General features: G+C 42.3%; 35 protein-coding genes and 2 pseudogenes (1 of these 37 running past the window's edge). 16 read left to right on the top strand and 21 right to left on the bottom strand.

Features of this window, described 5'->3' with window-relative positions; translation table 11 throughout:
- Both V7K73_RS21115 and V7K73_RS21110 read left to right on the top strand, forming a co-directional pair.
- Positions 1–2,817: the 3' portion of a hypothetical protein gene (locus V7K73_RS21115; RefSeq protein ID WP_334882739.1), read on the top strand. 96 nt of this gene lie to the left of the window's left edge; 2,817 of the gene's 2,913 nt are visible here — the last part of the coding sequence; its start codon lies off the left edge, out of view; its stop codon occupies positions 2,815–2,817.
- A 104-nt stretch (positions 2,818–2,921) separates the two neighbouring features.
- The gene (locus V7K73_RS21110) at positions 2,922–5,702 is read left to right on the top strand and encodes a beta strand repeat-containing protein (RefSeq protein ID WP_334882737.1); all 2,781 of its coding nucleotides are present in this window, start codon (positions 2,922–2,924) and stop codon (positions 5,700–5,702) included.
- Between the two features lie 172 nt (positions 5,703–5,874).
- Here V7K73_RS21110 and V7K73_RS21105 read toward each other — a convergent pair whose 3' ends face one another.
- On the bottom strand, positions 5,875–6,444 hold the full coding sequence (locus V7K73_RS21105; RefSeq protein ID WP_334882736.1) for a Uma2 family endonuclease: 570 nt from the start codon (positions 6,442–6,444) through the stop codon (positions 5,875–5,877).
- 54 nt (positions 6,445–6,498) lie between these two features.
- Here V7K73_RS21105 and V7K73_RS21100 point away from each other — a divergent pair, with 54 nt between their 5' ends.
- A complete protein-coding gene (locus V7K73_RS21100) occupies positions 6,499–6,687 on the top strand; it encodes a hypothetical protein (protein ID WP_334882734.1) in 189 nt (62 codons plus the stop codon).
- Between the two features lie 18 nt (positions 6,688–6,705).
- Here the strand turns inward: V7K73_RS21100 and miaB are convergent, their stop codons facing one another.
- Together miaB and V7K73_RS21090 are read right to left on the bottom strand one after the other, a co-directional pair.
- Positions 6,706–8,070, bottom strand: a complete 1,365-nt coding sequence (gene miaB / locus V7K73_RS21095) for a tRNA (N6-isopentenyl adenosine(37)-C2)-methylthiotransferase MiaB (protein WP_334882732.1) — start codon at positions 8,068–8,070, stop codon at positions 6,706–6,708.
- A gap of 353 nt (positions 8,071–8,423) precedes the next feature.
- Positions 8,424–8,681 carry a hypothetical protein gene (locus V7K73_RS21090; RefSeq protein WP_334882730.1) on the bottom strand — a complete coding sequence of 86 codons (258 nt, stop codon included), beginning with the start codon at positions 8,679–8,681 and terminating at the stop codon, positions 8,424–8,426.
- 805 nt (positions 8,682–9,486) lie between these two features.
- Between V7K73_RS21090 and V7K73_RS21085 the strand changes: the two genes are divergently transcribed.
- Positions 9,487–10,551, top strand: coding sequence for an AI-2E family transporter (locus tag V7K73_RS21085; protein WP_334882728.1), 1,065 nt, complete (start codon positions 9,487–9,489; stop codon positions 10,549–10,551).
- Between the two features lie 238 nt (positions 10,552–10,789).
- Here V7K73_RS21085 and V7K73_RS21080 read toward each other — a convergent pair whose 3' ends face one another.
- The 5 genes from V7K73_RS21080 to V7K73_RS21060 all read right to left on the bottom strand — a co-directional run bounded on the left by V7K73_RS21080 (position 10,790) and on the right by V7K73_RS21060 (position 17,258).
- On the bottom strand, positions 10,790–11,131 hold the full coding sequence (locus tag V7K73_RS21080) for a hypothetical protein (RefSeq protein WP_334882726.1): 342 nt from the start codon (positions 11,129–11,131) through the stop codon (positions 10,790–10,792).
- A 228-nt stretch (positions 11,132–11,359) separates the two neighbouring features.
- Positions 11,360–11,632, bottom strand: coding sequence for a hypothetical protein (locus V7K73_RS21075; RefSeq protein WP_334882724.1), 273 nt, complete (start codon positions 11,630–11,632; stop codon positions 11,360–11,362).
- 230 nt (positions 11,633–11,862) lie between these two features.
- Entirely contained in the window at positions 11,863–12,336 is a 474-nt protein-coding gene (locus tag V7K73_RS21070) for a hypothetical protein (RefSeq protein WP_334882722.1), read from the bottom strand.
- Positions 12,337–12,867: 531 nt separating this feature from the next.
- Complete coding sequence (locus tag V7K73_RS21065; protein WP_334882720.1) at positions 12,868–14,631, bottom strand: PAS domain-containing sensor histidine kinase; 1,764 nt, start codon at positions 14,629–14,631, stop codon at positions 12,868–12,870.
- Positions 14,632–14,684: 53 nt separating this feature from the next.
- On the bottom strand, positions 14,685–17,258 hold the full coding sequence (locus tag V7K73_RS21060; RefSeq protein ID WP_334882718.1) for a sensor histidine kinase: 2,574 nt from the start codon (positions 17,256–17,258) through the stop codon (positions 14,685–14,687).
- A gap of 817 nt (positions 17,259–18,075) precedes the next feature.
- Here V7K73_RS21060 and V7K73_RS21055 point away from each other — a divergent pair.
- From V7K73_RS21055 to V7K73_RS21045, 3 genes are all read left to right on the top strand, one after another.
- Positions 18,076–18,663 (top strand): Uma2 family endonuclease, encoded by a 588-nt coding sequence (locus V7K73_RS21055; RefSeq protein ID WP_334882716.1) that lies wholly within the window; start codon positions 18,076–18,078, stop codon positions 18,661–18,663.
- Positions 18,664–18,920: 257 nt separating this feature from the next.
- Entirely contained in the window at positions 18,921–19,991 is a 1,071-nt protein-coding gene (gene ada / locus V7K73_RS21050; protein ID WP_334882714.1) for a bifunctional DNA-binding transcriptional regulator/O6-methylguanine-DNA methyltransferase Ada, read from the top strand.
- A gap of 123 nt (positions 19,992–20,114) precedes the next feature.
- Positions 20,115–20,753 (top strand): DNA-3-methyladenine glycosylase family protein, encoded by a 639-nt coding sequence (locus V7K73_RS21045; RefSeq protein ID WP_334882712.1) that lies wholly within the window; start codon positions 20,115–20,117, stop codon positions 20,751–20,753.
- Positions 20,754–20,918: 165 nt separating this feature from the next.
- Here the strand turns inward: V7K73_RS21045 and dapF are convergent, their stop codons facing one another.
- Positions 20,919–21,758 (bottom strand): diaminopimelate epimerase, encoded by an 840-nt coding sequence (gene dapF, locus V7K73_RS21040; protein ID WP_334882710.1) that lies wholly within the window; start codon positions 21,756–21,758, stop codon positions 20,919–20,921.
- Positions 21,759–21,827: 69 nt separating this feature from the next.
- Here dapF and V7K73_RS21035 point away from each other — a divergent pair, with 69 nt between their 5' ends.
- From V7K73_RS21035 to V7K73_RS21025, 3 genes are all read left to right on the top strand, one after another.
- The gene (locus tag V7K73_RS21035; protein WP_334882707.1) at positions 21,828–22,043 is read left to right on the top strand and encodes an Hfq-related RNA-binding protein; all 216 of its coding nucleotides are present in this window, start codon (positions 21,828–21,830) and stop codon (positions 22,041–22,043) included.
- Between the two features lie 680 nt (positions 22,044–22,723).
- Positions 22,724–23,704 (top strand): ABC transporter substrate-binding protein, encoded by a 981-nt coding sequence (locus V7K73_RS21030; RefSeq protein WP_334882706.1) that lies wholly within the window; start codon positions 22,724–22,726, stop codon positions 23,702–23,704.
- A gap of 9 nt (positions 23,705–23,713) precedes the next feature.
- Positions 23,714–25,495: a sensor domain-containing diguanylate cyclase gene (locus V7K73_RS21025; RefSeq protein WP_334882705.1), complete on the top strand. Its 1,782-nt coding sequence runs from the start codon at positions 23,714–23,716 to the stop codon at positions 25,493–25,495.
- A 43-nt stretch (positions 25,496–25,538) separates the two neighbouring features.
- On the opposite strand, the gene V7K73_RS21020 is transcribed toward V7K73_RS21025, so the two are convergent.
- From V7K73_RS21020 to V7K73_RS21005, 4 genes are all read right to left on the bottom strand, one after another.
- Positions 25,539–27,878: a cation:proton antiporter domain-containing protein gene (locus tag V7K73_RS21020; RefSeq protein ID WP_334882703.1), complete on the bottom strand. Its 2,340-nt coding sequence runs from the start codon at positions 27,876–27,878 to the stop codon at positions 25,539–25,541.
- A 467-nt stretch (positions 27,879–28,345) separates the two neighbouring features.
- Positions 28,346–30,205, bottom strand: coding sequence for a GAF domain-containing sensor histidine kinase (locus V7K73_RS21015; protein WP_334882701.1), 1,860 nt, complete (start codon positions 30,203–30,205; stop codon positions 28,346–28,348).
- 35 nt (positions 30,206–30,240) lie between these two features.
- The gene (locus V7K73_RS21010) at positions 30,241–31,218 is read right to left on the bottom strand and encodes an SDR family NAD(P)-dependent oxidoreductase (RefSeq protein ID WP_334882957.1); all 978 of its coding nucleotides are present in this window, start codon (positions 31,216–31,218) and stop codon (positions 30,241–30,243) included.
- A gap of 301 nt (positions 31,219–31,519) precedes the next feature.
- The gene (locus V7K73_RS21005; RefSeq protein WP_334882699.1) at positions 31,520–38,179 is read right to left on the bottom strand and encodes a hybrid sensor histidine kinase/response regulator; all 6,660 of its coding nucleotides are present in this window, start codon (positions 38,177–38,179) and stop codon (positions 31,520–31,522) included.
- A gap of 576 nt (positions 38,180–38,755) precedes the next feature.
- Between V7K73_RS21005 and V7K73_RS21000 the strand changes: the two genes are divergently transcribed.
- Positions 38,756–39,439: a Uma2 family endonuclease gene (locus tag V7K73_RS21000; RefSeq protein ID WP_334882697.1), complete on the top strand. Its 684-nt coding sequence runs from the start codon at positions 38,756–38,758 to the stop codon at positions 39,437–39,439.
- A gap of 403 nt (positions 39,440–39,842) precedes the next feature.
- Here V7K73_RS21000 and V7K73_RS20995 read toward each other — a convergent pair whose 3' ends face one another.
- Together V7K73_RS20995 and V7K73_RS20990 are read right to left on the bottom strand one after the other, a co-directional pair.
- Positions 39,843–40,208 carry a hypothetical protein gene (locus V7K73_RS20995; protein WP_334882695.1) on the bottom strand — a complete coding sequence of 122 codons (366 nt, stop codon included), beginning with the start codon at positions 40,206–40,208 and terminating at the stop codon, positions 39,843–39,845.
- Positions 40,209–40,251: 43 nt separating this feature from the next.
- Positions 40,252–40,380: pseudogene (locus V7K73_RS20990) on the bottom strand (RNA-guided endonuclease TnpB family protein); the annotation flags it as partial.
- A 93-nt stretch (positions 40,381–40,473) separates the two neighbouring features.
- On the opposite strand from V7K73_RS20990, the pseudogene V7K73_RS20985 reads away from it, so the two are divergent.
- Positions 40,474–40,564: pseudogene (locus V7K73_RS20985) on the top strand (IS200/IS605 family transposase); the annotation flags it as partial.
- 164 nt (positions 40,565–40,728) lie between these two features.
- On the opposite strand, the gene bchH reads toward V7K73_RS20985, so the two are convergent.
- Entirely contained in the window at positions 40,729–44,466 is a 3,738-nt protein-coding gene (gene bchH / locus V7K73_RS20980) for a magnesium chelatase subunit H (RefSeq protein WP_334882693.1), read from the bottom strand.
- Between the two features lie 826 nt (positions 44,467–45,292).
- On the opposite strand from bchH, the gene V7K73_RS20975 reads away from it, so the two are divergent.
- Positions 45,293–46,234 (top strand): N-acetylmuramoyl-L-alanine amidase, encoded by a 942-nt coding sequence (locus V7K73_RS20975; protein WP_334882691.1) that lies wholly within the window; start codon positions 45,293–45,295, stop codon positions 46,232–46,234.
- Between the two features lie 218 nt (positions 46,235–46,452).
- Here the strand turns inward: V7K73_RS20975 and V7K73_RS20970 are convergent, their stop codons facing one another.
- A complete protein-coding gene (locus V7K73_RS20970) occupies positions 46,453–47,205 on the bottom strand; it encodes an alpha/beta fold hydrolase (RefSeq protein ID WP_334882689.1) in 753 nt (250 codons plus the stop codon).
- A gap of 450 nt (positions 47,206–47,655) precedes the next feature.
- Here V7K73_RS20970 and V7K73_RS20960 point away from each other — a divergent pair, with 450 nt between their 5' ends.
- Positions 47,656–47,958 (top strand): hypothetical protein, encoded by a 303-nt coding sequence (locus V7K73_RS20960; protein WP_334882687.1) that lies wholly within the window; start codon positions 47,656–47,658, stop codon positions 47,956–47,958.
- 260 nt (positions 47,959–48,218) lie between these two features.
- Here the strand turns inward: V7K73_RS20960 and V7K73_RS20955 are convergent, their stop codons facing one another.
- A complete protein-coding gene (locus V7K73_RS20955) occupies positions 48,219–48,362 on the bottom strand; it encodes a hypothetical protein (RefSeq protein WP_334882685.1) in 144 nt (47 codons plus the stop codon).
- A gap of 62 nt (positions 48,363–48,424) precedes the next feature.
- Between V7K73_RS20955 and V7K73_RS20950 the strand changes: the two genes are divergently transcribed.
- A complete protein-coding gene (locus V7K73_RS20950) occupies positions 48,425–49,639 on the top strand; it encodes an RNA-guided endonuclease InsQ/TnpB family protein (RefSeq protein WP_334882683.1) in 1,215 nt (404 codons plus the stop codon).
- Positions 49,640–49,855: 216 nt separating this feature from the next.
- Here V7K73_RS20950 and V7K73_RS20945 read toward each other — a convergent pair whose 3' ends face one another.
- The 3 genes from V7K73_RS20945 to V7K73_RS20935 all read right to left on the bottom strand — a co-directional run bounded on the left by V7K73_RS20945 (position 49,856) and on the right by V7K73_RS20935 (position 55,755).
- Complete coding sequence (locus V7K73_RS20945; protein ID WP_334882681.1) at positions 49,856–52,384, bottom strand: mannose-1-phosphate guanyltransferase; 2,529 nt, start codon at positions 52,382–52,384, stop codon at positions 49,856–49,858.
- A gap of 191 nt (positions 52,385–52,575) precedes the next feature.
- On the bottom strand, positions 52,576–54,414 hold the full coding sequence (locus V7K73_RS20940) for a glycosyltransferase family 39 protein (RefSeq protein WP_334882679.1): 1,839 nt from the start codon (positions 54,412–54,414) through the stop codon (positions 52,576–52,578).
- 102 nt (positions 54,415–54,516) lie between these two features.
- Positions 54,517–55,755: a glycosyltransferase gene (locus V7K73_RS20935; protein WP_334882677.1), complete on the bottom strand. Its 1,239-nt coding sequence runs from the start codon at positions 55,753–55,755 to the stop codon at positions 54,517–54,519.
- A gap of 1,251 nt (positions 55,756–57,006) precedes the next feature.
- Here V7K73_RS20935 and V7K73_RS20930 point away from each other — a divergent pair.
- Entirely contained in the window at positions 57,007–57,483 is a 477-nt protein-coding gene (locus V7K73_RS20930) for a hypothetical protein (RefSeq protein WP_334882675.1), read from the top strand.
- Positions 57,484–57,671: the final 188 nt, after the last annotated feature.

The raw sequence follows: 57,671 nt of genomic DNA, 5'->3' as shown, positions 1-57,671 counted from the left end.
CTAATCCTGGGTGGATTACCAATTATTTTAATGTCCATACCCCGTCCGCTACTAGCAAACCCCGTGCCAACTCCTCAACAACCTAGCCCTCTCCTTGGTACGCGGATGGTAATTAATAGCGGATTTGAGCAGCCCAGTGTTCCAAATGGAGCAGGGGGGCACGGGGGAGAAGGATACGCTAATACTACTTCCCCTATTGTTTGGCAGACTACAGATACTTCTTCTTCCTACAACAATTCCCTAGAGATTTGGCGAGGGACAAACACTAGTCAAGGCGGGCCAATAGCTGGGCCGCACAGTGGAAACCAGCATGCTGAAATTAATGGTGGAGAAAATGCCTCAATATATCAAGATATTTGCATTTTTCCCAACGAGAATATACCTTGGTCGTTATGGCATGCTGCCCGAAGTGCTGGGCAGACTAACATCATGCAGGTGACAATTACAGATCCTAGCCTTTGGACTGGGAAAACGCCTCCTACTACCCAACTCTACAACAGTGGAAACTTAACTACGACCTATGCTCAAGGGTGGCAAAGCAAAACTGGAAGTTGGTCTAGCACAATTACAAGTATTAAAACTCTACGCTTTGCCCTTGCAGCTATCCAGGGTTCTAATGGAGATGTAACCTTGGGAAATTTTGTCGATGATATTAACCTGCAATTGTCCCCGATTATTGACTTTGCCCCTACGGATACTACTAATAATGTCAATTTAGCAACAACTACAGAAGGAAATGGCGGTAATAAATATTACCTTACTGTACGCATTAATGGTGTTATGCAGTCTGCTGGGACGGCGACTATTTCCCTTTCTGGACTGAATGCTACCCGCAACTTTACAGTTGGTACTCCGTTACAGGGCAGTTCAACTCTGACTGGATTGACTGCGAGTAAATCTGGAAATAATATCACGCTCAATATTCCTGCTGGCACGTATGACCCTAACCAACCATCTCAATATTTACACATCCCAATTGATTTTGGAGACACCGTTTTTGAACCTAGTGATAATCTTACTTTTACCATATCAAATCCTACTGGTGGGGGCAGTAGTAGTTTGTCAATTCCTCCTTTATCAATTGCTGCCACCAGTTGTATTGGTAGCGCCCGTACCACTGTTAATACACAGCTGATAGATGATGACACGCTCAACGTTTCCGGGACGGTATTTAGCGATGCTGATGCAGATGTTACCATCAACGGCAGCGATGCTGGAACCAATGCCGGGTCAGCAAACCTGACAATTTATGCTATTGATACTACTGGCAAAGTAGTAGATAAAGCCACTGTCGCAGCTGATGGTACTTACAGTTTCACCAAAGTCCCGGGAAATAGCAGTGTAACGCTGCGGCTTTCTAATGACTCCACTGTGGCAATTGGGGTAACCGCACCCACAGCCTCTAGCATTCCCAGTGGTTGGTATTATACGGGCGAAAACAAAAATGGCACAGTCGATGGGACGATCGCTACCCTTGGTAACATTGCTCTGACCACCACTACAACCAATCTTACCAATGAAAACTTTGGTATTCGTCAACCTTATACCATTGCAGCAGATACCGCCCCAACAACCTGTAACCCAGACTACAGAACTGCCTTGAACACAGGCATTACTGCTGCTGGTGGGCAGTTAGCAACTGGAGCAAATGACTTAAACTGGACTGCTGAATGGATTGCTGGCCCTGCTAGCGGCATTGGAACACCTTATGCCCCGCCGCGCCCAGTGGGGGTAATGCCTGCTGTGGTGGTTGGCAACCTCGCCCCTGGTGCTTGGGCGAATGAGCCAACCAATCCAGCCAATGCTCGCTGGATTAGCTATCCGTTCCGATTATCCGTTAATAGCAATGGAAATCATAATAATGCTGATTTAGATGGAAACAATGGGGAAGATGGTAGTGGTATTGCAATTGTTGGTACCTCTGACGCGGTGCGACTCAAATTCACCTCGCAGGTGACTTTACCGAGTAATGCCAATACGATCTCGATTTCGTTACCCGTTGGCGTGGCGATTGATAATCAATTTGGCAGCATTAAGGTAAATGGGGTGGAAAATCTCGTGCCGACTCCAGCGCCAAACTCCCAAGCTGGTGATTATGGGTCATTGAAAACCGTTAACATCACCCAAGGTTGGCAGGCTGGGGTAAACACCATTGAAATCATTATGGATTCTGGCCCACCCCAAGCTGGTTTCTTGCTAGCCGTTCAAGCCACTTCGACTCAGGTTTGTGGCAAGTCGAATGTTGTCTTGGTAAAACGCATTACCGCAATTAATGGGGTTAGCACAATTAATCCTAGCGATAACACTACCCATCTTGACCAAGTTCTCGATAATCCCGCTACTCCAAATGATGATGCGACTGTCAAATGGCCACCTGGTTATTTAGTTGGGGCTTTCAATGCTGGCAAAATCAAGCCAGGTGATGTGTTGGAGTACACAGTCTATTTCCTCAATGCCAAAGGTGCTAATGCCAATACGGTGAAAATATGCGATCGCATTATTGGCAGCCAAACTTATAAAGCTGGTTCCCTAGAAATCCGCCTGGGGAATGCGACTACTAGTATCTCACTCTCAGATGCCGCAGATCCTGCACTCGATCGAGGTCAATTTTACCCTAGTAGTGCTTCTGCTCCGGCTGCTTGTAATTTAATTACTCCTGGTACTGGAGTAGCAGATAACGGTACTTGGGCAGTAGATGTTACGGGTACTGGTAGCTCGGCACAGCCGGACTTTACGACGATGCCGAGTGCAACTGCACCCGGTACACCGACTGCTTCCTACGGGTTTATCCGCTTTAAAACCATTGTCAATCCCTAATCTTTGATTACCTAAAGATCAACCCTGATTTTGAGGATTTTATGGTTTTTAGGTATTTTCATTGATTAGTTTTGACACATTTATATTTAGTCCTATTTAAACCTATGTCTCGCCATAACTTTACCGGGAAACACACTTATCGATCGCTACTAATTGGTGCCCTTTTATTAGGTGGGAATTCTTTAGCTGGTTTATCTGTTTTTGCTGCTAGCCCCACGCCTGGCACTGTTATTGAAAACCAAGCCACCGGTTCGTATATCGATGAATCGGATAATTCTACCCAAACATTACTATCTGACAAAGTGACCGTAACTCTCGGCGAAGTCGCAGGGATTACAATTACAGCAGCGAATACACCCAGCGCAACAGCTGGTAGTACTGTCAACTTTGATTTTACGGTGACTAACGTTGGTAATGACCCGACGCAGTTCTTTATTCCCGATGCACCTTCGGCCATTAGCGGCGGTACAGCTGGCACTCTGCAAATTGTTGCCTATGACTCGGATGGTAGTGGGCCAGCAGCAGCAGTTGACCTGACTGGCAACAATGTTACTGTTCCTAGTGGGGGTCAAAATACAGGGACATTGTTAGGTGCGATCGCTTCTGCTAATAACGGTTCAATTCCAGCTGGTGCGTCGATAGTTGTACGGGTTCCAGTCACAGTGACAGCAGGTGGTGGACAAACTGTAAGTGTGACACTAGGTAATACTGGTGGACAACCCAGCAATAGCAACACTCCTTATGTCGTGGGTGCAAATGGAAGTGGAAGTAAAGATTTATATACTGTTGATAACCCTGATGGCGTTTCTGGTGAATCAGCAGGCGTACCGATTAATGGAGATGCGACAAATCACCGCCAGGAAGCCAGTGCTATACAGACCGCGACGGCTTTTAACACTGTCAGTGGGACGCTTTACCGGGATAACGATCACAACAGTACGGATAATGGTGAGCCTGGGATTGGGAATGTGCGTGTGATTCTCTACCAAGATACCGACAACAATCGTGAAGTTTCTTCTAGTGAAATCATCCAGCAAGTAACAACTCTTGCTGACGGGACTTATCAATTTACCAATGTCGCACCTGGAACTTACAAAATCAAAGTGGACATTGCTGATACACATGTGCCTATAGGGTACACGCTGGGTACTACTGATAATTTGCCAGTTACAGTTAACACTACCAATATCACAGGAGAAGATTTTGGCTTCTATCCTCCTTTAACCTGTGAATGGGAAGCTCAACTCTACAGTGGTCATTACCCTATTCCTGGTGCAAGTTATACAAAAGATCAGCAATCTGTTGGTCTATTTGGTACAGGTGGATTACCAACGCTCCGTGGCACTGCAAAATTTGGAGCGGGAAATTCTACATTTACTTTTAACGATCAATCCATTAGCCAGACTTCCCATCCACTGCGAACGATTATCAACGGTAGCTTTCCTTCTTCAGGCTACGTTCCGATTAACGGAGACTACATTTCAACACAGACTAATTTTGGCCAACCCAGCTGGGTAATCGTGTTTAAGCGGCAGGCACTCACCAAAGGTCGAGTTACCTTAGGGCAAGCAGGAGCTTACATTGATGATGCGATGGAAGTTTATATTAATGGAGTGCGCGTCGGAAATCCAGTTCTAACTTATACTACCAGCCTAGCAGCAAATAGGGTATCCACAGTTTCGGTGAATACTGGCGATATTGTTGAGATTCGCCTCTCGAACTATGACAATGTTGGTGGGTTTGTCGTCAGTACTGATTTCATTTCTGATTTCGGTGATGCACCAAGTAGTTATGGTGAAGTTGGACAGGCACCTAGTTGTGGTAATCCCCATCTTGGCGCAACTGTAACTGGAGAATATAATCAGTCTTACAGTGCAAATGCGAGTGGCGATGCTGGGGATGATGGTGTCACCTTGCCTTCAAGCCTAGTTCCCGGACAAACTGCAACAATTATTGTTAACGCTTCAACCGCCGGGTTTCTGAATAGTTGGATTGATTTTAATCAAAATGGGGTGTTTGATAGTGGCGAACAGCTAAATTTGACCAACGTCACCAATGGAACAGCTGCAACGATTAATAATGTTCCGCTTAATGCTGGAAATAATACTTTAACCTTTACTGTACCCAGCAATGCAACCATTGGTAATAGCTTTGCGCGTTTCCGGTATACCACTAGTACAGTTGCAACACCCAGCCCAACAGGTTCTGGGGGTGCTGGTGAAGTGGAAGATTATCCAATTGCGATCGCTACAACACCTAATATCTTACTTGTGAAACGAATCACAGCGATTAATGGCGGCACTACCACATTAGGGGGAGATTCTTTGTCCGGGTATATTGATGCCCCAACTAATCCTTATGATGATAATACCATCACCATTCCCACCCAACCCACACCAACAGACCCACCCCAAGACACGGACAAGTGGCCAGCCTTAAATAGCTTTATGCTGGGTGGCATCAATGGCGGTCAAGTCAAGCCAGGTGATGAAATAGAATATACTATCTATTTCCTCTCCGCAGGTAAGGCAACAGCAAATAATGTTTTGATTTGCGATCGCGTTCCTGATAATCTCACTTTCTTACCGACTGCTTTTAATAGTTTCGCCACCAAAAATCCAAGTGGTCTTCCAGGTGCTGATCGCGGTATCATTTGGCAAAATAATGGTGCAACTGAATCTCTAACTAATGTTAGCGATGGCGATAAAGCAGAATATTTATCCCCAGGTGTTGACCCCACTATTAAATACCCTACGATTCAATGTGATGGTAGTAATACTAACGGTATGGTGATTGTGAATTTTGGAAATGTACCAAATGCAACTGCACCAGGTACACCAATTAATTCTTACGGGTTTATCCGTTTCCGGGCTAAGGTGAAATAGATATTTTTGTCTGACTTTTGACGGTATCTGGAAAACCTCACTTCTATTTCTCTCATCCTTTAAGGAGATAGACTTTGAATTTCCCCCTTTCCGATGCGGGAAGGGGGTTAGAGGGTTAGGTTTTTGCTGGATTCCACATAACGTGAAAAGTCAGATATTTTTGTCCACCTATCTACCATACTTTAGCTAAATTCAATTCAAACCCAGGTAAAATATCTTCACCAAATACAGTTGTAGGAGATTCTAATATTTCTACGTCTTTCCCTAAACGAAAAATTTCTACTGTTTTATGTTTCGGATCAAGCAACCAACCTAAACGAACGCCATTGTTAATATACTCTTGCATTTTTTCTCTAAGTTTTTTCAGAGAATCACTACTAGAACGCAATTCGACTACAAAATCAGGTGCTAAAGGGGAAAATTCTTCTTCTTGTTGAGTCTGAGTTAAAGCCTCCCATTTTTCATTACTTACCCAAGAAGCATCGGGTGAGTAAACCGCACCATTGGGGAATGTAAAACCACTGGAGGAGTCGAAACCAATACCAAGTCCAGTTTTTTCAATCCAGGCGGCAAGTTGACCAATTAGGCTAAAATTTTTCTTACCCGTCCACGGATACGTCGGAGGCATAATTATAACTTCTCCAGTTGCAGCACGTTCTAACTGCAAATTTTGATTAGCTTGACAAAGTTCATAAAACCCCTTGATACCCAGATTGGGAATATTCAAAGTGATGGCGTTCATAAGCTTTAAAAGTAAGGTTTTGTCCTTATACCAATTCTAGATTCTTTGTCGGAGATGATAACGAAGCGGGGATTGTCAAATGTAAATAATCACTGCCGATTGGACAATCCGAACGGTATTGGAGGTGGACTAATCAAAATCAAGGGTTTTGTTTGTGTAGCCAAGCCAGTGCGTTGGGCGGGCAATGCCCGACTTGAAGCACCTGGCGTGCGATTTCCAATCGCCGAGGCAAGTAATAAATGAGACTTTTCAAATAACTTGTTAGACAGACAAGGCTTGTTTGACTTCAACAGGTTCACCAGTCAAGCTAAAGGGGCGAACTTCGGTAATTTTTACCTTTACTAACTGCCCTTGCAATTCTTTGATGTCGCCACTGAAGAATGTCAGACGATTACCGTCAGTACGTCCCATCACTTGGGTTTGATCTTTAGGATTTTGGTCTTCTACTAAAACGCATTCAATGCGCCCAAAGTAACGTTGCGATCGCTCTGCTACTTTCAAGTTTCCTAAATGATTCAGCCGTTGGAGGCGATCGCTTTTTATTTCTTCACTCAGCTGATTGTCCCACAACGCCGCAGGTGTCCCCGGACGCGGCGAATATGCTGCTGTGTTTAACATGTCAAAACCAATATCTTCTACCAGTTTCAGGGTATTTTCAAACTGTGCTTCTGTCTCCCCAGGAAAACCGACAATTGCATCGGCACTAATAGAAGCATCTGGCATATAGCGCCGAATAGTATCGATAATCCGGCGATATTTTTCATGGGTATAACCCCGCGCCATTGCCTTTAAAAGTTCATTATCCCCAGATTGGAAGGGAATGTGGAAGTGTTTGCAGACCTTGGGCAACTCGGCACAAGCTTTAATTAATCTCTCTGTAAAATAACGGGGATGGCTAGTAGCAAATCTTAGCCTTTCAATCCCCGGCAGATCGTGGACGTAATAAAGTAAATCTGTGAAGTTATGCAGATGCCGACCTTCTGCTGTTGTTCCTGGTAAATCTCTACCGTAAGCGTCAATATTTTGACCGAGTAGAGTAATTTCCTTGTAACCTTGCCGTCCTAATTCTTCCATTTGGTCCCGGATAGCTGACGGTGTGCGAGATTGTTCGACACCGCGCACATTGGGAACTACGCAGTAGGTGCAGCGTTCGTTACAGCCGTAAATTACATTTACCCAAGCTGTTACCTTACTATCGCGTCGCGGCTGGGTGATATCTTCAATAATATGAACCGATTCGGTTGCCACAACTTGATTACCTTCAAAAACTGACTCCAGCAAATCTTTAAGACGGTTGGCGTGTTGTGGCCCCATTACCAAATCTAATTCTGGGACTCGCCGCAACAGTGCTTCACCTTCTTGTTGGGCAACACAACCAGCAACAATCAGGGTTAAATCAGGCTGTTCATGTTTACGCTTTGCTTGTCTGCCAAGGTAGGAATATACCTTTTGCTCGGCATTATCCCGAATTGTGCAGGTATTGTAGAGAATTACATCTGCATTATTCGGATCTTCTGACCATTCAAAGCCCATGTCTTCCAAAACGCCAGCCATGCGCTCTGAGTCAGCTTTATTCATCTGACAACCGAAAGTAGTAATGTGATAGTGGCGTTTAGAAGTGGTCATGAGCAATTCTGCTTAATTAGCGTAATGTATATAAGGTTTATTTCCTATTCTATAATGCTCTTAAACCGGCTAACGCAGTCGTTTTGATTAGCGAATATCATTTTGAACTGCCAGATATCTCAGAAGGGCAAGCCTAGATGATAATTGAAAGTCTAACAATGAATTAGCGATCGCAAGGTTTTTGCTATATATACAATCATTGAACTCTAATATCATGTCCGGTTAAAGACTTATGATCAAGACCGCAGTTCTTGCTAGGGGAAAGACGGGTTTTTGATTGTTGCACCAGATGAGGTAACTGTAACTAATTAGCCGGACATGATATAAGCAATGATTCCTCCTTCAAAAGAGTATCACCCACAAAAATCATCAACTCGAATATCTCGCCAGATGTCAGAAATCTGCCAGCCAGAGTTGCCAACAGACTGGACTGGAGGATTGTCAAGGAAGGGAATATAGTCAGGAATAGCCTCTGGAATCGTTGCTGGTTGCTCATCAATCACAGGGGTTGAAGAATTGACAGTACAGAAGAGAAGATTTTGGTCTTCAGCCTGTTGGATTTCCATCATTTTCTTGAGAGTCAGCTTGTCAGATTTTTTGATGATCTTCATATCTATCTTGTTAATGGTTTCATTTACTGCTTCCCCAAGGGCATTGGCTGAAAATCTGGATGACAGCAAAGTTGGGAAAAGTTGGGTGTTAATAATTGCACGGAATAAACAAGATACAGCAAATCTATGAAAAATACGAGTCCCTTGCTGAGGAATTTATCAATTGAGTATAAATTTATTTTAAAATGCAAATGCTATAGCACAATCTGTTGCATAAATGGTAGCGATCGCAATAAGATTATTCTCTGGAAGTCAAGCTTTTTTGTGGCGCAGCAAGCGCATCACTTGTTTTACAGACATGGAATCGTGAAAAGCAGACCCAGATATTCTCGAAAACGCTTGGTTGAAATCGAATAAACTGTAACTCTACACGTTCTAGAGCAGTTAACATGAGCCAGATAAAATCATTATTGTTGATGGCTCACAGCAAGGGCTTGACTTGATTATACGTGTATTAATTGACCGTGGTGATTGAGTAGCGCCCGTTTGGGTTCGGCAAAGGAGAAAACTACAATTGGGTAAATTGGGAAATCATATTTTTCATGCAGACGCACAAAATAGTTAAACTTATTTCTCAAGAAAGAAGATTTAAATGTCTAGACCTTTCTGAGGGTAAATAGAATAAAGTTTTAGCTAGGTAGTAAAATATCTGAACAAATTAAAACTGACTTGAGTATATGGGTACAAACAGGAGAAAAAACTAGATTTGTGATAATCAGGCTTACAGCTACTCTTAAAAAGAAAAATTCTGCGCCATCCCAGGCACTAAATTTGTCAAATTAAAACAGAAGAATAAGTGATAGTAATGGCGAATCTCAGAGATACAGAGAATGGATGGTCGCAGTTAAGTCGTGGTGCGCCATTGGCAGTAATAGTAGCGGTGGTACTCTACATTTTATACCAACTTTTACCCGTATTAGAACTTTTAGTTATAGCAGCATTGATTGCTTTAATTTTGAGAACGCTATTACGGTTTTTGCAAAAGTTAGTAAAATCACAGGATGTTGCTGTTTTGCTACTAATTGGATTAATCGTCGGATTTGTTGTGGTATTAGCCACTGTAGTTCTACCTAGTGTGACATTTGAATCTCAAAAATTAATCAAAACATTACCAACTTATCTCAATAGATTGACAGGAGATGTGGAACAACTGCGTCAGAAATTCACTTTTATTCCTGACATTTCCCAAGCACTAATACAATTACGGAATTTGACCGACCAGTTACTAGGGGGAGTACCAGTTTTCTTAGGTGAAGCTTTAAGTTTAACCGTTGAGTTGGTAGCGACGTTAATCTTAGCGCTTTACATGGCTTACGATCCTAATTCTTTAGTGAAAGGGATTTTAAGATTAGTTCCAAGGCAACATCATCAACGCTCTAAACGAATCCTTAAAGCTTGCGAGACAAGATTGCGAGGCTGGATTTTTGGGACAGGAATAGCGATGATATTTCTGGGTGTTGGAGCAACGTTTGGACTTTTGATTTTGGGGGTTCCGTCAGCCCTACCATTTGGGATTATTGCAGGTTTATTTGAAATAATTCCTTACTTTGGTTCGATTATTGGTGCTTTTTTACCAGCATTAGTAGCATTGAGTATTTCACCGCTAAAACTAGTATTTGTGTTGATCCTTTTCTTTGTAATGAATCAAATAGATGCCCATGTTGTTCAGCCTTTGGTGATGGGTCAGCAAGTTAATATTCATCCAGTGATGGTGATTGTGACATTTTTAGTAATGGGTAAGCTATTTGGATTTATTGGTGTGCTGCTTGCAGTACCTGCGGCCGCAGTGATAATTACGCTTATTGATGAGTTTACCCCGCCAGAAAAGCTGATAGAGCCAGTAGGAATTGAAAGTAAAATAGATGTTTAATCAAAGGATTAAATAAGCAACTATCCAGCAATTCTTCGATGCCCTTTTCTATGATTTGACATTCCCTGGCGTGAAGGCACGGGGATTCTTCTATCTATGAAACGGCTTGCTCTTATTGATTGCTTCAATTAGACTAGAGGTCGATTCTCCAGAAGCGGGGGTGTCTAGCGCAAAGGTTTCAGTATTACTGTACCGGGAGCATCCCGTCAGGTGCAAAAACCTTGATAGCCCTCATCCCCTAACCCCTTCTCCCATCTTTGGGAGAAGGGGAACTAGAATTTATGTCTCCCCTCATTCTATTTAGAGGATATTGCCCTAGTTTTCCAAAACCTTCAATATTGTTTGAGTCAGCGATCGCTTCCTGGTTCAACTGTATGGTTGTTTGGTTGCCGTCATCAAAATAAATGGTGGCTCGTTTGTTGTGAAAGCGTACCTGAACTTTGTATACACCACCAGTTGCATAATAGTAAGCCCTAGCAGGCAGCTTTTTACCATCAATATTTTGCCCTTTGTACTCAACTGCGATCGCAGGTGTGCCTAGCAGCAATAGGACTGGCAGGACTAACCCTAAAAAATTCAATAGCTAGTAACAAACAGTTTCAATCAAGCTACTTTCTAGTTTAAAACATAAAACTAATTTGTGGGTTAACTAGCGATGGATTGCAACAAGCCGCTTTAAGGGTTTACGCACACTTCGCCACGCCTACCCTATGCTTTAATACAGGTCAGTTAATCTAATGTTGTTATGTAAACAAAAAAAGGAGAGTAGTAATACTCTCCTAACATGATATGAGGGAAAATTTTCAGTTTAGCGATTAAAATGAGTATGTCGTTCACGGGCTTGACGTTCACGCAATACACGAGCGCGTCGTTCACGGGCTTGACGTTGACGCAATTCACGAGCGCGTTGTTCACGGATTTGATGTTCGCGTTCGACTCTATTGTTATTAAAAGCTACACTATCACGATTAAAATGATCATGCTCAGATTTAAATTCAGCAGCATTAGCATTTTGAGAAAGAGCAGCAATTGAAACAGCTGCTAATAAGCCTCCAAGAAGAATAGATTTAAAGCGGTTCATATATCCTTTAATCTCCGTCGCATTGATTTGTATATTCTCAATATAATCGGAATAATCAGGCATACGCCTGTATCTAAAGTCACTTTTAAATAGTTACTTTTGTCACTAATACCTGTTTGAAAAGTCGGAGAGATGATGAGTAAAGCATACCCGTGTTTAATATGAATTTCTGAGTGACATGATTCTAGAACCAAAATCCGGTGGTCGCAAGCGTGAATAAGTAGCCCGAATTATTCAGGGTATAATATCTCTGAACAAGGTTGTTCTTCTGGAATAGACAAGGACAAGCTTTGGTTGGGACAGCAGGGATTCGTCTCACCGCTAGGCTGGATTCCAAACCAACCGCCAGTATCACCACCAGCCCAACCGCTTCTTCGTGCAGCCGGAAATGTCTGATTACAAAGAGTTTTGAACTCTTGAGCGTCACTAATATCTTTACCCTCATAACCCAAGGGTTGAAATATTCGCCCACTGTAGTGGCCTTGTAATCGGATTTGTCCCATTACATAAATTCCACCACCAACAGAATAAATACTTCCTTCTTGATTGCGAGAATAACAAGCAATATAACCACCATCTCGCAATAGGTACTTGTTAACAGTGGGCAAAATTTTCTCTATATATCCAGGGGCTGGCCAGTTGACAGCAGTTCCTTGTTCATTAACGTATACCCGAAAATCTTCTGGTAAAAGATAGTCTGTCACAATAGATCCTATAACAGCAGCAGTACTAAGTAAGTGGGCGCAAATAATCATCACTGGCTCGTAGTTGCGCTGTCTTGCGCTTTAGCCCAACTACGAGCCAACTACAGAGATTTTACTTTTCGTTACATAGTTTGGTTTTATCTTGCCTACCTACTTAGTTGTCTGAGCTTGAGCTACAGTAGACTGTACTAGTGGAAAACATAATACTGTTGTAGCAAATAAAGTTAAAGTTGATGTAATAAAGTGTTTTGTCTTCATTAGTTTTAGGGACTTCCAAATAAAAAAATGTTCCAAAACTGATGCAAAAACTCTGTATTTCTTCTCTGTGCGTTCTTCCGAAGTTTGCTCAACGCTCTTAACTCGCGCACTCAACTTCTCTCTGTGTCTCTTGTGGTTCGTTTATTGGAATAATTTATTTATTGGAAGTCCCTTAAGTCATTTCGTTGCACTAGACATTCTCTAAAATCCTCATATTCTGCGGTAAGATGACTTTTGACTTCCCCTTACGGGGCTGACCTCTGCCTATAAAGGTCAGCTAATAGGTAATCTAAACCAGAAAGTTGCCCCTGCATCCAATGCACTGTTGACACCAATTTCGCCGCCGTGAGCATTGATGATTTGTTTACACAAATACAACCCCAATCCCAAACTTACAGAATTGCGGATATTTGCACCCCGAAAGTAAAGGTCAAAAAGCCGATCGCTTTGTTGTTGACTAATGCCCACGCCGTTATCACTAACAGTACAATAAATCATTTTGCCTGCACGGGTAGCGTCAATTGTCAAGAGCAAACCAGGAGGATTATGTTTCAGAGCATTGACAATTAAGTTAGAAAAGACTCGCCATAGTTGCGTGGGATCTGCATTCACTAATGGCAAATCTGCGGATACCAGATTTGTCAGTTTGGCTTGATTTTGCTCTAGCAATGGCTCTGAATCTGCGATCGCACCTTCGACAACTGTCAGTAATTGTACGGCTTGACGCTGCAAAACAACACCTTGCACCTCGCTAAGATGAGCTTCCATCAAGGAATTAATTAAATTAAGTTGGCGATCGCTACTTTGAATCATCCGCTCTAAAATTGAGCGGGAAATCGAAATATTATCTTCGGGACGTGCAAGCAAATTTTTCAGCACCATTAAAGTACCCAGCACTGGATTACGTAAGTCGTGGGAAACTGCATGGAAAAATACTCGTAGTTCTTCTTCAGTTTGTTTACGCTGGGTAATATCTTCAATCAAACCTTCGTAGTAAAGCAGTTTAAGATTTTCGTCACGCACTGCGTAGGCTTTTTCCGAAATCCAAACAATACTTCCGTCTCGGCGATAAATTTGGGATTCAAACTCGGAAATGCTGCCGTACTTTTCCATCAGGCGGACAAATTCGGCGCGGCGGTTCGGATCAACGTACAATTGTTCAATAATAGTGGAATTTGCTGTCACTTCCTCCGCTAAGGAGTAGCCATAAATGCGTGCTAAAGCCGGATTTGCTGTAATATAACGTCCATCAGGAGTGCTTTGGAAAATCCCTTCAACGGCGTTTTCAAAAATGCTGCGATATTTAACTTCTGCAACCTTGAGTTTTTGGTAGGCAGATTCGAGTTCTTGACGGGCGTAAAATTCAGAACGTTGCAGGCGATCGTACAAATAAACACCAATGTCGCAGATAGTACAAAACCAAAAAATGTATAAAATGAACGTTACATTATATATTTCTGGGTGGCCGGGGATTGGTGTTTTTAGTCCAAGTGCTGTATTCACACCAAAATAGTAGATCAGCACACTTACTTGAGTCAGCAAGTGAAGAATCCAGCAGACGGGTACTAACACAGCTTGGCTTAAGAATAGCAGCGACCAACCGATGGTATCAGGTAGTGCAAAACCTGTGATGGTTGCAAACAACTGCGATGCTAGACTAATTGACCAAGAAGACCCCAAAAATAATAAATCTGGATGACGACGACCTAACTTAGTTTTATGTAAGGCAAAGCAGATTAATATACACAGCAACATTGCAATATTAATTACAAGGCGCTGAGTTCTAAGTACTTCTGGCAGATGCTGCAACTCTGCAACAGGAAAAAACAAGCCGTAAATGTCTCGCAAAGTAAAAGAGAACAGACACATCAGCGCCAGTAATAACCATAAACGCAGTCTCTGCCACAAAAAACGGTTACGCCAATCTCTGTAAAGAGTAGTGGTTTCATCTCTTATTGGTGCAGAAAAGCTTTGTCTGCACCATCTTTGCACTGTTATAAACGGAGTAGCCATTAGCATCCGAGCAACTTTGCCCATACTGTCGAGAGTGTTTGCCTTACTGGTTATTTACTCTCGCATTTTTTGGTGATTTATGGGGGATTTGTTGCGGATGTTGCTAAAGGTAGTGTAAACCAAAAAGTTAACCCGCGCTTGCGGTTACTTATAATACCAATTTCGCCGCCATGTGCTTTAATAACTTTCCGACAAAGATACGTTTTTAAGCCAATGCTTGTGGAACAACAGTCTTGGGGATTGCGGACATGCAGATCAAAAAGGCGATCGCACTCTACTTTACTCATTGTCACACCGTCATCTTGAATCTGAGTGCGAATCATTTTGCCCTCAATGCTGGCACTTAGAATAAAATTTAATCCTGGTGGATTGTTTTGCAAACTATGTGTTATCAAATGTGCCAAAACTTTCTGCAATCGAGTTGCATCTGCCATTACTAAGGGTAAATCGGCAGGAACCAAGTTCTTTAAAGTTGCTTGATTTTGTGCCAGTGTGGGTTCCAACTGGGCGAAAACCGCTCTCAGTAGGCTGTTAAAATCCACAGGTTCGGGTTTGATGTCCATACCCTGTTTTTCACTGGAATTAATTTCTAGCAATGAGTTAATCATCGTCAGTTGGCGATCGTTGCCTTGAATCATCCGCTCAATTATCGAGCGAGATACTGGGATTGGGGATTGGGAGGAGGCAGAGGGGCAGGGTGCGCTTTGCTGAGGGGAAAGAGGTAATTTTTTATTCTCCCCCTTGCTCCCAGCTAACAGCTCCCCTGCTTCTTCCCCACTCCCCACTTTTTGATTTAACAAATTTTTTAACACCATCAAGTTACCCATCACCGAAGTTCGTAAATCGTGGGCAACTGTGTGCAAAACAACATCTTTTACCCGATGCAATTCTTCAACTTCTTGCATTTTCTGCTGCAATTGTGCTGTTCGTTCTTGTACTTGGTGTTCTAAATTAGTGTTAAGTTCTGCAAGTTTTTGGTAAATCTGGCTTTGGTGAATGGCGATCGCTACCTGTTCTGACATCTGCTTTAACAAATCAATTTCTATTGGTTGCCAATGACGCGGCCCTGAGCATTGGTTGGCAATTAACGCCCCAAATAATTCATTACCTAGCATAATTGGTACAGCCAATGTCGCCTTCGTTTGGAATTTTTGAAAGTGCGCTTTGACTTTGGGAGATAATGCTACTTGTGTCATATCTTCAACGATACCCACAACATTATCTTTGAGTAAGTTTCTCAATTGTTGTAGATAAGCTTCATCATTAGTAGACCATCCTGTGACTGATGGATATTTAGAATCTACTGATTCTGCGAGAGTTCTGGCTCCTAATTTGCTATTATTTAAACCAATAAAAACCCGATCTGCTTGCAGAAATTGTCTTACTTCCGTCACGGTGGTTTGAAGAATTTCCTCTAAGTTAAGCGAAGACCGAATTCGTACTAAGGTTTTTGCCAACAAGCGATCGCGTTCTGCTGATAGACGTAATTGTGCTTCTACCTGCTTGCGTTCTGTAATATCATGATGGACTGCTAAAAGCGAAGGCAGACCATCTAAATCAATGATTTCGGACCAAAGCAGCGTTGTAATTATCTTCCCAGACTGTTGCCGAAATTCAACTTCTAAGTTGCGAACAACTCCTGTGGCTTGCAACTGCTGTAATAAATTCAGGCGATCGCGATCGTCTACCCAAAGATTTAACTCAAAAGAAGTTTTACCAATCGCCTCATCTCGCTGATAACCTGAGAGTTTCACAAAACTGTCGTTAACTTCGATGAAGCGTCCTTCTTGGAGTGTGCTGATGGTAATTGAATCCGGGCTGCAACTAAAAGCTTTAGCAAATTTTTGGGCAATATTTTCTAAAGCGACTTCTGCTTGTTTGCGTTCTGTGATATCTCGGACAATTGCTACTACCTCATCTTGACCACTCACTACCAACCGCGCCTCATAATCTTTGACTCCCAAAGGCGTTGGTAGTTGATATTCGCAAGTTTGTAATGTTCCAGAATCTAAAGTTTTAGCGATTGCTTCTAGGCTAATTGCAGCAACATCACTAGGCAATAATTCCTGCACATGTTTGCCAACTATTTCTTCTCTCGAAAGACTGACATTTGCTCCCTCACTTTTCAAATCTAGATACTCGCTATCACGGCTGATGCGAAACATTAAATCGGGGATAGCATCCAAAACTGCTTTATAGTGCGCCTCAGTCTCAAGCAATTTTTCTTGGGCTTGTTTTCGGTCTGTAATATCCATGACCAAGCCATTCCAAAGCAAATCACCTGATTCTTGTCGTTCCGGTTGCGAAGTAGCTTGAATCCATTTAATCCCACTAGGCGTAATGATGCGACCTTCCCAATGCCAAGGTGTAATATTTGTAGTACAAGAAGCTATAGATTCTGCAAAAGCTTTTATATCCTGTGGATGAATCATTTTGTATAGCACCCGAGAGTCTTTATGTATAGCTTCTGGTTCTAATTCATACAAATATTCACAACCAGAACTAACATAAAGGACTAACAAAGAACCATCCTGCTGTTGCAGAACTTGGAAAATCATTCCTGGTAAATTGACAGTAAGTTTTGAGAGCAAGTTAATAGCATCTTGCTGGCAATTTGGTGTATACAGCGATTTTACAACGGTTTCATCCACTCTTTAACCCTTTGATACACAAGCTATTGATGTACAATTAAAAGCCAGAATAACTAATTTAAGAGTTTTGATTCTGTAGGCATAATTGCTAACAGAATTCAAACTGCACCTTCTTTCAGAGTAGTTCCTGATGGGGCGATCGCATTCCCCCAATCGGGTGAGGGAGCATCCCAATTTTGCTTAAATCTTTTCCCTCACCCCCAGCCCCTCTCCCAAACATGGGAGAGGGGAGACATAATTTCAGTTCCCCGAATCGCATACGAAGGGATTCGGGGTTAGGGGCTATCAAGGTTTTTGCACCTGACGGGATGCTCCCATCGGGTGAACCATTTGCTAGGGGGAGAATAATTTCAGGAGTGCTGATACCAATTCTGTATGAAGATGCGCTAAACCATATTTAAGTACAAGAAAGAAAAACGAACCGCAAAGTCCGCAAAGAACACAAAGAAAGAAAGAAAGGAAGAAAGAAAGAAAGAAGAAGTTAAGAGGGTTTGGCACAGCCTCACAAAGAAATGGTATGAGTTATATCATGTGTGGGTATTAGTCCATCAAGCTAACGAAAGCCTGGTACTTAGTAAGCATACGTGCTTAATATAAGGACTAAAGTCTTTACTACAAACTTATTTATCTAGGATCGTTAACTTGACAAACTAAGTAAATCGGCGCAAATAATCATCACTGGTTTGTAGTTGCGCTTTAGCGCCAAAGCGCAACTACGAGCCAAATACAGAGATTTTACTTTTCGTTATATAGTTTGGTTTTTGCTCACCGACCTACTTACTAGAATAGAGATGTTGCTTCCACCCAAACTGATAACATGAATATTCCCACCGTCAGTTTACCTCCTACCCTCGAATTAAATATCGACTTGACTGACGAGCAATTTTTTCAGCTTTGCCAAAATAATCGAGACTTAAAGTTTGAGCGGACAGCTACAGGGGAATTAATTATTATGCCACCTACGGGGAGTAGTACTAGTGGACGTAATGCCGATTTAACTTATCAATTAAGAGCTTGGAGTCGTCAAAATAAGCTAGGGAAATCCTTTGACTCTTCTGGTGGTTTCAAACTTCCCAACGGTGCAGAGCGTTCTCCAGATGCTTCCTGGGTGAAAATGGAACGGTGGAACGCTTTAAGCGAAGTAGAAAAAGAAAGCTTTGCTCCTTTGTGTCCCGATTTTGTAGTTGAGTTAATGTCTCCAAGTGATTCCTTAGAAAAAACGCGAGCCAAAATGAGGGAATATATGGAGAATGGCGCAAGATTAGGCTGGTTAATTAATAGAGGACAGCAACAGGTAGAAATTTATCGTCCCAATCGAGAAGTTGAGATTTTACAAAGTCCTAAAACTCTATCGGGAGAAGATGTTTTGCCAGGATTTATTTTAGATTTGGTGGAAATTTGGTGAGTAATTGTCTACTTTTAATCATTTCATAAAAACTCTGTTGTGTTGACCTAATTTAAGTTTTTGGTTTCATAGAGCAGTGAATACCAGTTCAGCGAGTTGGTACATAAAAAACTGAGAAAATAAACTTTGATCGCAACAATCAGATAGAAAATAGTTTATCGATACATTTAATCTAGTTTTACCTAAAGGCAGAAACTAATAATCGACATTTAAAAGTAGGGATACTTTGTAATAGATCCAAGGAGATATAAACGCAATTGCAACAGGTATCAGTTTTAGAAGAAACTCTTTGGCAAGCAGTTCTCAGTCGAGATGCTACAATTGACGGCAAGTTTTTCTATGGTGTTCGCTCTACAAGGGTTTATTGCCGACCTATTTGCCCTAGTCGCAGACCAAATCGCAATCAAGTTTGTTTCTTCCAATCGCCACAAGAGGCTGAAATTGCAGGTTTTCGAGCTTGCAAGCGCTGTCAGCCAAAATTTGAAACAGTTCTAAATCCGGCTCAGGCGAAAGTTTTAGCAGTATGTCGATATATTGAAGCACAAGGCGATCGCATCCCAACCCTCTCAGAATTATGCTCTGAAGTTGAAATGAGTCCCAGTTATCTGCAAAAGGTATTCAAGCAAATAATTAGTGTATCCCCTTTTCAATATGCAGATGCACTACGTAGCCAACGATTAAAACAGCGTCTCCAGAAAGGCGAGGAAATTGCTCATGCAGTTTACGACACGGGGTATGGTTCAAGTAGCCAACTGTATGAGAAAGCACCTAAACAACTAGGAATGACACCAAAGACTTACCAACAAGCTGGAAAAACAATCAGCATTGTCTATGCGATCGCTCCATGTCTACTAGGATATTTGCTTGTGGCAACAACAGAGAAGGGTATCTGTGCCGTTAAACTAGGTGATGAAGCAGACAAGCTTGAACACATTTTGAACCAGGAATTTCACCAAGCGCATATCATACGTGATGACCACACACACAAGGAATGGATACAAGCAATTCTCGACTTTATTGGGGGAAGCGAGGCACATCTCGATTTACCACTTGATGTCCGTGGGACAGCATTTCAGAAACAAGTATGGGAAGCATTACAAAAAATTCCTTATGGCGAAACCCGCACTTACACTGATATTGCCCGTAATATTGCCAAACCCCAGGCAGTCCGCGCTGTAGGTAATGCTTGTGGAGCTAATCCAACAGCCCTAATTGTACCATGTCATCGGGTGCTGCAAAGTAATGGCAGTCTTGGTGGTTATCGCTGGGGAATTGAGCGCAAACAAAAACTGCTTACACAAGAATCAGAATGCACCGTGCAAGATTGATTAAATAATTCGTAATTCGTAATTCGTAATTCGTAATTGGTAAATTTTGTTTTGTGACGGAGATTTAGACCCCTAAACTTTGTTAAAAGAATTCTTCCACACTCCCCACTCACTTTTTCAAAGATGACTCAAACACCTGAACTAGAATCGCTGACTCCAGAAAGTCTTACCCGTGGTTTAATGGTGCTTGCCAATCTTGATAGTGATTTGGCTCGGATTTTAGAAACACTGGGGCCTCCACCGATGTGGAAAAGAGAACCGGGTTTTGCAACGCTGTTGTGCATCATTTTGGAACAGCAAGTTTCCGTAGCGGCTGCAAGGGCTGTATTTAACCGTCTATGTGGGGTTGTTGTAACTTTAACGCCAGAAAACTTTTTGATATTAGATGATGTTCAATTAAGAGCGATTGGATTCAGCCGGCAAAAGATTCTATACTGTCGTGGATTGGCGAATGCTATCGCAACTGGTCAGCTTGACCTAATCAAGTTGGAAACAATGGACGAAACTATTATCAGAACTGAGTTAAAGCGCCTTAAAGGGATCGGAGATTGGACAGTTGATATTTATTTGCTAATGGCGCTGCAACGTCCTGATGTGTTTCCTAAAGGCGATTTAGCGATCGCTATCGCTCTACAAAAACTCAAAAACTTGCCGACGCGTCCAACCCCAGTGCAAGTAGAAGCGATCGCCCAGATTTGGCAACCGTGGCGAGCAGTTGCAGCAAGACTTCTATGGCACTATTACCTAAGTAATCCCAAATAATTGCTCCTTCTCTCTTGGCGGTTCGATAATAAATATAAACTAAATGGCAGAAAATCAATTAAACATAAGAAAAAACCTCACCCTCAATCCCTCTCCGATATTTTGGAGAGGGAAGCCGGATTGGGGGTGAGGGAAAAGATTTAAGCCAATTTTGGGATGCTCCCGTTACAGTTTACCCGTGAATACTCGTTCAGCCGGGCCTGTCATGTAAACTCGTTGGTCAATTTCTGACCATTCAATTTGTAAGGGACCACCAGGTAATTCTATAGTGGCGGCGCGATCGCATTTCCCAGTTAACACTCCAGCGACCAAAGAAGCGCAAGCACCAGTCCCGCAAGCTAATGTAATTCCAGCCCCCCGTTCCCACACCCGCATTTTCAAATAGTCACGGCGTACCACTTGAATAAATTCGGTATTTATGCGTTGCGGGAAAGCTGGGTGATGCTCAAATTTTGGGCCGATGCTTTCTAGCTCAATTGCTGCGACATCTTCCACAAAGGTAATGCAGTGGGGATTTCCCATATTTACACAGGTGAGTAACCAAGTTTGCCCCGCCACCTCTAACGGCTGAGAAATTACTTTTTCTTGATTGGGTGCAAGATTAGTCGGAATTTCGCTAGCGAGTAACCTGGGTAAACCCATGTCTACTTTAACTTGACCATCAGATAAGAGTTGGGGAGTCATTACACCACCCAAAGTATGAATGCGATATGAGTCTTGATTCCGGGATTCGCCTTCTAAATCTGCTAAAAAGCCAGCTAAACAGCGAATGCCGTTACCACACATTTCTGGTTCTGAACCATCAGAATTAAAAATCCGCATGGTGTAGTCAGTGTTGTTTTCTCCAGGGAGGGCAAAAATTACACCATCAGCACCGATACCAAAATGGCGATCGCACAACTTAATGGCTTGCTCTGGAGTCACTACAGGCAAAGATGATGAGCGATTGTCAATCAAAATAAAATCGTTGCCTAGACCATGATACTTAGTAAATTCGATTGCCATTTCTTCAAGGATGAATTATCAAGGATTAGTTACTCTTTATTTTGCCTTGTTGATTCATCTTTACTAAAAATGCTTACCGAATTTGACACCACTTTACCCAGTATTAGACTTGTCCAAAACCTAATTAAACAAACAACGCCAGTAGAGTTAAAGCTGCTGACTGGTGATGTGCTGGCAGGAAAGGTTTTATGGCAAGATCCCCAGTGTATTTGTATTGCTGATGAAAATAGCCAGCACACCGTTTGGAAACAAGCGATCGCCTACATCAAGCCGAAAATAAGTTAGCAGATGAAAGTTGCCTTTTATTGCTGGGTAGCGCTAATACCGCTCTCAGCAATCTAGCTCCATCTCCACCTGTAAAATTACTACCAAGGGCAATGCAAAGCCTGCGATCGCTTTAACGGCGAGTTTTTTAGAAGAACAGAAAGCGATCGTTCTTTCATCTGGGTGTGATGACTTTCTACGTGATTTTTTCTACAAATAGTATTTGATACCCCGACAATCATCTAAATGTCAAATATATATTTGCTGAAAATAATTCTTCAAATTTTGAATATACAGAATAAAATTCTTTAACATCTGATAAGCTAATTTGAATGTCTCAATAATAGATTAATCAATTCGATGAGGCTGTTTTAGAAGCAAATAGGACTTACGCAAAAAACCTCTCAAACTCTTATTCCTCCGTGGCGCACCAGTTGCTTCTCCCAAGGAAAGACGCTGCACAAGTCTCTTAACCGCAAGGGCGCATTGGCTTCTCTGCGCCTAATAAGGTTAGATTTTCCGTTTTTTCTGCGAAAGCCCTGGCAAATACTACTTTTGCTAGAGAATTTATTAGGTAAATTCCAAAAATTGAGCCTTTTTTAATTCAATATTTCACAAAATCTGCTTTTCACTTTTAACAAATAGTTCATTTAGTTGAATATTTGATCGTAAATGAGTAAAAAATATTAATCAAATATTCTATGTTTAAACTCCTCAGATACATTAGTATTTTTCTGATTATTGCCTGTTTGCTATTTGCTTATCATGCTTGGATACCGACTAAATTAAAACGTCCTCCCTTGAAAGTGGAATTTACATCTTTTATTGGGGAACATTCAGGCATAATTGCTAAAGAAAAAGGATTTTTTAAAGCACTAGGCGTAGATGTAGAACTAATTTATAAAGAATATGGCCAATTGGAACTAGCAAATTTCAGTGCGGGTAAGTATGATGGTATAACATCGTCCTTGGGAAGTTTTATAACCTTGAGTGCCACAAATCCAGATATACAAAGCGTACTCATTATAGATGAATCAACAGGAGCAGATGTTGTAGTCGCTCAATCAGAAATTAAAACCGTCGCCGACTTGAAAGGAAAAAACCTGGGTGCAAATCTAGGCGGTTTTAGCGAAGTCTTCGTGACTGAAATGTTAAAAACTGCCAAATTAACCAGCGATAATGTGAATTTGGTTAAATTAGATGCTTTAGAAATTCCTCAAGGCCTGAAAAATAATGCTATTCAAGCCGGACACACTTGGGAACCCTATATTTCTGAAACTATTAAATTAGGGGGACAGATCCTATTTAGCAGCAAACAAACCCCTGGCTTGATTTTAGATTTGATTGTCTTTCGCGGCGATACAATCCGCGATCGCCCCGAAGACATTCGAGCATTTGTGCGAGGATGGCTGCAAGCCGCGGCTTACTGGGAAGCAAATGTTCAGAAAGGAAACGCTATCATCAGCAAAGCGTTAAAGATTCCTCGCAATACAATCTCTCTGGAGGGAGTAAACCTAACTGATTTAGGTGAAAATAAAAAATTCTTTCAATCTAGCAACCTTAACTCTATCTACAAAACTGCCAATATATATGCAGACTTTTTTATTCGCTCTGGAAACGTGACACGCATTCCTAAGGTAGAAAATTTGTTCAATTCTTCCTTTTTGAACCCTCCCTCCTAGTTTAAAGCCATGCAGCACTATGTTTTGGGCAGCATCCGTACAAAGTTGATCGCTTGGTTTCTCATTGTTGCTTTGGTTCCGTTGCTGTTATTGGCATTTATCAACAAACAGACAACTGAAAATGTACTAATGGAAAAGGCAAAACAAGCCCTATCTGCGGCGGCTAAGGAAACCGCTAACAAAATAGATGCTTTTATTGATGTAAATCTCAATGCCGTGCGCGTAGAGGCGATTTTACCAGGTTTGGCACGCTACCTCAGCCTCGCTCCAAAACAGCGAGATGACAGCCCCGAAATGCAATTGGCAACAGAAACATTAATGCGTCTTAGTCGCAAAGATATGCTGAATATTCTCTCATACGCTTTGCTCGACTTAAACGGGAAAAATGTATTGGATACAAATACAGCGAACATTGGCAAAGATGAATCAGGTGAAGATTATTTTAAAGAACCGCTAAAAACTGAGTTATGCTTTGTTTCTAGCATGAAGCGATCGCCAACAAATCGTGACCTTCTTACCCTCTTTTTTAGCAGTCCGGTTCGCAATGCCAAGGGAGATATATTGGGTGTATTGCGTGTATCATACAATGCTACTGTTGTTCAGCAGTTAGTAACTCGACAAACTGAAGGGGCTGGGGCAAAATTTGCTATTCTTTTAGATGAAAATAAGATTTATCTCGCACATAGCACTGCACCAGAACTACTTTTTAAATCAATTCTGTCTCTGCCTGACGATGTTGTAACTAAAATGCAACGAGAAGGACGTTTGCCTAATTATCTTCTCAAAGAATTAGTAAATAATCAGTCAAAAATTAAGCAAGCATTGGATAATAAACAGTCGGATTTAATTGCATATTTGCCAGCAACCGGTAATCAGGTTAATTTGATTGCGATTGCTCGTTTAAAATATAAATCTTTGCCTGTGTTGTTTGCACAGCCCCTTACTGATGCCCTAGTACCTGTAGAAAAGCAAATTTATCACGCAATATTTCTATTTACATTTATCGCTGGAGTAGTGACAATCATCGCTTTTGCTATTGGGCAACTGTTAACAGAGCCAATAATTTACCTTACCAATATAGTTTTCCAGTTTAGCGCGGGTAACTTAGATATCCGCGCCAAAATTAGCTCAAAAGACGAAATAGGTCAATTGGCAAAATCGTTTAACAACATGGCATTTCAGTTACAAACATCTTTTGAAACTTTAGAACAAAGGGTACAGGAGAGAACAGCAGAGTTAGTAATTGCTAAACAAAAAGCAGAAGATGCAAATAAGAAACTAGAAAAACTGGTAAATCTAGATGGTTTGACTCAGGTGGCTAACCGTCGCTGCTTCGATGGACGACTGCAAGCAGAATGGAAACGCCTTGCACGAGAGCAACAACCCCTGTCACTGATTTTATTAGATGTTGATAAATTCAAATCTTACAATGACTACTATGGTCATCTTAAAGGCGATGATTGTCTAATCAGAATAGCGCAAACAGTTCAACAGACAGTTTATCGTCCTGCCGATCTCGTGGCGCGTTACGGTGGAGAAGAATTTTCGGTACTCCTCCCCAATACTGACTTAGCCGGCTCAATCAAAGTCGCAGAAAATATTCAACAAGCAATCCATGATCAAGCTATTGCCCATGCAAAGTCTGATGTCAAGGATATCGTTACCCTTAGTTTGGGTATTACTTGTGTCATACCCACTTACGACATCAAGCCAGATACAATAATCGCTTCAGCCGATAAAGCGCTGTACAAGGCCAAACAAAAAGGGCGCGATCGCTATTGTATTTATTAGATATATACGTTCAAAACGAGCCTCATTAAGAATTACGAATTAGTTAATCAGTTACACTATCGGCAGGGAGAAATTCTTTGAGCGCTTCTGCTGAGGCAGCTTTCACCATTGGGATAGAAAGGGATACTGAAGTGGCGATCGCAAATAACTGTTGCAGTTGACTTAGACCTGTTAAGTTACCACATAATAATACTTGGTCGCCAACTCGCAAGTCCATGCCGCCATCAGGATAACGAATAAACTTGCCATCGCGCCGAATTGCCTGTACCTGTACTCCATATTGCTTACCGATATCTAAATCTGCAAGGGTTTTACCAAGCGTTGGCGCATCTGCATTAACTGTAATCCACTGACAAGCACTATTTTCTCCAGGAACAGCAGCTTGTCCTTTAGCGAATTCTGCCAAAGCTGCCAATTCTTCATCTGCTCCCACTATCAGCAAGCGATCGCCTTCTTCCAATTTGGTTTGATTATTGGGATAATCGATTTCATCGCCGTTAGCGCGGCGAATTGCCATTAAACTCGCTCCTGTTAAGTAGCGCATATCTGCTTCTTCTATGCTCATGCCAATTAAAGGCGAATCAGATGGTAGAGGATACCAGCGCTGATTTAGATCGCGAGTTGCTTGGCGCAAATCACGAGCAACTTCAGTAGCAGAACGCTCTGGGCGAAAATCTAAATAATGATCGTTGCGGATTTGCTGCATTTCCTGTTGGACGACAGCTGGTGACAACAAGCCGAAGCTAGTTAATAAATGAGTTGCCATTTCTAAGCTAGCTTCAAACTCTGGTTGCACAACTTCTTTCGCTCCTAATTGATACAGCACTTCAATATTTTTATCCTGGGTAGCACGGACAACTAAATCTAATTCTGGGCGCAATTCCAAAGCGCGTTTCAAGCAAAGACGGGTACTCATGGGGTCTGGAAGTGCGATCGCCATTCCTTTGGCATGATTCACATCGGCGGTTTCTAGAACATGTAAACTTACGCAATTGCCATAGACATAAGACACCCCAGCCTCACGCAACTGCTGAATTCTACTTTCTGATTGGTCGATTACTACCACAGGTAGGCCGTGTTGTAGCAATAACTTTACTAAATTTTTGCCGACTCGCCCATAACCGCAGACTACCACATGGTCTTTGAAGGGCAAATCGTCCGACACATCCCGCGCCTCTTGTTCTTCTAAATACGGTTTCAACCAAGGCATTGATTCGGCAAAGTTAAATAAAAATGGCACTAACCGCAGCACAAAGGGAGTAAGCATGAGAGTAACTGCGGTGGTTCCCAAAATTAATAAGTATATCTGTCGGGACACCAGCCCCAAAGACTGCCCTTCACTAGCGAGAACAAAGGAAAATTCCCCAATTTGCGCTAGTCCCAAACCGGCGATTATCGCTGTTTTCAAAGGGTAGCCAAACAGCTTTACTAGGGGCGTGATAATCAAAAATTTACCTACGAAAACTAGTGCCACCAACCCCAAAATCAATTCTAAGTTGTTCCACAAAAACACTGGGTCAATTAACATCCCAATGGCGGCAAAAAATAAACTGGCAAAGATATCTCGCAGTGGTTCGACATAAGTCAGGGTTTGATCGGCGTATTCCACCTCAGAAATCATCAAACCCGCGACAAATGCCCCCATCTCAATCGACAGCCCTAAATGCTCTGTCAACAGAGCAATGCCCAAACATAGAGCTACAACTCCTAATAAAAATAGTTCTTTGCTTTCGGTACGGGCTAACAGTCGCAACAAAGGCGGTATCAACCAAATCCCCGCAGCTATTGCCCCAGCAGCGAATAAAGCAATCAAAGCTAGCGCTGTCAGCACGGCGATACCAATAGTTTCTGCTGGTTGGTTGAGGGCTGGTAAGACTGCTAACATCAGTCCCAGTGCCAAGTCCTGTACTACCAAAATTCCTAGCATTACTTGTCCGTGAGGCGTTTCTGTTTCGTTACCCTCCATCAAGCATTTGAGGACAACTGCTGTGGAAGACAAGGATAGAATACACCCCAAGAACATGCCCTTAGCAGGTAAGGTTCCCCAGGCTCCGGTTAATCCGCATACTGCAACTGTGACCAAAATCGTCAGAGCAATCTGGAGTCCACCTCCGCCAAGAGCGATCGCTTTTACCTTCTTAAGTTCCGCCAAGGAAAATTCCACACCCAAGGCGAATAACAAAAAGGCGACACCGAACTGTGCCAGAGTTTCTACTTGAATAAGTTCTTTAATCAGTCCCAGTCCAGCCGGGCCAACGATCATCCCGCCAATGAGATACCCTAGCAACACGGGTTGTCGCAAAAGTGCCGCCAACAGTCCACCACAGGCGGCAACGCCTAGAACTAAAACTAAATCAACAATTAGCCTAAAATCTTCTTGCACCAGTTTTAAAAGAACTATTAATTAAGACCTATTAATTCAGCATACAAAGTTTTATGATCTCAAACAGCTTGTTTAGAGCCTATTGATAAAGGAAATCTTAAGAATACTGAATTAATTGGTATATCTGATTTTAGTACTGAGTGCTGAGTTGGGAGTTAGGAGTTAGGAGTTTGGAGTTGGGAGTTGGGAGTTAGGAGTTAGGAGTTGGGAGTTGGGAGTTTGGAGTTATATCATGTCCGCATAATTAGTTATGATTCCCACAGTCATTACACCCCACCCCTTAATCCCCTCCCCTTAGTAAGGGGAGGGGAGACAAAGCGTAGCTTTGGCGGGGTGAGGTTCTTCGGTTTTAATAAGTAATCAAGCGGACATGATATTAGGAGTTTGGAGTTTGGAGTTTGGATGCTCTCCCTCATCTCCCCCTGCCCCCTGCCCCTTGTTAAATCAGACTTTGTATAGTTTGAGCATCACTGTTGTTGAGTAGAAATTTGAATGATAAACTCTGTCCCCTGTCCAACTTCGGAAGTGCAGGAGAGTGAACCGCCATGTTTTTCTACGACAATTTGACGAGCGATCGCTAATCCCAATCCTGTGCCTTTTCCTACAGGCTTGGTGGTGAATAAATGGTCAAATACTCGTTGCTTGACCTCTGGGGACATGCCCACTCCATTATCAGCAATTTTAATCAAAATTTGCTGACCTGATTCTGCTACACGGGTTTGAATAGTGATCCGATTCGGGTTGGCTAGAATGGCTGAGAAGCTTTGTTCTGTATTGCATTCTTCAAGTGCATCAATCGCATTTGCCAATAAGTTCATAAACACCTGATTGATTTGTCCAGCAAAGCATTCCACTAAAGGTAATTTGCCATACTCTTTTAACACCACAATTTCTGGACGGTTTTCGTTGGCTTTTAAACGATGTCTCAGAATTAAAATAGTACTGTCAATGCCTTCGTGAATATTAAATGGCACTTTGTAATCTTTATCTGCTCTGGAGAAAGTTCGCAGGCTAATGCTGATACTGCGGATACGGTTAACACCCAGTTCCATCGAGTCTAGCAACTTAGGTAAATCTTCTCGGATATAATCTAAATCGATCGCATTAATTTTATCTTCAATATCTGAGCCGGGAACTGAAAATTTATTTTGATAAAGGTTAATTAATTCAAACAAATCTTTGATATAGTCTTTGGCTGGTTCAATGTTGCCAGCAATGAAGCCAACAGGATTATTGATTTCATGAGCAACACCTGCTACCAGATTACCAAGGGCAGACATTTTTTCACTCTGCACTAGTTGCAATTGCATTGTTTGGAGTTCTTGCAAAGCTTCTTCTAATTGTTGCTTTTGTTGTTGTAGCAATTTTTGTGCTTCTTTGAATTCGGTGATGTCTTCGCATGTACCAAGGATGCCAAAAACGTTTCCTTCTTTATCTCGTAGTGGAATTTTGTTTGTATTCGACCAGATTTGTTTGCCGTCTGCTTGTTGTAATGTTTCAATAATATTGAGTTGCGCTTGTCCAGATTCCATGATACGGCGATCGTACTCTATATGCGAATCTGATTCTTCACGAGTCCAAGATAGATCGTAGTCTGTTTTACCGATTATATTTTCTGGCACTTTTATACCCGAAGTGTGAGCAAAATTTTGGTTACAGCCTAAAAAAACACTATTGCGGTCTTTCCAAAAAACAGCTTGCGGGATATTGTCAATAATTAATCGCAAAAATTGTTCAGTCTGTCCAAGATTTTTGAGAATATCTTGTGATTGCTGATAAAGTTGGGCGTTTTCTATGGAGATTGCAGCTTGAGTACATAACAGATTCAGAATTTCGACGCGATCGCTGCTAAATGCCCCTGTAGTAAGATTGTTTTCTAAATAGAAAATTCCCAACAGTTTGCCTTGATAGAGAATTGGGGTACACAGCAAGCTTTTGGGTTGCTGACGAATTATGTAGGGGTCAGCTATCAATGCTGGATGTACTGTTGTATTAAGGATGATAGTTTCTAGGTTGCGTTTGACGGTGTAAATTAGGCTATGGGGAATGTCTGTGCTATCTCCTACAAAAATGGACTGTAGTACTGTTGATTGTTGCCCAACTTGAGCAGTTGCCTCAACTACCAATTTACCTTTTTTCAGCAGTAGTAATGCACACTTGTCTGCTCCAGCATTTTCAATCACAACTTGTAGCAGCTTCGTGAGTAATTTATCGAGTTCAATTTCACTGAATAGAGTCTGAGACGCTTTGAGAACTGTTGCTAAATCTAGCATTATTGATGTCCACAAAACTTCAGGGGATTTAAACCCCAATCGCATTACAATCATGCCCTCTGGGGATGGGGACTTGACCCCAATATTGGTTAAATTTTAGGGGAGTTGAGAGCATTCAATAGTAGTAGTGACCAAGGCACTTTAATATCAGGTATGAGCCATGAATACTTTCTCAGTACAGGTAATGTAGCCGGCAGCATAAAACGCAGAGAACGTAGAGATGCGGGCCGCTCGCCATTTTCATCTACAATTCCATATTGCTTGGCTAGTTCGGCAACAATCTGCACACGTCCTGTACGGCGCATGACATTTGGCTCACCAGCAAGTGCAGCGATCGCCCGTCCGGTTAATAAGGGAGTCTCCCAGTTGTAGCGATCGCTAATAAATGAGTTTTTTTGCTCAGTAGCATTAGTTTGATTCATTTCAGAAGCAAAACTGGAAAAAAGCTCAGTACCAACAATACCTGGCCAAATTGAAACAGAAGCGACATTATGGGGTTTGAGTTCAACAGCCATATCAGCTGCTAGGCGATCGCAAGCTGCTTTACCAGCACCATAAGCTGTATTAAAGATATAAGACATACTACCCCACGAGGAAATGGTACAAATTAGTCCAGAGTTACGCTTGGTCATCATTCGGGCAGCAAAAACACTTGCAACATAGTGGCTACGAAGACCAACGTTATTGCTAGCATCCCAAATACTTGGTTCACAATCCCAAAAGGGCTGCCCATAAGCGTCTTTTAATGCCTGGACTCCTGAGTAAGCATTATTCACCAGTAGGTCGAGTTGTCCATCCTGCTCATCTTGGATGCGTTCAAACAGTAAACGCACCTGCTCATCGTCGCTGTGGTCTACTTGCACAGGAATGCCCACACCACCAGCTTCTTCTATGGCTGATTGGGTTTCACTAAGACTCCCAAAAACCGCATTACTCGAAGAGTTGTTGAGGCTGCGCCCTGTGACGTATACAGTTGCACCAGCCTCACCCAACCCAATAGCAATTCCCCTACCAATTCCCCGCGTAGCACCTGTAACCAATGCCACTCTACCCTCAAGTTGTTTTATCATCGACTTTTTTCTGCCCCCTTTTTTAGTTAAAAGTTACGAGTTAGTTAGGAGTTTGGAGTTAGGAGTTAAGTAGGTAGGCAAGATAAAACCAAACTATGTAACGAAAAGTAAAATCTCTGTATTTAGCTCGTAGTTGCGCTTTAGCGCTTTAGCGCAACTACGAACTAGTAATGATTATTTGCGCCCACTTACTTAGGAGTTTGGAGTTTGGAGTTTGGAGTTTGGAGTTAGTAATTATTCTGCTACCCTGTGAGCGAAAGTTTACCTAGCTTTCTCCCTCATCCCCCTCATCCCCTTCTCAACGGTATAGCCAAACGCGCAATAGTGAAAGCAATTGCTCAGTATCTACGGGTTTAGTAATGTAATCTGACGCACCGGCTTCAATACACTTCTCGCGATCGCCTTGCATGGCTTTAGCGGTCAGTGCAATAATCGGCAAAGATTTAAATTGCTCCTTTTGGCGGATTAAGCGTGTTGTTTCGTAACCATCCATTTCTGGCATCATTACGTCCATCAAAACCACATCAATGTCTGCTGTAGTTTCCAATAGGCTAATCCCCTCCCTGCCGTTTTCAGCATATAAAACCTGGATTTGATAACGCTCCAGCATACTTGTCAGCGCGAAGATATTACGTACATCGTCGTCTACAATTAGCGCTTTTTTGCCAACGAGTAAATAGTCTATGGAATGCACTTGTTCAAGTATTTGTCGTTTGGGTGCTGGTAAATTTGCTTGGACTCGGTGTAAAAATAATGCTGTTTCATCGAAGAGACGTTCGGGCGATCGCACATCTTTAATGATGATTGTTTCGGCAATTCGTCTAAGTTCTGTTTCTTGAGCTTTACTAATTTCTCTACCTGTGTATACAATAATTGGTAAAGTTTTACCGTGAGGTAGAAGCTTTATCTGCTCGATCAGTTCAAACCCGGTCATGTCGGGTAGCCCTAAATCGAGAACCAGGCAATCAAAATGCTGGGCGCGAATTGCTTCTAAAGCTGCTGCACCAGTGGCTACAGCAGTGGTAGAAACATCGCTGTTGCCAATCAACTCGACAATACTAAGCCGTTGAGTGTCATCGTCTTCGACTACTAACAAATTTTTTACCTGGCGCTCAACAAAACCTTTAATTTTGGTCAACGCTTCAGATATTGTGTCGCTGGTTAAGGGCTTTTGCATATATGCGATCGCTCCTAGTTGCAAACCGCGCTGTCTCCCTTCCTCAACGGTCATAATATGTACAGGAATGTGACGCGTATTTGGGTCATGCTTGAGACGATCTAATACAGTCCAACCATCCATTTCTGGCAACCTGATATCTAGCAAAATCGCTGAAGGTTGGAATTGCTGCGCTAGCATCAAACCTGTTGTGCCTGTTTGGGCAGCGATCGCCTTGAATCCATGCTGTTGCGCCATATTTATCAGGATACGCGCAAAATTAACGTCATCCTCAACAATTAGTAACACGCGATCGCCTGTTTCAATAGTAGTGCGATCGTCGTTAATCAGTGCTAAGTGGGGAGTTAGGAGTGGGGAGTTAGGAGTTAGGGGTGGGGAGTTAGGAGTTAGGAGTGAGGAGTTAGGAGTTAGGAGTGGGGAGTTAGGAGGGCTGGTGTATGTTGATTTTGACTCAGTATCTGAGGATTGGAACTCAGGACTCAATTGGGGGAAGTAGAATGTAAAGGTGCTGCCTTGACTGGGTTGACTGATTAGTTTAATTTCGCCGCCAAAGAGACGGGCGATTTCACGGCTAATTGATAAGCCTAATCCGGTACCGCCGTATCTGCGACTCGTAGAGCCATCGGCTTGCTGAAATGCCTCGAAAATGACTTTTTGCTTGTCGGGGGCAATACCAATACCTGTATCGCTGACTGAGAAGGCGATGACATTTGAGGCGCGATTTAAAGTTTCCTGGTCTTTGCTCCATCCCTGCTTCGCCACCGCAATCTGTAAGCGTACCTCCCCTTTTTCTGTAAATTTAAAAGCGTTGGAGAGGAGATTTTTTAACACCTGTTGTAAGCGTTTGACATCTGTATAAATGGTTGAGGGCAATTCGGGAGTCAATTCAATTATGAAACCAAGTCCTTTACTCTGAGCGATTTGTCGGAAGGTGCGCTCAATCTGATCGCCCAATTCTGTCAATGGCATTTGGGTTATGTCAATCGACATAGTTCCAGATTCAATTTTGGCAAGATCGAGAATGTCATTGATTAACGTCAACAAATCAGTACCTGCTGAGTAAATTGTCTGGCTGTATTCGACTTGCTTGTTGGTGAGGTTGCGATCGATGTTATCTGACAACAACTTCGCTAAAATTAACAAGCTGTTTAACGGTGTCCGCAGTTCATGGGACATGTTGGCGAGAAATTCTGATTTGTATTTTGAAGAAAGGGCGAGTTGTTCAGCCTTATCTTCCAAAGAGAGTCTTGCTTGTTCAATTTCCCGATTTTTGCGTTCAACTTCTTTCTTTTGCATCGCCAACAACTCTGCTTTTTCTTCTAATTCGGCATTAGTTTGTTGCAATTCCTCTTGTTGTCCTTTGAGTAAATCTTCAGAGGTTTTGAGTGATTGGGCTTGTTGTTCTAAGCGCTTGTTGGTTTCCCGGAGTTCATTTTGCTGGGTTTGGAGTTCTTCAGCTAAAGATTGCGACTGCTTGAGTAATTCTTCAGTTCGCATGGATGCTGCGATCGTGTTGAGGACGATCGCTATACTTTCGGTAAGCTGGTCGAAGAATGTCAGATGAATTTCGCTAAAGCGGCGGAAGGATGCTAATTCTATGACTGCTGTCACTTGTCCTTCAAAGAGTACAGGTAACACCACGGCATTAAGTGGAGTTGATTCTCCTAAACCAGAGGTAATTCTGACATAATCACTTGGTACATCCGTTAGCAGTATTCGCTCTTTTTCTAAGGCGCATTGTCCCACCAAACCTTCACCTAAGTGGAAACGGTTAGCCAAATGTCTGCGTTCGCGGTAAGCGTAGCTACTAATTAGTTTCAAAAACGGTGTATTTTCCCCAGACTCCATCAGGAAGAATACGCCGTGTTGCGCTCCTACTAAGGGTGCTAGTTCTGAGAGAATTAGTTTAGATACGGTTTCTAAGTCTCGCTGTCCTTGCAACATTCGGGTAAACTTGGCTAGGTTAGTTTTCAACCAATCTTGCTCAGTATTTTTCTGCGTTGTCTCTCGCAGATTGGCAATCATCTGGTTGATGTTATCTTTAAGGATTGCTACTTCCCCTAGTGCTTCCACGGCAATTGAACGAGTTAAATCACCTTTAGTTACAGCTGTTGCAACTTCTGCGATCGCTCTTAATTGAGTTGTCAGTGTCGCAGCAAGTTCATTTACATTATCCGTCAAATCTTTCCAAGTTCCAGCCGCCCCCGGAACTCTAGCTTGTCCGCCTAATTTACCTTCGATTCCCACTTCTCGCGCTACTGTGGTTACTTGATTGGCAAATGTCGCTAGAGTATCAATCATCTCGTTGATTGTCTCTGCTAAGGTTTCAATTTCTCCCTTAGCATCTAACATCAGTTTCCGTTTTAAGTCACCGTTAGCAACTGCTGTGACAACTCTAGCGATACCACGCACTTGGGCTGTTAAGTTCCCCGCCATTGAGTTTACATTATCTGTTAAATCTTTCCAAGTACCCGCCACACCTTGGACTTGCGCTTGTCCGCCTAACTTCCCTTCAGTTCCCACTTCCCGCGCTACCCGTGTTACTTCCGATGCAAAGGAACTGAGTTGATCTACCATTGTATTGGTAGTGTTCTTCAAGTCTAAAATTTCGCCTCTAGCATCGACGGTAATTTTTTTAGATAAGTCGCCATTCGCTACCGCCTTGGTAACTTCGGCGATGTTGCGAACTTGTCCGGTGAGGTTCCCCGCCATTGAGTTAACATTATCTGTTAAATCTTTCCAAGTTCCAGCAACTCCTCTGACATAAGCTTGTACGCCCAATTTACCTTCAGTTCCCACCTCACGGGCAACCCTGGTAACTTCTGATGCAAAGGAATTTAGCTGATCCACCATTGTATTAATAGTGTTTTTGAGTTCCTGAATTTCCCCTTTGACATCGACGGTGATTTTCTTAGATAAGTCGCCGTTTGCGACGGCTGTGGTAACTTCGGCAATGTTCCGTACCTGTGCTGTCAAACTTCCCGCCATGAAGTTTACGCTGTCAGTTAAATCTTTCCAGGTTCCGGCTACACCTTTAACTTCGGCTTGTACGCCCAGCTTACCTTCAGTTCCCACCTCACGCGCAACTCTTGTAACTTCACTTGCAAAGGAATTGAGTTGATCTACCATTGTATTAACGGTATTTTTCAACTCTAAAATTTCACCTTTGACATCAACGGAGATTTTCTTAGATAAGTCGCCATTAGCTACAGCTGTGGTGACGGCGGCAATATTCCGCACCTGTGCCGTTAAACTTCCCGCCATGAAGTTCACGCTGTCAGTTAAATCTTTCCAAGTTCCAGCTACGCCGCGCACATCTGCTTGGACTCCCAGTTTACCTTCGCTTCCCACCTCACGAGCAACCCGCGTCACTTCACTTGCAAAGGAGTTGAGTTGATCTACCATTATATTGATAGTATTCTTGAGTTCTAAGATTTCGCCTTTGACTGCAACAGTAATTTTCTTAGATAAGTCACCATTTGCGATCGCAGTTGTCACTTCGGCAATGTTCCGCACCTGTGCCGTCAAGCTTCCCGCCATGAAGTTCACGCTGTCAGTTAAATCTTTCCAAGTTCCAGCAACGTCTTTAACTTCGGCTTGTACACCCAATTTACCTTCAGTTCCCACCTCACGCGCCACTCGCGTCACTTCACTTGCAAAGGAACTAAGTTGATCCACCATTGTATTTATAGTATTTTTCAACTCCAGAATTTCACCTTTGACATCAACGGTGATTTTCTTGGATAAGTCGCCTGTTGCTACCGCTGTAGTCACTTCCGCAATATTCCGCACCTGTGCTGTTAAACTTCCCGCCATGAAGTTTACGCTATCGGTTAAATCTTTCCAAGTTCCAGCCACCCCGCGCACTTCTGCTTGTACGCCCAGTTTACCCTCACTCCCTACTTCACGCGCAACTCGTGTAACTTCCGATGCAAAGGAGTTGAGTTGATCCACCATTGTATTAATAGTGTTTTTGAGTTCCAGAATTTCACCTTTGACATCAACGGTGATTTTCTTAGATAAATCGCCTGTTGCAACCGCTGTAGTCACTTCTGCAATATTCCGCACCTGTGCCGTTAAACTTCCCGCCATGAAGTTTACGCTATCGGTTAAATCTTTCCAAGTTCCAGCCACACCGCGCACATCGGCTTGGACTCCCAGTTTACCTTCACTCCCTACTTCACGCGCAACTCTTGTTACTTCCGATGCAAAGGAACTGAGTTGATCTACCATGATATTGATCGTATTCTTGAGTTCAAAAATTTCACCTCTAACATCGACAGTGATTTTTTTGGATAGATCGCCATTTGCGATCGCAGTGGCAACTTCGGCAATATTTCGCACCTGTCCGGTGAGATTACCCGCCATTAAGTTAACGTTATCAGTTAAATCTTTCCAAGTTCCCGCTACTCCCCGGACTTCTGCTTGTACGCCTAACTTCCCTTCAGTTCCTACCTCTCGCGCCACCCTTGTCACTTCTGATGCAAAAGAATTCAGTTGATCCACCATTGTGTTAATAGTGTTTTTCAACTCCAAAATTTCGCCTTTCACATCGACAGTGATTTTTTTAGATAAGTCGCCATTTGCCACCGCCGTTGTCACTTCCGCAATATTCCGCACCTGTGCCGTTAAACTTCCCGCCATGAAGTTCACGCTGTCGGTAAGGTCTTTCCATGTACCCGCTACCCCGCGAACTTCTGCTTGGCCGCCTAATTTTCCTTCAGCACCCACCTCACGCGCCACCCTTGTTACTTCCGATGCAAAGGAATTAAGTTGATCCACCATGATGTTTACGGTGTTTTTCAACTCTAAAATCTCGCCTTTGACATCAACAGTAATTTTTTTCGATAAGTCGCCATTTGCTACTGCTGTTGTCACTTCCGCAATGTTACGGACTTGGGCAGTCAAATTCCCTGCCATCAAGTTAACGTTGTCAGTTAAATCTTTCCAAGTACCTGCAACACCTTTAACTTCTGCTTGTACGCCCAACTTCCCTTCAGTTCCCACCTCACGGGCAACTCGTGTAACTTCCGATGCAAAAGAATTCAGTTGATCCACCATTGTGTTAACGGTGTTTTTGAGTTCTAGAATTTCGCCTTTGACATCGACAGTGATTTTTTTGGATAAGTCACCATTTGCGATCGCAGTGGCAACTTCGGCAATATTGCGAACTTGTCCGGTGAGATTACCCGCCATCAAGTTAACGTTATCAGTCAAATCTTTCCAAGTGCCAGCCACACCTTGCACTTCGGCTTGAACACCCAACTTACCTTCGGTTCCCACTTCACGGGCAACTCTTGTTACTTCCGATGCAAAAGAACCAAGCCGTTCTACCATCGTGTTAACGATATTAGCAGTTTGAAGAAACTCACCTTGTAGGGGCCTGCCATCAATTTCTGTGGCGATCGTTTGGGATAAGTCACCATTAGCGACTGACCGAATTACCCGCGTAGTTTCAGCTGTTGGTTGAACTAAATCTGTAATTAGAGTATTGACAGAATTAACACAATCTGACCAAGAACCGCGAAGATTTCCGAGAGAGGCGCGATCGGCAATTTTGCCTTCTTTGCCGACAACATTACCAATCCGTTGTAGTTCGGCCGCCATCCGCTCATTTTGATCAATAATATCATTGAGTGTATCAGCTATTTTCCCTGCTACACCAGTATGGTCTATGGGCATCCGAGCCGAGAAGTCACCCTGTTTAACAGCATTCAGCGTTCTTAGTAGCTGATTTAAATCTAGATTATCGCTGTCTCTAGTTAACTGTTCGGTTGCCATAGCCTCATCCTTAATCTTGAATCTTGAGGAATTTTTTGTATTTTTTGCACCCCGTACCTAGTGAGATAACTTTTAGGTAATGCGGATCAAAATAGAGAGCAGGGAATAGAAAGTGGAGCAAACTAATTTTTATGGGTGCGAGTGTAAGCAGTTGATAAAGACTGCTAACTAAATGGTATTGCCGTCGTATCTGGCATACCACTTAGCTAATGATAGCTAGTAAAGGTCGGCGATGCCTAACTTGGGCGAGTAAGCGATCGCACAGTAGAACCAGGGCTATTTCATTCTCATCTAGCCCACCTCAGAATAAATTCTGAGGCTAATAGCAAAAGTCGTCTAAAGACGACTAATAAAGGCTTTTAGTCCACTTTAGTGGACTTGAGCTATTAGCCCGGAACTTTAGTTCTGGGCGGTTTATGTCTAGAACGAAATAGCCCTGTGGTAGAACACACAATGACAATTAACATTACGTTTTATGATTTTTGGAATTTGAGGAAAGCAGCAAATCAAGAAATTTTAACTGATAACTGAGGTTTGCTAAAGTCAGAAATATCCGGCAACTCCAAGGATTGGCAAATGGTTAGAGAGTACTGGGCCCAAAAACATCTGCCTCCGCTTGAAAGTGGCGATCGCTTAACTCGCCCTGAATTTGAACGGCGTTATGCGGCTGCACCCCATATCAAGAAAGCAGAACTGATTGAAGGAATCGTTTACGTGGCATCTCCCTTAAGACATGAGCAACATGGCAAACCTCACAGTCGAGTCATAACTTGGTTAGGAGTCTACCAATCATTGACTCCTGGCGTTGATTTGAGCGTTGAACCAACCGTCAGACTAGATTTAGACAATGAACCCCAGCCAGATGTAGTGCTGTTTATTGAACCAGACGCAGGCGGACAAACCCGTTTGAGCCGCGACGGTTACATTGAAGGATCTCCCGAATTGATTGTTGAAATTGCAGCGAGTAGCGTTGCGATCGATACAGGTAGCAAAAAGCAAGTTTATCGTCGTAATGGAGTGTTGGAGTACGTAATCTGGCAATCTTACGAGAATAAAATTGAATGGTTTTGCCTAATTGATGGCGACTATCGATTGCTATCTCCCAGTGCAGATGGAATTATTCGCTCTGGGGTGTTTCCGGGTTTGTGGTTAGCGGTGGAGGCGCTGTTAAACAATCAGATGGTGCGAGTGTTGGAGGTGGTGCAAGCGGGGTTGAAGTCACCGGAACATGATGCGTTTGTGCAGCAGTTGAAGAAATAGGAATAAATCAACTTAATGCAAAACGGGCGGTTAGAAACCGCGTCTACACGAGACTTAACCCACCTCCGTGGGTTTCAATACTTTGATTTTCTGTTAGTTTGCGTTCGCCCTTGGCGTTCCGTAGGAAAGGCGGACTTTGCCTGTGTAGCTGCGTAAAGCCTTCGGCATAGCTTCGCTTACCGCGTCAGCGTGCCAGAGGCTCTATTCCATTCGCCAAGGCTTAAGCCACCCATCTACTTACTCAACTCACGATCGCACCCGACACCCCATTCATAGATCCATTTTAGGACTTACGCATTGACAGAAAAGCCAAAATAACAGGTATAGTTTTCAAGGCTTCTAGCTAGGTTTTTCAATCAGATTTTGGCGATGCCTGGGGCGGGCTGTTCGGTGTCGCCACCAATCAAAAGCGACCTCCAAAAGCCTGAAACAACTGCCGAAACGTTAATATACAAGATTGTTCTTTTGTACAGTGCGTAAGTCCTACATTTGCAGAAGAAAGCTTAACAGAATCAGCTGCTAAAGAATTGGTGACTTTAGAATTGCCTAGTACGCTTTGCTTCTTCTTGGCATTACCTCGTCTAGCACCACCCGCCATCTCGTATTCTTGGCTGGTTTTACCGTAACGGCTGCCAACTCCTAGTAACATTTTTTCTGACATCGCTATTACAGCCTGTTCTGCGTTATTCACGTCATCTGTGAGTTTGTCAATGGTAGATAATGCAGTGTTGTAGGCAGCAAGCTTAGACCGGAGATCGTTAATTGTCATGTTTTGAGCCACTCCCCCGTTTTGAAAACGGGGGATTCAGGCATCAGACAGAGATTGCAGTCTGAGACTGTCTGACATCTCCTACGCCTAGAGTCGAACTCCCGACTCTTTTAATATTTAAACTAGCATTTTCGTCTCGGTCGTTAACAGAAAGACATGAAGGACAGCGCCAACGTCTGACATAGTACCATCACGGCAGTTTCTCATGGGGGGAACCCCCAAGACCGAACTGCCTTATTGATGTAGACAATCAATACTCATCTACATGAAATCTGTATATAATCATTACAATCACGCGTTGTGGGCTAGCAACTGTTCACTTGGTTTGGATACCATGTAGACGCAGAAGGGTATTTGTAGGAGCGTGGGACAGCTAAATTGATGCATTCTAAAACATAACTCAATTTTTCTATTGCACTATTTTAGCTGTGTCATACTGTTACAACACTAACGAAGTCATATATTTTTTACTTCAACAATAAAGTAAAATGCATTAACAATGCCTAACATACCCAACTCATTAAACTGTGACACCCTCCAACTCCTCATCTGTCAACTCATACAACTGACGTAACTTATCTAACTTGTCATCATCAGCATCCCAAAAACCGCGTCCATGCGCCTCTAACATTCTCCCTAAAATATTGCGAAAAGCTTCAGGATTTGCCTTCCGTAACTTATCCGCCATTTCTGCATCTAATGCATAAGTATCAGCCGCTTGATCGTAAACCCAATCATCGGTAAAATCGGCAGTACCACCCCAACCAATCAACGCCGTCATCCGTTGAGAAATTTCAAAAGCACCACCAGAACCTTGATTCGCCATCGCTTGCGCCCATTTAGGATTTAGTAACTTAGTGCGGTACTCCATTCGTAGCAAATCATCTAAATTGCGGGGTGTAGTATCCTTCGAGAAACTTTCCACAAAACTGGTTGTAACCTTCTTACCGCCTTGTTTTTCTGCTGCCCTTTTCAAACCGCCAGTATTGGCGTAATATTCTTGAATATCAGTTAAACCATATTCAACCGAATCGATTTCTTGAACAATGCGATCGCTAGTTTTTAATAAAGTATTCAACACTTCCGGTCTAGCTTGACCTTTATCTTCTCTCCCATAGCTAAACACATTGCGACTTTGCCAAGTATTGCCCAACTCCTCGCCAGATTCCCAGTTACCATCAACCACCCGATCATTCACCAAAGAACCAAAATCACCCGCCGGATTAGAAAACAATCTCGCCGATGCATTTTCTACACCTTGTGCTTTTAAAGCTAAAGCATGTCTTCTAATAAAATTCTGATCATCTGGTTCATCAGCATCAGCCGCCCGTTGAAATAAATCATCTAATAATTCGATAATATTGACAAAACTATCCCGAAAAATCCCCGACAAATTAGCCAACACATCAATACGAGGATGTCCAACTTCCGCCAACGGCTTCAATTCATAACGAACAACTCTACCAGTTCCTTCTTTAACAGGTTCAGCCCCCACTAACTCCAAAAGAATCCCCAAAGATTCACCCTTAGTTTTAATTGCATCCAATCCCCAAAGCATCACCGCCACCGTTTCAGGATACTTCCCATATTCATCCAAATGCTGGGCGATAATTTTCCCTGCAATTTCTCGCCCTCGTTCATAGGCCGCAGGAGAAGGCATCCGATAAGGATCTAAAGCATGAATATTCCTCCCCGTAGGCAAAACCCCAGCCCCATCCCTTAACAAATCCCCCCCAGGCGCAGGCGGAATATACTCCCCATTCAACCCCCTTAACAAATTCCTTAACTCATCCGTAGATTGCATCAACAAATCCCTAATTACCCTTTCCTCCTCCTCTCTCCCCTCTCTGCGTTCTCTGCGCCTCTGCGGTTCGTTTTCTTCCTCCTCCCCCCCAAAATAAGCCTGCAAATACGACCCCAACTCCTCTTCATTCGGTGCTTCCCCCAAAACATGCAACCCCGAAGAAAACAACCGATTTTCTAAAACCTGCAAATATTCATACAACTCCACCAAATAAACATCAAAAGCATGATTGCTAAACATCCGCACATTTTCAGGAGTAAAGGCAATCCCCAACCGTTTAGCATCCTCAAACGGACAATCTGCATCCAACCCAGAATCCACAATTTTTTTACAAATCCCTTCCTTCAAAACATAATTCTTTTGTGGATCTTCCCGATACTCCGAAATCAAATCTCGCAACGCCACCAACTCCTTATACAAACCTGCGCGACCATAAGGTGGGACATTATGAGAAATCAACACACCATAACCGCGACGTTTCGCCAACATTGATTCAGAAGGATTATTCGCCGCATATATATATAGATTAGGCAAATTTCCTAACAGAATATCCGACCAAGAATAACCCGTATTACCCAACGGAGAACCAGGCAACCATTCCACCGTCCCATGCATTCCAAAGTGAACTAAAGCATCAGCTTGAAACTCATTTTGTAACCATTTATAATAAGCAGCATATTGGGGATGTGGCGTTAAATCTCGTTCAAACATTAAACGCATCGGGTCGCCTTGTATCCCCAAAGGTGGCTGTACACCTATCCAGACATTTCCTAATTGCACACCACCAATCTGGAATTCGTCGCCATAAGTTTTAATACCAGTCCCCGTGAGAGATTTCCATTGTTTTTCAATGCGGGAAGTTTGCAGATATCCCAACCATTTTTCTAAAGTGCGAACATTGACACTACTTGTGTGGTGGGCATCTTGTCCGCCATTATCTACGCCCACAAGAGGATTAGATTCATCCGCTTCTTTCACCCAGCGAATCAAATCTTCCCCATCTTCTGGTAAATCCCCGACAGTGTAACCTTGTTCTTTGAGTGCATGAAGAAACTTTAAAAGACTACGCGGCACATTTAATAATGCAGCTGTCCCCACAGCACCATAACCGGGAGGAAACCCATATAAAATAATCGCAATCTTGCGTTCCGAAGCAGGTTTTTGCCGCAAAGCCACCCAAGTTTTTACCCTACCAATTAATCGCTGCACCCGTTCGGGAACCAGATAAATATTTTCGCCCACCAAACCACCCAGAGGAACAGTATCAATAGCCCCATCCAATTCTGGTAAAGCGTACAAAACCACACTTTGCAATCCGCCCACACCTTGGCGCGTCCACGAGGAAATATCTTGAATTAATAATGGTGCAGCAACAATATAAGGTACATTCTTAGCAGTGAGAATACGCTTTGCTACTTCCACCTGACGGCCAGCTTCCATTGAACCAGCCGGCCCACCCACTAAAGGAAAGCCAATTGTGGAAACGATCGCATCTACTTTTACTGCTTCACTTGAGAGTGAGGGAGTCTCGATATTACCTAGTTGTCTTTGCTGAATTTCATAGTCGGTTGTCATCAAATCTCGTACCGCCACATGTCCTTCTACGCCGTTGATGAAAATAGGCAAAGGAATTAAACCAGATGATTCAAAACTGCGAATTAGTTGGGGAATATAGGGTTGTTTAGTAATGACGTGTTTTCGGTAAAGTAAAATACCCACAATAGGTTTTGTGGGGTGGGCAACATGAGCGCCCTGTGACAATGGCAGGCGAGACGACTGCCCCACAAGATACCATTCCAGATATGCTTTTGGCGATTCAAAAAACCCTTGATAATCGGGATGGAGTAATCCGATATTGGGGGTTTCAATTAATAGGGGAATGTCGCCAACTTTTAAACCTAAGTATTTTTCTGCTAGTGTCCAGAATAATGAAGCGACGTTTTCTGGCCCGCCAGCATTCCAATAACCATAGATAATTAACCAGTTGCGTAAGTCTTGGACTTTTTGCACTGGCACATATTTGAGTAACTTTGGGCCAATTTTTAAGAAGCTGATGTAACCAGCGAGTTTGTCTTCTTCTCGTCCGTTGCTAAATTTGTCAAGGATGAATTTAACTGGTTTGGGCATTCCTTTGGGTTTGTCGCCAATGGCAAAGTCACCCAGCTTGGTTAAACTCATCAATTCCAAGGCTGACTCAAAGATTAGACGGATGGGAATTTGGGCAATGCGATCGCGCAACCACACAACCTGGTCATAATCAAATAGGAGGCTACCAAAAAACACATCAGCGCCATCAAGGGCTGCTTCTACCTCAGGCCGAATGCTGGTAAGATCGCGATCGCTAAATACCCGAATATCCAACTCAGGGGTGCGAGAGTTAGCCAAAAAAGCTGCTTTTCTATACAAGTCAGCGTTGAACGATTCAAACCCAGCAACCAAGACGATGCGTTTCATGCCTGTAAGCTACGAAATATTTCTTTACTTAAATTTTAAACATGCTTTCAAGCTGATTGTTAAATATCTACCCACAGATTCCGCTTACTAATTCCTTGAAGGAGTTAGGACTTCACTATCATAGGACTTACGCATTACATACGAAATGTAGGGGCAATTCATGAATTGCCCCTACGGGAAATCAGGGCTTTCAAGGCAGTGAAAGCGTAACTGACAATTCAGGTGATCTGGAAAACCTCACTTCTATTTCTCTCATCCTTTAAGGAGAGAGACTTTGAATTTTCCCCTAACGCTAGTAGGGAAGGGGGTTAGAAGGTTAGGTTTTTCCTGGCTTTTCCACATAACGTGAAAAGTCAGGAAAGCGTAAGTCCTGTATCATTTATGTCTTCAGCCGCTCAAAGTTAACAGGAATACCAAGAAGCTAGCCTGGATAGGGTTTACGGCTTTATAAGCGCACTTTACATCAAGCAGCGCTTTTGGCATGGCATCAGAATAAGTACAATTGTCATAGCTTTCTACTTTAACGAAGCGCTATTATCTGGATAATGGGGTTAATTGCTGCATTTCAATTTATTGCAACAATCACCTGGTTGTTTCCGATTTTGATAAATTATGAGGATTGTGTTTTTCTTCCGATATGAATTTCAATTAGTGGATTTGACCACATAAGATTTACTGTTCAATTTCGTACAATAACTTATTTTGTATACCAGCGTAATAATGCTGATATTGCCAACAAGTAATTAAACTAGTTTATTAACAAAACTTTGTCTATAAAATTAGAATAGTTTTGAATTAGTGTAAAAAGAAGTAAGAGGATTAAATCATGAAATTTGGAATTGATAGCGGGCATAATTGTCCACCAGACACAGGAGCTAGAGGGATTAAATTTGAGGATAATTTAACTCTAGATGTAGGTAATAGAGTTATCGCCAAATTAAGAGCTTTAGGAAATGAAGTCGTAGTATGTAAACCAAGTAGTGCTAGTACAGTCCGCGACTCACTCTCAAAAAGATGTGCTACAGCTAATGCCAGTAAAGTAGATATTTACGTCTCGATTCATTTTAACTGCTTTAACGGACAAGCTAACGGTACAGAAGTATTTGCAACTAGCGATACAGGTATAAAAATTGCTAAACCTGTATTAGATGAAATCGTCAAGTTAGGATTTTTTAATCGCGGCATTAAGAGTGGTTCCCACTTGTTTGTTCTGAAAAATACAGATATGCCTGCGATTCTGGTAGAAGGTTGCTTTATCGATTCGCAAAAAGACATGAATCTTTTTAATCCTGAAGCAATGGCTAATGCGATCGTTAAAGGCTTAACTGGTAAAGTGCCAAGTCTTCCTGTTAAACCTGTACAAGATGAAGAAGATAATGTAGATGCCAGTATTCTCAGACTGCAAAAATCTTTAAATCGACTAAAAATAACCGATAAAAATGGTAACGCATTAGGAGAAGATGGCTTCACCGGGGGTAACACCAAATCTGCTGTAGAAAAATTTCAGACTATTGTCGGGCTTCAAGCGACTGGAATTGCTGACGAAGCTACATGGAATGCCATAAATCTAATTTTGGCAAAACGAATTCTCAGACCCAACCATGCCGGTGGTGCAGTTGTTAGATACTTGCAATACCGTTTAGGTGTTGAAAATGATGGCGTTTACGGCTCGCAAACAGAGCTTGTAGTTAAGAACTTTCAAAAGCAAAATGGTTTAGATGCCGATGCGATTGTCGGACCTGCTAGCTGGCAGAAATTAATTGGTTAGATTCAGGGGTATATATAAGTCAAAGCTGGCGATCGCATTCCTCCCCTATTACTGTAGGCTCACTGCGTCAACGCCAAATGCGATCGCACTACTAAGGGATTTCCAACAAATAAATTATCCTATCTTGTGGGGTGGTTGACACGAGATCCCATAGCCCAAAGCTCTCGTGTCGCTCACCCCACAAGAAATAGTTGAGTCTTTTTTTTATTTGTCAGTCCCTAATTTGTAGAAGTGCTAAAAGATAGTGCAGATGCTTCTACCAGATGCGGATGGTGGCGTTGCCAAAAACTCAAAATCTCTTCACCAACCTGTTGAGGATAGAAGTAGTGAAAAAAATGATATCCTTCTGGGCATTCCCAAAGTTTATCTTCTGGCTTCAACCAATTCAACCAATCATGCAATACAGTTGAGTTGACTACCGGATCGGTCTTGCTACCACATACCATCATTGGCATAGAAACTCCACCCTTGGGTAAATAAACTAACTTAAATAAAGAGTGTGATGAGGGAGATTGTTCTAAATCTTTATCTAAGGCAGCTACTAACTTTTTAGTGGTATGAGGTGGTTGATTTCCAAATAGACTGCGAACGTTGCTTGCTAAAACTAGCTCACGGCTGATGCTAAAAAGCTGTCGTTGAAAGTAATAGTGAGCCTGCCAATTGTTTGCAGGTTGAGCTGCAACAGCTAGCAAGGTGAGCGATCGCACTTTTTGAGGAAATCGCCGCGCAAAGCTTAAGGCGATCGCACCACCCATCCCATGACCTGCCAAATGCACGGGGCGATCGCAGTATTCTAAAAAGTCATACAGCAACTCCACAGCTTGATCTATAGAACTGCCTTCATCTTTGGTTTGCTGGTACTCCCACTGGGCGACGCTTATATGCCCAGATAAGTAATCAAGTAATGGTTTATCAAAACGCTTCAAAATAGGACTGGCATTTAACCACAGAACATCAAATGAATCAGACATAAATACCTATAACTTCTAAATTATCAATTTCAACGCACGCCTGTATGACCCTACTCATACCGAATTTTTTCAGCATCAGATTCAGTGCTACTAGTTTGACTACCGTAGAACAGACCGATTTTTTTCGACATATTTTTTACCTGATATATAGGGCTTGCGATCGCCAAAATACCTATTTGCCTTGTTGAAATATATTCTTCACTTAATGAATATCTATCTCAATAAGTCTGAAGATATCCTACCAGAGTTATTGAAAGTTTTTATCATTTAATTTAAGTAAAATTTTGTAAAGTATTTCAGGAAACAAACCGAAAATGCAGGCGGGCATTCATTTCACCCCAACTTATTGTAAGTGGCTTACGATATGCTCACACAATATTACGAATTATTACTGGTTTCAAAACATACAACGGTAAAAGAAGCTAGAGAAAGTAAATTTTTTGTGCATTTATGAAATTCATCCCAACATTAAAAGTAGCTGTAATTCCTGTCTTGGCTGTGTTGAGCTTGTTGTCTGCATCAAATAAAGTACTAGCTGACTATTTAACTAGTCAGGGTTCAGGAGGTAATTACCGTTATGAATTATGGTCTAGCGATGATAATAGTCATTACTATTTGAAAGTTTGGTCATCTGAAGCAAGTTCAAACAGTGACCGATATAGCACAACTAGAACATTCCCCTCTACTAGAGAAGCTTTAATTTATTTTGATTGCAATTACGCTGAGAGAAGTTTACCAGAATGCCCTCGATGATAATTTGGAATCCTTCTCAACGCATCTTGGGAGGGTTAGCCATAGGAATTATATTTAATTTGTGAAAATTCGCGGTGTCAAGATCCCCGACTTCGTAAAAGTTGTCGGGGATCTAACTTTTCGATTGCTATATTTTTTATCGGAACGCCGTAATACCCCATCCCTCTACAGGGTGGGGATTGCAGGGCACGATTGACGATTGCATCTGTGATTGATTTTTACCGTAGGTAAGACAAAGAACTTATGGTTTGAGGAATGAGCTATTTCTTAATTGGCAACGCGAGAGTTTTAATATAATCTCTAAGAATTTCCGCCATAGATAGCTGTTTCTGTTCTGAATATTCCTTGATAATCTGATATTCTTCTTCAGTCACATTAAACTGCATTTTTCTTTGTCTTGCCACTTGTTATACTCCAATCCATACTCTATAATTAGATTATATTAAAAATAAGGAGGTGATAAGTAGTGCTGGTTTTAGAGTACAAAGCAGTAGTAAGCAAACAACAGACGACTGCTATTGAGGAGGCTATTCGGACAACTCAATTCATCAGGAATAAAGCTATCCGTTTCTGGATAGATGCACCAAGAGAATTGAAAGTAAATAAAATAGCTTTAAATAATTACTCTACGGCACTGCGTAAAGAGTTTGTATTTGTTGAACAACTAAACTCAATGGCTTGCCAGTCTGCAACTGAAAGGGCATGGACAGCAATCTCCCGCTTTTACGACAATTGCAAAAAAAGTAAGGTGGGTAAAAAGGGGTATCCCAGATTTCAGCATGATAACCGTTCAGTTGAGTACAAGACCTGCGGTTGGTCTTTACATCAGACAAAAAGACGAATCACCTTTACTGATAAAAAAGGTATTGGTGAACTCAAGTTGTTGGGTAAATGGGATATTCACGCATATCCAGTTAAATCTATCAAACGAGTAAGAATTGTTAAACGATCTGATGGCTTTTACGTCCAATTCTGTTTAGATATAGAAGTCAGTTTAGAACCAAGATTAGGCGAGGGTGAAATTGGACTTGATGTTGGACTTGAATTTTTCTACTCTGATTCAAATGGACATCATGAAGAAAACCCAAGGTTTCTGAGAAAAACTGAAAAGTCAATTAAACACGCTCAACGTCAAATCTATAAAAAGGAGAAAGGGAAAAATCAACGACGGATAGCAAGACAGAGATATCAAAGGAAGCATTTAAGAGTAAGTAGGCAACGTAATGAGCATTCCAAAAGACTGGGACGCGACGTATGCAAGCTTAACAGCTTAGTAGCCTATGAAGACTTAAACGTTAAAAACATGGTTTTAAATCACTGTCTAGCCAAAAGCATTAATGATGCCTCTTGGGGGATTTTCCGTCGTTGGTTAGAATATTTTGCAGTTAAATTTAACAGTACTGTTGTTGCCGTTAATCCTAAAATGACATCACAAAAGTGTAGTGATTGCGGAATAATTGTTAAAAAATCTCTTTCTACTCGCACACATAAATGTAGTTGCGGATGTGAGTTACAAAGGGACGTTAACGCTGCAAAAAATATTCTGAATCTTGCAAAAGCTAGGGTAGGGCATACCCAAAGTAACGCTACAGGAGTTGGAACCTCTACGCTAGTTGGTGCAAACCTGCTAGAGCAAGTTCTGACGGTGAATGTAGAATCCCCACCTTCAATGTACTCATAAGGTGGGGAGTGTCAATTGGTAATATTTTAAATTGAGTGATTTATAAATATAAATTATCTATGTTTTTGGCCAACTTTTAATATTTTAAGTAAACTACAGAGGCAAATGTGAAACCCTACTTTCCTTCCGATAGTTGGGCTGATGGTCAAGATAATTCGTAGTTCGTAATTAAAAAATTAAATTACGAATTACGAATTACGAATTACGAATTACAACTTAGGCTTCGGCTGGTTGATATTCTTGCTGTCTTTCCACAAACGACTGCACACGGGTGCGGTAGTTTCTCACAGTCTCATCTACCCATTCGCGATCGTTGCTATTTGCGTACAAATGCACCAGTGGTTCGCTAGCATCTGGTAAAACTAACAGCCAACTGTCATCGTAGGGCTGACAAATTTTCACTCCATCGATGAGTTCTAGGTTTTGGGCTGGATGAGTTTCCACCAAGTAACGCATCAAAGCACCTTTAGCAGTCCACGGGCAGCGGATTGTATAAGTTTTGTGAATTACACGGGGCAATTCTGACCGCGCAGCAGCAAGCGATCGCTCCTGTATAGTCAACATCTCAATTATCTTCGCAATGCAGAACATAGAATCAAATCCCGGATGCAGTTGCGGGAAAATAAAACCAGTATCTCCACTACCTCCCAATACCACATTTTGGTTTTTCTGGCAAGCCTCCATTAAAGCTGTAGGGTTGGCTTTAGTGCGAATTACTCTGCCATCGTGGCGACGGGCGACTTGTTCAATAGCACTGGAAGCATGAACTGGTACAACTACTGTTCCTCTGGGGTTAGCCGTCAGAATCATGTCTACCATCAGTGCAGTTAAAGTTTCGCCACGAATTGGGTAGCCGGATTCATCAACTAAAATTAGTTGTTCTCCATTAGCCGTGACTTGTACACCAAAGTTAGCTTTCAATGCCTCGACTACATGACCTAACTGAGTCAGCAATCCTTCTCGGTCAGTTACTGACATCGCCGTTTTATTGACACTGGCATTCAGCACCACTGCATCAGCGCCAAATTTATCCAACATTTGGGGTAAAACTGCTCCCGATACTGCATAAACATAGTCAATCACCACTTTTGCGCGGCTGTTGCGGAGTGTATGAACATGCAATAGTTTCTCAAAAGCAGTGCAGTAGCGATCCATGACTTGGCTAGGATAAGATACATCGCCAATTTCATGAATTAGCGCCCGCCGCATATCTTCCTTAAAGTAAGCCCCTTCAATTTTCTTTTCCAGGGCTTTGCTGATATTAATGCCCTTTACATCCATGAATTCAATCAAAATGTAGTCAGGGCGATCGGGGTGTACCCGGACGTGGATACCACCAACTACCGACATAGTGGGTATAACCGTGCGGGCAATGGGGATAGCTGTAGCATCAAGGTTTTGAATATCAATACCTACTGACATCAAACCAGCAATGAGCGATCGCGTCACCATCCGAGAGATATTACGCTGGTCACGAGAAACCGTTACCTTAGAACCTGGTTTCAAGGTAGAACCGTAAGCAGATCCCAATTTCACAGCGAATTCTGGGGTGATGTCGATATTAGCTAATCCTTGCACACCACGTTGACCGAATAAATTCCGTTGGGCGGTGTTTCCCCAAATCAAGTTAATGTTTAAAACTGCCCCTGACTCAATCTTTTTACTAGGCCAAACGCGCACGCCGGGGCTAATTTGGGCTTCTTCTCCTACCGTGGAAAGCGAACCCACAACAGCAGCTTCTAATACTTGAGCGCGGCGGTCTACACGAGCGCCACGAGAAATTACACAGGCAGAAAGATGTGCTTCATCGCCAATAAATGCCCCATTCCACACTATGGGACGTTTGAGATTCGCATCAGCGCCAATAGTGACATTATCTCCAATTACGGTTCCTGCTTCAATGTGGACTCTTGCACCGATGCGGCAATTATCACCAATTACTGCTGGGGTTTCAATCACAGCCGTCTGGTCGATGTAAGTATTTTGACCTACCCATAACTTATTAGAAACTTCTTTATAGGCATAATCTAATTGCACTTTCCCATCTAAAGCGTCATATTGAGCTTCTCGATAGGCATCTAAGTGACCAACATCGCACCAGTAACCTTGAGCGATGTAACCATACAGGGCTACATCTTTTGCTAACAGTAAGGGGAATAAGTCTTTAGAAAAGTCGGATTCAATGTTTGCTGGCAGATATTCTAAAACTTCTGGTTCGAGAATGTAAGTACCAGTGTTGACGGTATCGGAAAAAATTTCACTACTAGAGGGTTTTTCTAAAAATCGGCGAATTCGTCTTTCTTCATCGGTAATCACGACCCCAAATTCAATCGGATTAGGAACCCTGGTCAAAATCAAAGTAGCTTTCGACTTATTTTGTTTGTGAAATGCGATCGCAGCCGTGAGGTCAAAATCTGTTATGCTATCGCCGCTAATCACTAAAAAGGTTTCATCAAGAAGTTCAGCAATGTTTTTTACACAGCCTGCCGTACCTAGAGGCTGATCTTCTTCGACAGCATAAGTCATCTGAACGCCAAAATCACCGCCATCTAGAAAATAGTCGCGCAAGACATCAGGTAAATAATGCAATGTCGCAATAACTTCTGTAATTTGATGTCGTTTGAGGAGATTGATAATATGTTCGGCTATTGGTCGATTAAGGATCGGCACCATCGGTTTAGGCAGATCGCAAGTTAACGGGCGAAGCCGCGTTCCCGAACCCCCCGCCATCAGTACTGCACGCATAAATCCTCCTTAACTAATTACAGCCTTCGCTGGTTGAAAACGTGTCAGATATATTTTCTTCTGCTTTCTCTAGTCTCCTATGGATATTGATATTTGAGGAACTTCCACAAGATGCATCTAGATTGGGGATTGGGCAAACAGGGCATTCTATTGCTTATTTCTCCCCCTGCTCCCAATCCCCAGCCCCCAACTTATTCACAATGATAAAGTTGATATTCGTAGCCATTTATGCTAGGCATTGATTGAGTATCAGGCTTAACGCATATTTTGACGGCTTCTGGTACGGGTGCGTGAAAGTTTACCAGCCACAAGTCAAAAGGTCGTGGTAATTTATTTAAAGTATTTTCCAGAGCAATGGTGGAAGTATTCGGGTCTTTGTCTTGATGAGCAAGGAGAAACAGAGGTTTTTGGAGTGAATTGGCAAGTTTAATCTGCCTAGCTACTCCCATCATTTCCCCAGTGTGTACATAAGTTTTGTGAGCGGTGGCAATCAGTACTGGTGTTGGGGATGTTTGTTGAATTAGTTGCACAAACAGGTCAGGGCGATAATACTTTTGATAGCCGAGATTGCAGATTACTGTAACTGCACTGAAAAATCCCATTAGCCAAATTAACATCGCGGCTTTTTTACCGTTTATTCCCCATTTACCTAAGCTTTTTATTTCCTTGGGGGGATGCCAACCAACTGCGAGGCTTGCCCCTAGTAAAACAACGATCGCAGGAAAGTAAACAAAGTTATATCTAGCACCTCTGGTCAGGTCAATACCCAAAAAGTAGGTAAAGATAAAGAATAAAGCGATCGCGCTGCTCACTACGTAAGCAAACACCTGAATCATAATCCGGTTTTCTGGGTGCTGTAGTTGAATCTTGATCCCACGCAGCAAAATTGGTACTGCCCAAATAAAGAAAGTCAGCATCACTATTCCAGAAGGAATCACAACCAAAGCTTGAGAAGATTCAACTGGTAACAGTGAAATCATTGCAATCAATGTTCCTAAAGCTTGAAAAATTGGGCTTAACCAATCTAATCCAACGCGCGAACCTCGAATCCAGTCGGTCAAGTTATCACGATTTTTATTCTCTAATAAGATTGGTATCCAAATTAAACCCGCTACCAAAGTACCTATAGCAACGGCATAGATGCGCCGCCAGCCAGAAGAGAAGAAAAGAGAAAATTTGCTGCTAGTTTGCAATTGCAGCCAAGCAAGGAAAATCAAAATTACGGCTTCTGTGCAGACGGTGAGGCTGAAGAAATAATGAGTAGCAAAACCTAAAGCATTAATTCCTACCCATAAAAGTGCTACCCAGATAGGTAAAGGTATGCGGTTTTGAATATGACGTGTGGCAATTACTAAGCAGGTGAGGGAACCAATTACCCATAAGACTGCCAAACTGTAATGACGCGCTTCTTGTGCTAAAAATATGCCGTAGGGTGATACTGCCATCATGGCAGCAGTCAAGTGTCCCACTAATGGCGAACGAAATGCTATTTTACTTAATATGTAAACACAGGGTATGGAGGCAGCACCGAATATAGCTGGTAGCGATCGCGCCCCAAACAGCGATACTAATCCTCCGTCGCTCTTGAATAATTTCATCCACAGGTAAGCCAGCACAAAATATAGTGGTGGATGATTATCTTGTGTAACTAAGTTATGAACCACATCACCAATACTAGCGGCTGGGTTTGGTTGCAGTGGTTGCAATAGGATATCAGGCGCGATCGCTTGATCTAGGGGTACTGATAAAAAATTATTCCCCAAGCTAAACACCAAGGTGGAAAATTCATCAGTCCAAGGAGGCTTTGCAGTCAAGTTGGTTAGGCGTAAGCTGATGCCGATGATTAACCAGGTTAAGTTCAGCAAGGTGTGAAGCCAGAAAGGAGGAAGCCGAACCTGCCAATTATGCCAATGCTTGCGTTGTGAGTTAGAACTTGCATCGACTATCGGCAGGAAACGGGCAGCATAGACTGGTAGCAACGAGATAATTTTTCTATAAAAATCAAATGCACCTTGGAAAAAAGCTCTCATTGCCGGGCCTCACACAAATTGACTTGTAGATTTGACGTTTTAGATTTTAGTTCGTTCTAAAGTCTAAGAACAAAAATCAAAATCTCAAATCCCTGGTTGTGATTATTTCACATCAGTGACGCGCCAGCTAAGTTTCAAATTAATCCAGAAATTCCAGACTGTAGCAACTGCGATCGCAATAATCTTACCTACAAACTGATTTATACCCAAGACATTATAGAGAAAGTTAATTATTAGAACTTGTAATATAACTCCTGCCAAACAGATCACACTGAACTTCAAGAATCGCTTGAAACGTTGATGCCGATCGCGTTGCCTTTGAGAAATATCACTAAAAGTCCATAAATCATTCCATAGGAAATTATTTATAATTGCCACTCCGGCCGAAAGAATCGTACTGCGAGTTAAACCTAAATGAATCACAGTACGCAGCAAATAAAACACCGTTAAATCCACAAACACACCACTCAAGCCAACCAACCCAAAGCGGAGGAATCGACCAACTGGAAAATTGACTTTTTTACTCAATCGTCCTACTCTTCCTGTGGAGAGCCGCAACCGTACTAAGTGGTGGATGTAATCTATATATTGCTTCCATGTCACCTTACTCTCACCCTCTTTGCGTTCGCAGAACACATACCCAACTTCAGCAACTTGGCCTACCTTTCCCCGCCCGATTACTTCTAGGAGAATTTTGTACCCAACTGGATTGAGTGTTGCATTTGCGATCGCACTCCGGCGCACCATAAAATAACCACTCATGGGGTCAGAAACTCTGCCTAGTACCCCCGGTAAGATCACTAAGCCCAACAATTGAGCGCCACGAGACAAGATCCGCCTAACAACACTCCAGCTACTCACCCCGCCTCCGTCCACATGGCGACTGGCTACTGCCAAATCTGCTCCTTGATCGACACTACGCAACAGTTGCGTCAGTACCTCTGGTGGATGCTGCAAATCTCCATCAATCACGCCCAACACACTCCCGTTAGCTGCTTGCCACCCACGAATCACCGCACTTGATAGCCCCCGCTCCTGCTGGCGTCGCATCACCCGCAACTGCGGGTATTCTGTCGTCAAGGATTGGGCGATCTCCCAAGTTCGGTCTGGGCTATCATCGTCTACCACAATCAATTCATAGTTTTCTGGAATAGATTCATCCAGTAACTGACTCAATATGTTGACCACATTCTTGATGTTGTCACGTTCTTTATAAGTAGGAATTACTAGGGAAAGATGGATAGATTCACCACTTGTACCCACACCGTTAGGGGGCAACTCGGAAATCTTTAGTGGGCCAGTTGGTACTGTTAACAGCAAGTTGGATGAGTTTGTCTTCATAATTTCACATTACAGAAGGAGGATGTGTAAAAACCGAGAGAAAAAAAGCCGAACATCTGCTGGCTTGATTGACTCAACCGGGTTAGTCAAAATTTGATGAATACTTTTATTACAGTTAGCTATTTTGAAAAGTTTAATAATTTCCGCGCCTTCATTCAAAATATTTTCCTAAACTTCATCTAAACTTTACATTTAACCACGTAATTTTATGGTATCTTTATCAAGAATTGCATATTTTTTATACAACAATAAATACTGTACCATTAAGTTATCTAACTCAGCAAATATACAGTTTATCTAGACTATGTGAAGAGTTTTTAGTATTAGTAGGTGGAATGTACTAATCCGAAATCATTCGTGAGAAATAGTAGCTATAGGGTGGGTTACGGAGACTGTAAGCCACCATTTAAAATTTTCGGTGGGTTAGGCTAACCACACAAGCTCCTAATTGTTTGCACTTACTTACTAAGTACTGGTTCACAAAATCTTAAAATTGGTGGTAAACAAGAAAGTGGTAAATCCGAATCAAGAGCTAATTGCATTCTGAATCCTCAACTCTGACTTCCGAATTATTCTTAATTCGAGATAAATATCAAGGCAATTTAGTAAATAAACTCGCGCTTTTGGGCGCTGCCATGTTTCCGACGACAGATGTGGTTTCAATAAATCAAAACTGGTGTGATAATTATATCTCAACCGTAAGAACAGCAAAGCAATTCAAAATGTTTACGTAGTGTCTCGTAGAGAAAAAAAACAATCCTAGCCAGTCTTTTGGCGATTGAGAATATGCAAATTAAATGCATCTTACCTGATTAAAGTCAAGTTTTTTCGACTTTTTCAAGATTTAACGATATATATACGACTTACGCACTGTACAAATTTATTATCTTGTGAATTAACGAAAATACGTCGTTTCCGACTTTGAGCAATTATGCTTTGATAAATAGCGTAGGCGCAGCCCATCGTAGGCATCGCCTAAAAAGGGTCGAAAAATCAAGGTTTAATGCCTGAAATCCACATATTACATTTGGTATTTCCTGTCAATGCGTAAGTTCTAATATAAAAATTAATAAACTAGGAAACCGGTCTAAAGGGCGCTTACCTTTAGCGGCTGGCATTGCAGCTGGTGTAAGTGTAGTGGTAGCTGCCCCCAGCAAGAACTGCCTCTTTTCAATGCCCCCTATCTTATTTACCTTATTTATTCGTAATATTGGATACTATATTCTCAGTTTTATTGTTGTTGGGGTGTTAATGTCTGTTTTACATAAATATACTGTTCTTGCTTCTGTTAGCCTAAGCATTGCTTTATTCATTAGTAGTTGCAGCGAAAATAGAACTTCCCAATGCCAGCGACTGATTCGAGTTGTGAATGCCGGAACTTCTCTGATTGATAAAAATAAAGGAACGCAAGTGATCACCAGCATACAGCTATCCAAAGATTTAGAATTTGTGACTAAATCGCTTAAGGAACTGAATTTAAAAGATCCCAAACTGAAAGAATTTCAAAGCGGTTTTGTGAATATATTTCAAAATCTTAGTCAAGCGGTAGCCGTTGCAGCTAGGGCGCTTGGTGCGACCAAAACAGCAGGTGCTTCAGCATCTGGTAGAGAAAAAATCCAAAAAGCGAGAGCCGAAATTGACTCAGCACTGACAACAGCTACAACACTTGGCAAGCAGTCGGATACATTAGTCAATCAGATGAATAAATACTGTAGCCAGTCTGAATAATCTATCTGGGGGATTGGGCAGATGATATCGTAGTAAACGGCTCGGTATCTCATTTAAGGACTAAAGTCCTCACGCAACGGGTGACGCAGGTAGACAAGATAAAACCAAACTATGTAACGAAAAGTAAAATCTCTGTATTTGGCTCGTAGTTGCGCTTTAGCGCTAAAGCGCAACTACGAGCCAGTGAT

It is taken from the genome of Nostoc sp., from assembly GCF_036916975.1.
Classification (GTDB): Bacteria; Cyanobacteriota; Cyanobacteriia; order Cyanobacteriales; family Nostocaceae; genus Nostoc.
Note: the sequence above shows the minus strand (reverse complement) of the source record. Positions and strands in the feature narration are given on the sequence as shown.

Bases quoted from the DNA above. Each gene is read 5' to 3' on its own strand.
- V7K73_RS21110 (WP_334882737.1), top strand. From the start codon at position 2,922: ATGTCTCGCCATAACTTTACCGGGAAACACACTTATCGATCGCTACTA.
- V7K73_RS21105 (WP_334882736.1), bottom strand. From the start codon at position 6,444: ATGAACGCCATCACTTTGAATATTCCCAATCTGGGTATCAAGGGGTTT.
- V7K73_RS21100 (WP_334882734.1), top strand. From the start codon at position 6,499: ATGATAACGAAGCGGGGATTGTCAAATGTAAATAATCACTGCCGATTG.
- miaB (WP_334882732.1), bottom strand. From the start codon at position 8,070: ATGACCACTTCTAAACGCCACTATCACATTACTACTTTCGGTTGTCAG.
- V7K73_RS21090 (WP_334882730.1), bottom strand. From the start codon at position 8,681: ATGAAGATCATCAAAAAATCTGACAAGCTGACTCTCAAGAAAATGATG.
- V7K73_RS21085 (WP_334882728.1), top strand. From the start codon at position 9,487: ATGGCGAATCTCAGAGATACAGAGAATGGATGGTCGCAGTTAAGTCGT.
- V7K73_RS21075 (WP_334882724.1), bottom strand. From the start codon at position 11,632: ATGAACCGCTTTAAATCTATTCTTCTTGGAGGCTTATTAGCAGCTGTT.
- V7K73_RS21065 (WP_334882720.1), bottom strand. From the start codon at position 14,631: ATGGGCAAAGTTGCTCGGATGCTAATGGCTACTCCGTTTATAACAGTG.
- V7K73_RS21055 (WP_334882716.1), top strand. From the start codon at position 18,076: ATGAATATTCCCACCGTCAGTTTACCTCCTACCCTCGAATTAAATATC.
- V7K73_RS21045 (WP_334882712.1), top strand. From the start codon at position 20,115: ATGACTCAAACACCTGAACTAGAATCGCTGACTCCAGAAAGTCTTACC.
- dapF (WP_334882710.1), bottom strand. From the start codon at position 21,758: ATGGCAATCGAATTTACTAAGTATCATGGTCTAGGCAACGATTTTATT.
- V7K73_RS21035 (WP_334882707.1), top strand. From the start codon at position 21,828: ATGCTTACCGAATTTGACACCACTTTACCCAGTATTAGACTTGTCCAA.
- V7K73_RS21030 (WP_334882706.1), top strand. From the start codon at position 22,724: ATGTTTAAACTCCTCAGATACATTAGTATTTTTCTGATTATTGCCTGT.
- V7K73_RS21025 (WP_334882705.1), top strand. From the start codon at position 23,714: ATGCAGCACTATGTTTTGGGCAGCATCCGTACAAAGTTGATCGCTTGG.
- V7K73_RS21015 (WP_334882701.1), bottom strand. From the start codon at position 30,205: ATGATTGTAATGCGATTGGGGTTTAAATCCCCTGAAGTTTTGTGGACA.
- V7K73_RS21005 (WP_334882699.1), bottom strand. From the start codon at position 38,179: ATGGCAACCGAACAGTTAACTAGAGACAGCGATAATCTAGATTTAAAT.
- V7K73_RS21000 (WP_334882697.1), top strand. From the start codon at position 38,756: ATGGTTAGAGAGTACTGGGCCCAAAAACATCTGCCTCCGCTTGAAAGT.
- V7K73_RS20995 (WP_334882695.1), bottom strand. From the start codon at position 40,208: ATGACAATTAACGATCTCCGGTCTAAGCTTGCTGCCTACAACACTGCA.
- bchH (WP_334882693.1), bottom strand. From the start codon at position 44,466: ATGAAACGCATCGTCTTGGTTGCTGGGTTTGAATCGTTCAACGCTGAC.
- V7K73_RS20975 (WP_334882691.1), top strand. From the start codon at position 45,293: ATGAAATTTGGAATTGATAGCGGGCATAATTGTCCACCAGACACAGGA.
- V7K73_RS20970 (WP_334882689.1), bottom strand. From the start codon at position 47,205: ATGTCTGATTCATTTGATGTTCTGTGGTTAAATGCCAGTCCTATTTTG.
- V7K73_RS20960 (WP_334882687.1), top strand. From the start codon at position 47,656: ATGAAATTCATCCCAACATTAAAAGTAGCTGTAATTCCTGTCTTGGCT.
- V7K73_RS20945 (WP_334882681.1), bottom strand. From the start codon at position 52,384: ATGCGTGCAGTACTGATGGCGGGGGGTTCGGGAACGCGGCTTCGCCCG.
- V7K73_RS20940 (WP_334882679.1), bottom strand. From the start codon at position 54,414: ATGAGAGCTTTTTTCCAAGGTGCATTTGATTTTTATAGAAAAATTATC.
- V7K73_RS20935 (WP_334882677.1), bottom strand. From the start codon at position 55,755: ATGAAGACAAACTCATCCAACTTGCTGTTAACAGTACCAACTGGCCCA.
- V7K73_RS20930 (WP_334882675.1), top strand. From the start codon at position 57,007: ATGTCTGTTTTACATAAATATACTGTTCTTGCTTCTGTTAGCCTAAGC.